53 protein-coding genes, 2 tRNA genes and 1 riboswitch (1 of these 56 running past the window's edge) are annotated in these 56,306 nt (G+C 69.8%); of the genes, 30 read left to right on the forward strand and 25 right to left on the reverse strand.

The annotated features are described in order from the left end of the window. Positions 1–35 precede the first annotated feature (35 nt). Both P2Q00_RS46795 and P2Q00_RS46800 read right to left on the reverse strand, forming a co-directional pair. On the reverse strand, positions 36–1,403 hold the full coding sequence (locus P2Q00_RS46795; protein WP_275781004.1) for an ABC1 kinase family protein: 1,368 nt from the start codon (positions 1,401–1,403) through the stop codon (positions 36–38). Further along, positions 1,396–2,628, reverse strand: coding sequence for a TOMM precursor leader peptide-binding protein (locus tag P2Q00_RS46800; protein WP_275781005.1), 1,233 nt, complete (start codon positions 2,626–2,628; stop codon positions 1,396–1,398). Before P2Q00_RS46800 ends, P2Q00_RS46795 begins: the two co-directional genes overlap by 8 nt. Before the next feature lie 254 nt (positions 2,629–2,882). On the opposite strand from P2Q00_RS46800, the gene P2Q00_RS46805 reads away from it, so the two are divergent. The 4 genes from P2Q00_RS46805 to P2Q00_RS46820 all read left to right on the forward strand — a co-directional run bounded on the left by P2Q00_RS46805 (position 2,883) and on the right by P2Q00_RS46820 (position 6,727). Beyond that, on the forward strand, positions 2,883–3,479 hold the full coding sequence (locus tag P2Q00_RS46805; RefSeq protein ID WP_275781007.1) for a M48 metallopeptidase family protein: 597 nt from the start codon (positions 2,883–2,885) through the stop codon (positions 3,477–3,479). 117 nt (positions 3,480–3,596) lie between these two features. Beyond that, positions 3,597–5,261: a TerD family protein gene (locus tag P2Q00_RS46810; RefSeq protein WP_275781009.1), complete on the forward strand. Its 1,665-nt coding sequence runs from the start codon at positions 3,597–3,599 to the stop codon at positions 5,259–5,261. Between the two features lie 11 nt (positions 5,262–5,272). Continuing rightward, complete coding sequence (locus P2Q00_RS46815; RefSeq protein ID WP_275781011.1) at positions 5,273–5,953, forward strand: AIM24 family protein; 681 nt, start codon at positions 5,273–5,275, stop codon at positions 5,951–5,953. 18 nt (positions 5,954–5,971) lie between these two features. Then, positions 5,972–6,727 (forward strand): AIM24 family protein, encoded by a 756-nt coding sequence (locus tag P2Q00_RS46820; protein ID WP_275781012.1) that lies wholly within the window; start codon positions 5,972–5,974, stop codon positions 6,725–6,727. A 64-nt stretch (positions 6,728–6,791) separates the two neighbouring features. On the opposite strand, the gene P2Q00_RS46825 is transcribed toward P2Q00_RS46820, so the two are convergent. Both P2Q00_RS46825 and P2Q00_RS46830 read right to left on the reverse strand, forming a co-directional pair. Further along, positions 6,792–7,313 carry an NUDIX hydrolase gene (locus P2Q00_RS46825; protein ID WP_275781013.1) on the reverse strand — a complete coding sequence of 174 codons (522 nt, stop codon included), beginning with the start codon at positions 7,311–7,313 and terminating at the stop codon, positions 6,792–6,794. Further along, on the reverse strand, positions 7,310–8,761 hold the full coding sequence (locus tag P2Q00_RS46830; RefSeq protein WP_275781014.1) for a zinc-dependent metalloprotease: 1,452 nt from the start codon (positions 8,759–8,761) through the stop codon (positions 7,310–7,312). Before P2Q00_RS46830 ends, P2Q00_RS46825 begins: the two co-directional genes overlap by 4 nt. Before the next feature lie 192 nt (positions 8,762–8,953). On the opposite strand from P2Q00_RS46830, the gene P2Q00_RS46835 reads away from it, so the two are divergent. The 4 genes from P2Q00_RS46835 (at position 8,954) to P2Q00_RS46850 (ending at position 12,057) form a co-directional block, all read left to right on the forward strand. Continuing rightward, positions 8,954–10,066 (forward strand): SDR family oxidoreductase, encoded by a 1,113-nt coding sequence (locus tag P2Q00_RS46835; protein ID WP_275781015.1) that lies wholly within the window; start codon positions 8,954–8,956, stop codon positions 10,064–10,066. A gap of 94 nt (positions 10,067–10,160) precedes the next feature. Continuing rightward, positions 10,161–10,622 (forward strand): molybdenum cofactor biosynthesis protein MoaE, encoded by a 462-nt coding sequence (locus P2Q00_RS46840; RefSeq protein ID WP_275781016.1) that lies wholly within the window; start codon positions 10,161–10,163, stop codon positions 10,620–10,622. A 119-nt stretch (positions 10,623–10,741) separates the two neighbouring features. Continuing rightward, positions 10,742–10,906 carry a hypothetical protein gene (locus P2Q00_RS46845; protein ID WP_275781017.1) on the forward strand — a complete coding sequence of 55 codons (165 nt, stop codon included), beginning with the start codon at positions 10,742–10,744 and terminating at the stop codon, positions 10,904–10,906. 56 nt (positions 10,907–10,962) lie between these two features. Next, positions 10,963–12,057, forward strand: a complete 1,095-nt coding sequence (locus tag P2Q00_RS46850) for a YlbL family protein (protein ID WP_275781018.1) — start codon at positions 10,963–10,965, stop codon at positions 12,055–12,057. Between the two features lie 43 nt (positions 12,058–12,100). Here the strand turns inward: P2Q00_RS46850 and P2Q00_RS46855 are convergent, their stop codons facing one another. Further along, entirely contained in the window at positions 12,101–12,643 is a 543-nt protein-coding gene (locus tag P2Q00_RS46855) for a PPA1309 family protein (protein WP_275781020.1), read from the reverse strand. Between the two features lie 163 nt (positions 12,644–12,806). Between P2Q00_RS46855 and P2Q00_RS46860 the strand changes: the two genes are divergently transcribed. From P2Q00_RS46860 to P2Q00_RS46875, 4 genes are all read left to right on the forward strand, one after another. After that, complete coding sequence (locus P2Q00_RS46860) at positions 12,807–15,740, forward strand: UPF0182 family membrane protein (RefSeq protein WP_275781089.1); 2,934 nt, start codon at positions 12,807–12,809, stop codon at positions 15,738–15,740. A 41-nt stretch (positions 15,741–15,781) separates the two neighbouring features. Then, a tRNA-Met gene (locus P2Q00_RS46865) sits at positions 15,782–15,855 on the forward strand. Positions 15,856–16,059: 204 nt separating this feature from the next. After that, the gene (locus P2Q00_RS46870; RefSeq protein ID WP_275781021.1) at positions 16,060–17,871 is read left to right on the forward strand and encodes a tetratricopeptide repeat protein; all 1,812 of its coding nucleotides are present in this window, start codon (positions 16,060–16,062) and stop codon (positions 17,869–17,871) included. Positions 17,872–18,001: 130 nt separating this feature from the next. After that, positions 18,002–18,075: transfer RNA gene (locus tag P2Q00_RS46875), tRNA-Met, on the forward strand. An 82-nt stretch (positions 18,076–18,157) separates the two neighbouring features. On the opposite strand, the gene P2Q00_RS46880 is transcribed toward P2Q00_RS46875, so the two are convergent. The 3 genes from P2Q00_RS46880 to hisN all read right to left on the reverse strand — a co-directional run bounded on the left by P2Q00_RS46880 (position 18,158) and on the right by hisN (position 20,036). Then, positions 18,158–18,574 (reverse strand): Fur family transcriptional regulator, encoded by a 417-nt coding sequence (locus P2Q00_RS46880; protein ID WP_275781022.1) that lies wholly within the window; start codon positions 18,572–18,574, stop codon positions 18,158–18,160. A 106-nt stretch (positions 18,575–18,680) separates the two neighbouring features. Beyond that, a complete protein-coding gene (locus P2Q00_RS46885) occupies positions 18,681–19,073 on the reverse strand; it encodes a CBS domain-containing protein (RefSeq protein ID WP_266844017.1) in 393 nt (130 codons plus the stop codon). A gap of 162 nt (positions 19,074–19,235) precedes the next feature. Next, the gene (gene hisN, locus P2Q00_RS46890; RefSeq protein WP_275781023.1) at positions 19,236–20,036 is read right to left on the reverse strand and encodes a histidinol-phosphatase; all 801 of its coding nucleotides are present in this window, start codon (positions 20,034–20,036) and stop codon (positions 19,236–19,238) included. A gap of 189 nt (positions 20,037–20,225) precedes the next feature. On the opposite strand from hisN, the gene P2Q00_RS46895 reads away from it, so the two are divergent. Beyond that, entirely contained in the window at positions 20,226–20,831 is a 606-nt protein-coding gene (locus tag P2Q00_RS46895) for a TetR/AcrR family transcriptional regulator (RefSeq protein WP_275781090.1), read from the forward strand. 443 nt (positions 20,832–21,274) lie between these two features. Next, positions 21,275–22,018, forward strand: a complete 744-nt coding sequence (locus tag P2Q00_RS46900; RefSeq protein WP_425579641.1) for an ATP-binding cassette domain-containing protein — start codon at positions 21,275–21,277, stop codon at positions 22,016–22,018. Here P2Q00_RS46900 and P2Q00_RS46905 read toward each other — a convergent pair. The 4 genes from P2Q00_RS46905 to P2Q00_RS46920 all read right to left on the reverse strand — a co-directional run bounded on the left by P2Q00_RS46905 (position 22,015) and on the right by P2Q00_RS46920 (position 25,593). Further along, on the reverse strand, positions 22,015–22,338 hold the full coding sequence (locus tag P2Q00_RS46905; protein WP_275781024.1) for a DMT family transporter: 324 nt from the start codon (positions 22,336–22,338) through the stop codon (positions 22,015–22,017). The genes P2Q00_RS46900 and P2Q00_RS46905 overlap by 4 nt on opposite strands. An 82-nt stretch (positions 22,339–22,420) precedes the next feature. Further along, complete coding sequence (gene rsgA, locus P2Q00_RS46910; protein WP_275781025.1) at positions 22,421–23,431, reverse strand: ribosome small subunit-dependent GTPase A; 1,011 nt, start codon at positions 23,429–23,431, stop codon at positions 22,421–22,423. A gap of 11 nt (positions 23,432–23,442) precedes the next feature. Then, positions 23,443–24,762 (reverse strand): 3-phosphoshikimate 1-carboxyvinyltransferase, encoded by a 1,320-nt coding sequence (gene aroA / locus P2Q00_RS46915; protein ID WP_275781026.1) that lies wholly within the window; start codon positions 24,760–24,762, stop codon positions 23,443–23,445. Positions 24,763–24,870: 108 nt separating this feature from the next. Further along, positions 24,871–25,593 carry a M50 family metallopeptidase gene (locus P2Q00_RS46920; protein WP_275781027.1) on the reverse strand — a complete coding sequence of 241 codons (723 nt, stop codon included), beginning with the start codon at positions 25,591–25,593 and terminating at the stop codon, positions 24,871–24,873. A 50-nt stretch (positions 25,594–25,643) separates the two neighbouring features. On the opposite strand from P2Q00_RS46920, the gene P2Q00_RS46925 reads away from it, so the two are divergent. The 8 genes from P2Q00_RS46925 (at position 25,644) to def (ending at position 32,895) form a co-directional block, all read left to right on the forward strand. Then, positions 25,644–26,459: an SOS response-associated peptidase gene (locus tag P2Q00_RS46925; RefSeq protein WP_275781028.1), complete on the forward strand. Its 816-nt coding sequence runs from the start codon at positions 25,644–25,646 to the stop codon at positions 26,457–26,459. 1 nt (position 26,460) lies between these two features. After that, positions 26,461–27,105: an alpha/beta hydrolase family protein gene (locus P2Q00_RS46930; protein ID WP_425579642.1), complete on the forward strand. Its 645-nt coding sequence runs from the start codon at positions 26,461–26,463 to the stop codon at positions 27,103–27,105. A gap of 258 nt (positions 27,106–27,363) precedes the next feature. After that, complete coding sequence (gene sigR / locus P2Q00_RS46935) at positions 27,364–28,047, forward strand: RNA polymerase sigma factor SigR (protein ID WP_275781029.1); 684 nt, start codon at positions 27,364–27,366, stop codon at positions 28,045–28,047. After that, positions 28,044–28,355, forward strand: coding sequence for a mycothiol system anti-sigma-R factor (rsrA, locus tag P2Q00_RS46940; protein WP_275781030.1), 312 nt, complete (start codon positions 28,044–28,046; stop codon positions 28,353–28,355). The genes sigR and rsrA overlap by 4 nt, the downstream gene beginning before the upstream one ends. 130 nt (positions 28,356–28,485) lie before the next feature. Next, a complete protein-coding gene (locus P2Q00_RS46945; RefSeq protein ID WP_275781031.1) occupies positions 28,486–29,796 on the forward strand; it encodes an HD-GYP domain-containing protein in 1,311 nt (436 codons plus the stop codon). Then, entirely contained in the window at positions 29,793–31,034 is a 1,242-nt protein-coding gene (locus P2Q00_RS46950; protein ID WP_275781032.1) for an HD-GYP domain-containing protein, read from the forward strand. The genes P2Q00_RS46945 and P2Q00_RS46950 overlap by 4 nt, the downstream gene beginning before the upstream one ends. Before the next feature lie 108 nt (positions 31,035–31,142). Then, positions 31,143–32,123 (forward strand): tetratricopeptide repeat protein, encoded by a 981-nt coding sequence (locus tag P2Q00_RS46955; RefSeq protein WP_275781033.1) that lies wholly within the window; start codon positions 31,143–31,145, stop codon positions 32,121–32,123. Positions 32,124–32,244: 121 nt separating this feature from the next. Continuing rightward, positions 32,245–32,895, forward strand: a complete 651-nt coding sequence (gene def, locus P2Q00_RS46960; protein WP_275781034.1) for a peptide deformylase — start codon at positions 32,245–32,247, stop codon at positions 32,893–32,895. Here def and P2Q00_RS46965 read toward each other — a convergent pair. Then, positions 32,871–33,863, reverse strand: coding sequence for a GlxA family transcriptional regulator (locus P2Q00_RS46965; protein ID WP_275781035.1), 993 nt, complete (start codon positions 33,861–33,863; stop codon positions 32,871–32,873). The genes def and P2Q00_RS46965 overlap by 25 nt on opposite strands. Positions 33,864–33,956: 93 nt before the next feature. Here P2Q00_RS46965 and P2Q00_RS46970 point away from each other — a divergent pair, with 93 nt between their 5' ends. After that, positions 33,957–34,172: a hypothetical protein gene (locus tag P2Q00_RS46970; RefSeq protein ID WP_275781036.1), complete on the forward strand. Its 216-nt coding sequence runs from the start codon at positions 33,957–33,959 to the stop codon at positions 34,170–34,172. Here the strand turns inward: P2Q00_RS46970 and P2Q00_RS46975 are convergent. The 10 genes from P2Q00_RS46975 to P2Q00_RS47020 form a co-directional block, all read right to left on the reverse strand. After that, complete coding sequence (locus P2Q00_RS46975; RefSeq protein WP_275781037.1) at positions 34,139–34,621, reverse strand: hypothetical protein; 483 nt, start codon at positions 34,619–34,621, stop codon at positions 34,139–34,141. The two genes, P2Q00_RS46970 and P2Q00_RS46975, sit on opposite strands and share 34 nt — an antisense overlap. A 141-nt stretch (positions 34,622–34,762) precedes the next feature. Next, positions 34,763–36,829 carry a putative Ig domain-containing protein gene (locus P2Q00_RS46980; protein ID WP_275781038.1) on the reverse strand — a complete coding sequence of 689 codons (2,067 nt, stop codon included), beginning with the start codon at positions 36,827–36,829 and terminating at the stop codon, positions 34,763–34,765. Between the two features lie 334 nt (positions 36,830–37,163). Beyond that, a complete protein-coding gene (locus P2Q00_RS46985) occupies positions 37,164–38,174 on the reverse strand; it encodes a ribonucleotide-diphosphate reductase subunit beta (protein WP_275781039.1) in 1,011 nt (336 codons plus the stop codon). Beyond that, positions 38,174–40,546: a ribonucleoside-diphosphate reductase subunit alpha gene (locus tag P2Q00_RS46990; protein WP_275781041.1), complete on the reverse strand. Its 2,373-nt coding sequence runs from the start codon at positions 40,544–40,546 to the stop codon at positions 38,174–38,176. Before P2Q00_RS46990 ends, P2Q00_RS46985 begins: the two co-directional genes overlap by 1 nt. Positions 40,547–40,670: 124 nt before the next feature. Continuing rightward, positions 40,671–40,799: riboswitch (cobalamin riboswitch) on the reverse strand. Positions 40,800–40,861: 62 nt separating this feature from the next. Continuing rightward, entirely contained in the window at positions 40,862–41,362 is a 501-nt protein-coding gene (locus P2Q00_RS46995) for a GNAT family N-acetyltransferase (RefSeq protein ID WP_275781042.1), read from the reverse strand. Between the two features lie 98 nt (positions 41,363–41,460). Then, complete coding sequence (gene mctP, locus P2Q00_RS47000) at positions 41,461–43,098, reverse strand: monocarboxylate uptake permease MctP (RefSeq protein ID WP_275781043.1); 1,638 nt, start codon at positions 43,096–43,098, stop codon at positions 41,461–41,463. Then, a complete protein-coding gene (locus P2Q00_RS47005) occupies positions 43,095–43,358 on the reverse strand; it encodes a DUF3311 domain-containing protein (RefSeq protein WP_275781044.1) in 264 nt (87 codons plus the stop codon). Before P2Q00_RS47005 ends, mctP begins: the two co-directional genes overlap by 4 nt. A gap of 150 nt (positions 43,359–43,508) precedes the next feature. After that, on the reverse strand, positions 43,509–43,715 hold the full coding sequence (locus tag P2Q00_RS47010) for a YbdD/YjiX family protein (protein ID WP_275781045.1): 207 nt from the start codon (positions 43,713–43,715) through the stop codon (positions 43,509–43,511). Next, complete coding sequence (locus tag P2Q00_RS47015; RefSeq protein WP_275781046.1) at positions 43,681–45,825, reverse strand: carbon starvation CstA family protein; 2,145 nt, start codon at positions 45,823–45,825, stop codon at positions 43,681–43,683. The genes P2Q00_RS47010 and P2Q00_RS47015 overlap by 35 nt, the downstream gene beginning before the upstream one ends. Before the next feature lie 153 nt (positions 45,826–45,978). After that, positions 45,979–46,743, reverse strand: a complete 765-nt coding sequence (locus tag P2Q00_RS47020) for a GntR family transcriptional regulator (RefSeq protein WP_275781047.1) — start codon at positions 46,741–46,743, stop codon at positions 45,979–45,981. A 307-nt stretch (positions 46,744–47,050) separates the two neighbouring features. On the opposite strand from P2Q00_RS47020, the gene P2Q00_RS47025 reads away from it, so the two are divergent. The 4 genes from P2Q00_RS47025 (at position 47,051) to P2Q00_RS47040 (ending at position 51,788) form a co-directional block, all read left to right on the forward strand. Continuing rightward, positions 47,051–48,334, forward strand: a complete 1,284-nt coding sequence (locus tag P2Q00_RS47025; protein ID WP_275781048.1) for an extracellular solute-binding protein — start codon at positions 47,051–47,053, stop codon at positions 48,332–48,334. 89 nt (positions 48,335–48,423) lie between these two features. Continuing rightward, positions 48,424–49,413, forward strand: a complete 990-nt coding sequence (locus P2Q00_RS47030; RefSeq protein ID WP_275781049.1) for a carbohydrate ABC transporter permease — start codon at positions 48,424–48,426, stop codon at positions 49,411–49,413. Between the two features lie 5 nt (positions 49,414–49,418). After that, positions 49,419–50,273, forward strand: coding sequence for a carbohydrate ABC transporter permease (locus tag P2Q00_RS47035; RefSeq protein ID WP_275781092.1), 855 nt, complete (start codon positions 49,419–49,421; stop codon positions 50,271–50,273). A gap of 9 nt (positions 50,274–50,282) precedes the next feature. After that, positions 50,283–51,788, forward strand: coding sequence for a glycoside hydrolase family 3 protein (locus tag P2Q00_RS47040; protein ID WP_275781050.1), 1,506 nt, complete (start codon positions 50,283–50,285; stop codon positions 51,786–51,788). Positions 51,789–51,923: 135 nt separating this feature from the next. Here P2Q00_RS47040 and nagB read toward each other — a convergent pair whose 3' ends face one another. Beyond that, complete coding sequence (gene nagB / locus P2Q00_RS47045) at positions 51,924–52,709, reverse strand: glucosamine-6-phosphate deaminase (protein ID WP_275781052.1); 786 nt, start codon at positions 52,707–52,709, stop codon at positions 51,924–51,926. Positions 52,710–52,950: 241 nt separating this feature from the next. Between nagB and P2Q00_RS47050 the strand changes: the two genes are divergently transcribed. Next, on the forward strand, positions 52,951–54,024 hold the full coding sequence (locus P2Q00_RS47050; RefSeq protein ID WP_425579643.1) for an SIS domain-containing protein: 1,074 nt from the start codon (positions 52,951–52,953) through the stop codon (positions 54,022–54,024). Positions 54,025–54,068: 44 nt separating this feature from the next. On the opposite strand, the gene P2Q00_RS47055 is transcribed toward P2Q00_RS47050, so the two are convergent. Beyond that, entirely contained in the window at positions 54,069–54,821 is a 753-nt protein-coding gene (locus tag P2Q00_RS47055) for an SDR family oxidoreductase (RefSeq protein ID WP_275781055.1), read from the reverse strand. Between the two features lie 96 nt (positions 54,822–54,917). Here P2Q00_RS47055 and P2Q00_RS47060 point away from each other — a divergent pair, with 96 nt between their 5' ends. Then, positions 54,918–55,595 (forward strand): TetR/AcrR family transcriptional regulator, encoded by a 678-nt coding sequence (locus tag P2Q00_RS47060; RefSeq protein ID WP_275781056.1) that lies wholly within the window; start codon positions 54,918–54,920, stop codon positions 55,593–55,595. Between the two features lie 409 nt (positions 55,596–56,004). Next, positions 56,005–56,306: the beginning of a sensor histidine kinase gene (locus tag P2Q00_RS47065; protein WP_275781093.1), read on the forward strand. 1,165 nt of this gene lie beyond the right edge of the window; only the first 302 of its 1,467 coding nucleotides appear in the window; the start codon lies at positions 56,005–56,007; its stop codon lies off the right edge, out of view.

The following is a 56,306-nucleotide window of genomic DNA, read 5'->3' on the forward strand; positions in this document are numbered from 1 at the left end:
CCCCACCCCTCGGACACGCAGCAGGACAGCCCGAATCACGCCTCCGCGGCCGACTCCCCCTCAGCGGCTTCCTCCAGGGCGAACCCCGGAAGCCACTCCTCCAGCTCCTCGCGCAGTCGCACCGACGCCCCCAGCTGGCACAGCACGCCGATTGTGCTCAACGTCACCCGGTGTATCAGGAGGTACGCCGGGGGAAGGTTGAGCTGCTTGCCCAACTGGTAGGCGGGGGAGCGGGGATCGGCGATGCGGGCTGCCTGGCTGCGCATCCAGCCGCGGGTGAAGGTGAACTCGTCGACCCGGGCCGGTTCGATGATCGGCAGGAGGTAGTCGAGGACGGCGCTCGGGTCCAGCTCGATTGATTCCTTGACGAAGCCCTCCGCGCAGAGGAGTTCGTAGACGGCCTCGGCCTCGCCGTCGAGGGTCATGCGCAGGGAGTCGCCGATGGGGGCCGGCAGGCCGCCCGGGAGGCGGTCGACCGTGCCGAAGTCCAGGACGCCCAGGCGCCAGTCGTCCTCGCCGCCCGGGCCGCCGGGCAGCAGACGGAAGTTGCCCGGGTGCGGGTCGGCGTGCAGCAGGCCGGTGCGGGCCGGGCCGGAGAAGAGGAAGCGGGCCAGGAGCTGACCGGCGCGGTCGCGCTGTTCCCGGGTGCCGTCCGAGATGATCTCCGAGAGGGGGACTCCGTCGATCCACTCGGTGATCAGCACCTCGTCGCACTGGTGGACCACGCCCGGCACCACCACGTCCGCATCGTCCGCGAACTCCTCGGCGTGAGCCTGCTGGGCCTGGGCCTCCAGGCCGTAGTCCAGCTCCTCCGAGACGCGGTCCTTGAGCTCCGCGATCAGAGGTTTGATGTCCATGCCGGGGATGAGCGGACCCAATAGCCGGGCGAATCGGCTCAATTGAGTGAGGTCGGACAGGAGGGCGTCACCGGCTCCCGGGTACTGCACCTTGACCGCCACCTCGCGGCCGTCGTGCCACACCCCGCGATGCACCTGTCCGATCGAGGCCGCGGCGGCGGGCTTGTCCTCGAATTCGAGGAACAGGTCGGGCCAGTCCTCGCCGAGCCGCTCGCCGAGCACCCGGTGCACGGTGCTGGTCGGCATCGGTGGCGCCGCCTCCTGCAGCTTCGTCAGCGCCGCACGGTAGGGGCCGGCGACCTCCTCGGGCAGCGCCGACTCGAAGACCGACAAGGCCTGACCGAACTTCATGGCGCCGCCCTTGAGCTCGCCCAAGACCCGGAACAACTGCTCCGCCGTGCGCTGTTGCAGCTCCCGGCCGACGATCTCCGCCGACTCGCCGACGATCCGCTTGCCCAGTCCCCAGGTCGCCCGCCCGGCGAAGCCGAGCGGGAGCGCGGCGAGCTTGGCGGTCCGGGTGACCGCCTTGCGGGGAAGATCAGACATGCGCCCTCCAAGTCCCTGCCGGCCGCGCCGCTTCTGCCGTACGACACAACTCCTTCGGCGACCGTTGCCCCGCCATTGTCTCGTGTGACTCCTCGTCCTCGGAGGTGTGTTCTCCCTTACCTTTCTCCGCGGCCCCGCACGGGCATGCCGGATGTGCCCAGATCGGCCGCGCATGCCAGGTCAGAGCGGGTAGGGAGACCTCCCAGCGGGCTCCGGCACTCGTTGGGACCCGGCCGTCCAGGAACGCGAGCGCATGTGCGGCCGCCAGCCCGGCAACCGTCGTGGCCAGCGTCAGGTCGCAGGGTCGCACCTGGCGCGGCGTGCCGGAGCGCCACTGTGCGACCAGTCGGGGCCAGGCCGGATCCCGATCGGTGCGCCCCTCGTGCAGACAGCCCGCGCAGCCCGTCTCACCGGGCAGGACGAGGGGGCCGACGACGCCGGTCGCCTCCACGACGCCGGCGTACAGATGCGGCGTACCCGAGGCGATCAGGGGTTCTGCGGTGGACGGCGCGGGGGCATGGACGGCGACGTCGTCGCGCGGGGCGAGGATCACCAGCGAGAAGCCGGGATCGCCGTCCGGAGGGGGAGCCGCCCCGCCGCGGCGTGGTGGGCGGTCCGGGGCGGACCGGCGTAGGGCCTGCCGGGCGGCCTCGTCCCTGCGGTCGCCGACGGACTCGGCGGGCAGTCCGCCCGGTGCCACGTCCCCCGCCTCGACCCGGCCGACGTCCCGCACATCGACCTCCCCGATCCCGGCACCCGCCAGCAGCGAGGCCAGTACCGAACCCACCCGGCCCGCACCCCGCACCTGCACGCGCAGTGAGCGGCGCGCGGCCAGGCGACCGATCGCTTCGCCCGGTTCGGTGGCGATCAGGGACAGTGAGGCGAGGTCCGGGCGCAGCCGCGCGAGGACCTCCTTCTTGCCGCGGAGCGCGTCGGCGGCCGGTCCGCCGCCCTTCGCGTCGTCCAGGAGGCCGGACCGCGCCAGCCGCTCCACCAGGCTGTCGACATGACCGTCGGGCAGGTCCATACGGCGTCCCTCCTCGCGCAGGAGGGGCAGCCCGCGGGTGCCGTTGAGCAGGTCGAGAAAACTGCCCGTTGCCGTGTCCACCGGACCCAGCGTCATCCCGTGCGCCGGTGTCATACCGAACTGCACGGTGTTGAGATCGCGCCAGCCGCGCCTGAGCGCGGGCTTCAGCACCGGCGCGAGCGGAACCATCGCATTCATTGACAGGCCCCCGTAGCCCTCGTGGAACATTTCCGTCCGCCGGTGGAGCTCGGTCGGCGCGCCGTCGATGGTCGATCGACGGTCCGTCGCGGCTGTCCCGGCGAGAACCAGCATGCCCAAACCCGCTGACGGGTGCCGAAAGTTGTCCACAGGTGGTGGGTATTTGTCGTACAAATCAAACGCTCGGTGGCGGATCGAGACGGAACCGTCCAGGAGTCGGGACTTCCTCCGTGTGCAGCGGGTAACGTCGGGGCGTGCCCGCCGACCCACTGCACCGCGCCGGAACGCCAAAGCGCAGCACGACGAGCCAGCCGCCGAGCGGCTCGGGGGCGAGCGCGATCGAGGTCCGCAGGAGCTCCCGTCGACGCCGGACGGTCTCTGCGTACCGCGAGGGCGATCGCACCGTCGTGCTCATCCCTGCCCGGATGTCCGAGGCGGAGGAGCAGCGCTGGGTGACCGTCATGCTCGACAAGCTGGCCGCCCAGGAGAGCAAACGGGTCCTCGGCGACGACGAGCTGGCGGAGCGCGCCGAGCGGCTGTCGGCCCAGTATTTCGACGGCCGGGCCCGCCCCGCTTCGGTGCGCTGGGTCACCAACCAGAACACGCGCTGGGGCTCGTGCACCCCGTCCGAGGGCAGCATCCGTCTGTCGCACCGGCTTCAGGGCATGCCCGAGTACGTCGTCGACTACGTCCTCGTACACGAGCTGGCGCATCTGCTCGTGCCCGGACACGGGCCCCGCTTCTGGCGGCTCCTCGAAGCGTATCCGCGCACCGAACGGGCCCGGGGCTACCTCGAAGGAGTGGTCGCCGCCGAGCGGTTGCCGCATGTGCCGGGGGCTCGCGGGGAGTGACCGCTGTCCTGGGGCGGTTGTTGTGTACCGGGTCTGTACCGACTTCATCCGGTGTCGGAGTTAGCCGTTAACCTGGCGCGACGCACTCGCATTCGGGATGGGGGACGGTCGTTACGCATGGCCAGGGAATTCCAACGCGGCCACAAGGCCAGGATCAGTGACCTCACCGCGGGCACCGATCTGTACGTAGGCGTGCAGATCAGCGGCCCCGGGCTGACCTTCGACATCAGCTGCTTCGGACTTGACGCCGACGAACGGCTCTCGGACGACCGCTACTTCGTCTTCTTCAATCAGCCGAAGTCCCCCGAGGAGTCCATTCAGCTGCTGGGCGCCCAGGCGGGCGACACGGAGTCCTTCCGCATCACGCTCGACCGGATTCCGGCGCAGATCCAGAAGCTGTCTTTCACGGCGACCCTCGACGGTGCCGGGCAGATGTCGCAGATCGCCCCCGGATACGTCCGCATCGTCGCTGGTGGCGAGGAGGTGGCCCGGTACTCCTTCAACGGCTCGGAGTTCTCCACCGAGCGGGCCGTGATGCTGGGCGACTTCTACCTCAAGGACGTGTGGCGGTTCGCGGCCGTCGGGCAGGGCTTCGACGGCGGCCTCGAGGCGCTGCTGAAGAACTTCGGCGGGGAGGTCATGGAGGAGGAGGCGCCTGCGACGCCCGCTCCGCAGCAGCCCCAGACCGGAGCCGCCCCCGGCTTTGCACCGCCCGCGTTCGGCGCCCCGGCCGCCCCGGCGCCCGCCCCGGCTCCGCAGCCCGCCGCGCAGGGCTTTGCGCCGCCCCCGGGAGCGACTCCGCCCGCGGCGCCCGCACCCGCGCCCGCGCCGAATGTGCACGCCGCGCCCACCATCATCGCGCCCATGACCCCGCCCGGCGGCGGCCAGGTGCACCCGCCGGCCCCGGCGCCCGCGCCCTACGGACAGCCGCCCCAGCAGCAGCCGTACGGCCAGAGCCCACCGCCGCCGCCCGGCTACGCCCAGCCCCCGGCCCCGCAGGCCCCGCACGCCCCGGGCCCGCCGCCCGGTTACGGCCAGCAGCCCCCGTTCGGGCAGATCCCGGGGCAGCAGGCGCCCTACGGCGCGCCTCAGGGCGTCCCGCAGGGCGCTCCCCAGGGCGGCGCCGGGGTGAGCGCCGCGCTCCAGAAGTTCAAGGAGACGCCCACCGGGCAGCGCTGGACGCCTCAGAACAAGAAGCTGATCCGCGTCGACCTGGGCATGGGCGGCCAGCCCGTGCTGGCCCGCCAGGGCAGCATGGTGCTCTACCAGGGCAAGGTCGACTTCGGCTACAAGGGTGCGGGCTTCGCCGGCCGGATCGTGGGCAACGCGACCGGCCAGGAGATGCAGCTGATGCGCTGTACCGGCCAGGGCCAGGTGTTCCTCGCCGAGAACTCCGCCAACCTGCACCCCGTCGAGCTCCAGGGCGACGCGATCTGTGTCTCCGCCGAGAGCGTCCTCGCCTTCGATGAGAGCCTCCAGTACGAGGTCCGCCGTATCGAGGGTCATGGCATCCCCGGGGGCGCGCTGTTCACGATGCAGTTCCAGGGCACCGGCACGATCGTCGTGAAGACGCACGGCACTCCTGTGGTGCTGCCCGTCACGCCCACGACGTTCGCCGACGCCAACGCCGTGGTCGCCTGGTCGGCCGCCTCTCAGGTGATCGTCTCCAGCCAGGTCCGCATGCGGCGCAACGCCTACCCGGGCGACACCGGCGAGAGCGTCAACCTGCAGTTCCGGGGCGCGCCCGGCAACTTCATCGTCGTCCAGCCGTACGAGGTCTGAGGGAGCCCGTCATGAACCAGCCACTCGCGGGCTACGCCCCCGCACCCGTCACCGCCCGCATGGAGAACCACGGCGACCACATGCTGAAGGTCGCCATGCAGACCGGAAACGACATCCTCGCGCGCGTGGGCTCGATGATCGCCTACGAGGGCTTCATCCAGTACGAGCCCAATCCGCCGGCCGTGCGCCAGATCGCCCGCGACTGGATGACCGGTGAGGGCGCGCCCCTGATGAAGTGCTCCGGCGACGGACTGCTCTACCTCGCCGACTACGGCGCGAACGTCGTCGTCATCAACCTCAACGGCGACGGCATCTCGGTCAACGCCACCAACCTGCTCGCCTTCGACGCGCATCTGACGTGGGGCGTGGAGCGGGTCAAGGGGCTGGCGAAGTTCGCCGGGCAGGGTCTGTGGAACACCAAGATCTCCGGACAGGGCTGGGTCGCGCTGACCTCCCGGGGCACGCCGATCGTCGTCGACTGCGGTGGCGGCGAGGACGAGACCTACGTCGACCCGGACGCGCTCGTCGCCTGGTCCCCGAACCTCAAGGTGAAGGGCAAGCGCAGCTTCAAGGCGCAGTCGCTGATCGGCCGCGGCAGCGGCGAGGCCTTCCAGATGGCCTTCTCCGGTCAGGGCATCGTCGTCGTCCAGCCCAGCGAGGACAGCACCGACCGTCTCCGGGTCCGGGGCTGAGGGGGAGCCAGAAACGCCATGCAGAGTCCGCTTTTCACCTTCAACGACTCGCAGTCCCAGGAGCGCTACAGCCTGCAGAACAAGCAGATGCTGCGCGTCACCCTGGAGGGCCACGACGACATTCTGGCCCGCAAGGGCACGATGGTCGCCTACCAGGGGCTCGTCGAGTTCGACGCCGAGTACCAGAGCAACAACCAGGCACGCGCGCGTGCGTACACCGGCGAGGGCCTCAGCCTGATGCGCTGCCACGGGCAGGGCACGGTCTACTTCGCCAACCTCGCCCAGCACATCCATGTGGTGGACGTGGAGCAGGACGGGCTGACCGTCGACAGCAGCTACGTGCTGGCGATGGACTCCTCGCTGCACCACGAGGTCATCGCCGTCGACAGCCTCTACGGCATCTCCGGCTCGGGGAAGTACCAGCTCAACATCACCGGCCGCGGCAAGGTCGCCCTGATGACCTCGGGCGCGCCGCTGATGATGCAGGTGACGCCCGACAAGTACGTCAACTGCGACGCCGACGCGATCGTCGCCTGGTCGACCGGGCTGCGCGTCCAGATGCAGGCCCAGACGCACTCCTCAGGCGTGTGGCGGCGCCGCGGCAACACCGGTGAGGGCTGGGAGCTCAGCTTCATGGGCAGCGGTTTCGCGCTGGTCCAGCCGAGCGAGCTGCTGCCGCCGCAGAACGCCCAGATCGGGTCGGGCCTCGCCGCGCAGTACGGCATGGGGCAGCACGGGGCTCGGGCGCAGAACCAGGGGAATGTCTGGAGCTGAGCGTCCAGGAAACAAACGTAAGGGGCGCCCGCCACTGCGGGCGCCCCTTACGCGTTGCCAAGGCTCAGAGCCTGGCGCGCGTCGCTTCCAGCAGCCGTACGACCGACTCGTCGGCCACGTCCGCCACCTCGTCGTACGCGAACCAGCGCAGGTCGAGCGACTCGTCGCTGATCTCCTGGACCGCCCCGGGCGGCGCCATGACCGCGTACTGGACGTCGAAGTGCCAGTGGCACGGGGCCGGGATCGGATGCCGGTCGAGGCGGACCGGGCCGCCCGGCAGCAGCGTCAGCCCGACGATGCCCGACTCCTCCGTGGCCTCGCGCAGGGCCGCCGCCTCCAGGGCGGTGTCCTCCGGCTCGCAGTGGCCGCCCATCTGGAGCCACATCTGCAGCTTCCGATGGAGGGTCAGCAGAACGCGGTCGCGCGACGGATCGATCACCAGGGCGCTCGCCGTGATGTGGCCCGCATGGCAGGCCTTCCACATGCCGTCCGGGTGCGCCGCCAGGTGGTCCAGATAGGTCTGTCGCAGCTCTTCCTGGTCCTCGTACCCCTTGAGCACGAGGACCGCGTCGTCGTACAGGCTCACTCGGTGTCGTCGCCCTTGTCGTCCTCGGGGGCGTCGTCCTTCTTCAGGTTCGGCTTCTCCGCGGAGCCGCCGCCCGCCGCCTCGCCGAGCATCTTGTCGAGCTCGGAGAAGTCCAGCTGCTCGCGGTGCACGAAGCCGTCCGGATCGTCCAGGTCGGAGGCCGTCGGGAGCATGTCCGGGTGGGACCACAGGGCGTCCCGGCCGTCGACCCCGCGCGCGTCCGTGAGCGAGGCCCACAGGCGGGAGGCGTCGCGCAGCCGGCGTGGGCGCAGCTCCAGGCCGATCAGCGTGGCGAATGTCTGCTCCGCCGGGCCGCCAGTCGCACGGCGGCGGCGCAGGGTCTCGCGCAGCGCGTCCGCGGACGACAGGCGGGGTTTCGCGGCCGCGTGCACCACCGCGTCCACCCAGCCCTCGACGAGCGCCAGAGCCGTCTCCAGACGGGCCAGGGCAGCCTTCTGCTCCGGGGTGTCCTCCGGCTGGAACATGCCCTGCTGGAGGGCGTCCTGCAGCTGCTCCGGGTTCTGCGGGTCGAACTGGCCGACCACGTCCTCCAGCTTGGCCGTGTCGACCTTGATCCCGCGCGCATACCCGTCGACCGCGCCGAACAGGTGCGAACGCAGCCACGGCACATGCGCGAACAGGCGCTGGTGGGCGGCCTCGCGCAGGGCGAGATACAGCCGCACCTCCTCCTTCGGCACGCCCAGGTCCTTGCCGAACGCCTCGATGTTCACCGGCAGCAGCGCGGCCTTGCCGACCGGCCCCAGCGGCAGGCCGATGTCGGTGGAACCGACAACCTCGCCCGCGAGCACACCGACGGCCTGCCCGATCTGCGTGCCGAACATCGCGCCGCCCATGGAGCGCATCATGCCGATCAGCGGGCCCGCCATGGCCTGCATCTCCTCCGGCAGGACGTCGCCCATCGCCGCGCCGACGCGCTCGGCGACCGGGTCGACGAGCTCCTGCCACGCGGGCAGGGTCGCCTCGACCCACTCCGCGCGCGACCACGCCACGGCGGTGCCGGCACCCGACGGCAGCGACGTCGCGTCGTCCAGCCACAGGTCGGCCAGGCGCACGGCCTCCTCGACCGCGGTGCGCTCGGCGGCGCCGACACTCGCGTCCTTGGTGCCGTCAGGGGTGCCCTGGGAGACCGTCTGGCGGGCGATCTGCTTGGCCATCTCCCAGTTCACCGGGCCGCCCTCGTACGAGAGCATCTGGCCCAGCTGCTGGAAGGCGGCGCCCAGGTCGGTGGGGTTCAGCGAACCGAACATGGCTGCGAGCGGATTGTCCGCACCGGGGCCGCCGAAGCCTCCGGCCCCGGGCAGCCCGCCGAAACCGAACGGGTTGGCCGGTCCCTGACCACCACCGCTCTCCTGGTCCTTCTTCTTGCCCTCGTCGCCGTCTTCCGGCTCCTCCGGCGGAAGGCCGAATCCGAATGGGGTGTCACTCACGGGATTCCTCGGCTGGTAAGGCCGCCGGTTGTCTCCGACGGCACGACTGCCCGATAACACCACCCAGCGTAGACACCGTGGGCGGTTCGGGCCTCGGTGCTTCGCCGACTCTTGGCCTGCGGCAGGATGGATGCCACCTGGTACGGACGCGTCACTCGCGTTCTTACTGAAGACAACCGCTGGAGACGCCCGGTGAGTTCCCCAGATCCGCAGGTTCGCGCAGCGCGAAACGAGTCAACCCCGTCGACGGTCCGCGGACCGGTCGTCGCGGTCACCGGTGCCGCGTCCGGCATCGGCGCGCTGCTCACCGAGCGGCTCGTCGCCTCGGACGAGATCAAGCAGGTCATCGCCATCGACGAGCGCCGCGGCGAGTGCGCGGGGGCGCAGTGGCACATCCTGGACGTACGGGATCCGGCCATCGCGGAAAAGCTGCGGGGCGCCGACGTGGTGGTGCATCTGGCGCTCGATCTGGATCTGGAGACCGACCCTGCCGCCCGTACGGCCTACAACGTACGGGGGACACAGACCGTGCTGACCGCTGCCGCCGCGGCCGGCATCCACCGGGTCGTGCTGTGCACGTCCGCGATGGTGTACGGGGCGCTGCCGGACAACGAGCTGCCGCTGTCCGAGGACGCGGAGCTGCGGGCCACGGCCGAGGCCACCGGGGTCGGGGACCTGCTGGAGATCGAGCGGCTCGCCCGGCGCGGCCCGCGGGCCCATCCCGGACTCAATGTCACCGTGGTGCGGCCCGCGGTCCTGGTGGGAGGCACGGACACCGCGCTGACCAGGTACTTCGAGTCGCCCCGGCTGCTCGTCGTGGCCGGGTCGCGGCCCGCCTGGCAGTTCTGCCACGTCGAGGATCTGTGCAGTGCCCTGGAGTACGCCGTCCTGGAGAAGGTCGACGGGGAACTCGCCGTGGGCTGCGACGGGTGGCTGGAACAGGAGGAGGTCGAGGAGCTCAGCGGGATCCGGCGGATGGAGCTGCCGTCGGCGGTGGCCCTGGGGGCTGCGGCAAGGCTGCACCGGATCGGCCTGACGCCGTCTCCGGCCGGGGACCTGGCGTACACGATGTACCCCTGGGTGGTCAGCGGAAGCCGGCTGCACGACGCGGGATGGCGGCCCCAGTGGACCAACGAGGAAGTGCTCGCGGAGCTCCTGGAGGAGGTCTCGGGCAGGCACACGGTGGCCGGCCGGCGGCTGGGCCGCAAGGACGCGACGGCGGCCGGAGCCGCGGGCGCGACGGTGGCGCTGCTGGGCGCGGCCGCCGTGGTGCGACGGGCACGCAAGGCCCGGCGCCGGATCTGAGAGCGAGCCCTGTAGGACACTCCAAGCCCGTACACGCGCGTGCCGGGTGAAACGTCTATTCCGGGTTGTCAGTGGCGTGCGGCACGATGGACGCATGGCACCCACCAACGACCATCCCGGCGAGCAGGCCGCGCAGGACCCCGTCAAGCTGATCGCCGTACGTGAGACCGCGCTCTCCCTGGACGAGGTCTTCAAGGCCGTCGGGGACGACGCCGCCGGGGGGACCGCACTGTTCGTGGGGACCGTGCGGAACCACGACGGGGGTGCCGATGTCGACCGGCTCGGCTATTCGTGCCACCCCAGTGCCGAGGCCGAGATGCGAAGGATCGCGGAGAAGGTCGTCGCCGACTATCCGGTGCGGGCTCTGGCCGCAGTCCACCGCATCGGTGAGCTGGGCGTCGGGGACCTCGCCGTGGTCGTCGCCGTTTCGTGTCCGCATCGGGGCGAGGCCTTCGAGGCCTGCCGGAAGCTGATCGACGATCTCAAGCACGAGGTGCCCATCTGGAAGCATCAGACCTTCTCCGATGGTACGGAGGAATGGGTGGGGGCCTGCTGAGCCCCTCCGCCTCCCCCGGGTTGCGTAACTGCACCCCTGGCGTCAGCGTTCTCAGTGTGGCTGGTTAATCTGCTGATCAGTCAGTTCTTGCGGTCGCTCATCGGGGTTGGGAGGTCGGCATGGGGGCGCTCCTCTGGTTGTTGATTCCGTTGATGGCAGCGATCGGCGCCGGTCTGTGGGGCAGCTGGGCCAACCGGACCCGGAAGGTGCGCGGCGACGGGCCCGAACTCGACGGCTACGCCCGCTTCCGTGAGGCCATGGAGAAGCCCCACTCCGGTACGTGACATGACAGGGGTGGGGCTGACGGTGCGCTGACAGGACCTTCCCGTACTGTCTTGGCATGCCACGCCGCACCGCGACGATGCTCGCCTCCACCCTGATGCTGATCGCGCTCCTGTGCGCGGGAGTGTTCATCCCCGTGCCGTACTCGGAGATGTCCCCGGGACCGACGGTGAACACGCTCGGGAACCACGACGGCGAGCCGGTGCTGCAGATCTCCGGACGCAAGACCTATGCGGCCGACGGGCACCTGAACATGACCACCGTGCGGGTGACCAGCGCCGACTACAAGATGAACCTCGTCGAGGCCGTCTACGGCTGGCTGGCCCACGACAGCAAGGTCGTGCCGCACGACACGCTCTACCCGGACGGCAAGACCGAGCAGCAGTCGACCCAGGAGAACGCCGAGGAGTTCAGCCAGTCCCAGGAGAGCGCCAAGGTCGCCGCCCTGAAGGAGCTCCGCATCCCGGTGAAGAGCTGGGTGATCGTCTCGACGGTGGTCAAGGGCTCCCCGGCGCAGGGCAGGCTGCACGCCGGAGATGTGATCAAGGCCGTCGACGGCACGGCCGTGAAGCAGCCGGCCGACGTCGCCAAGCTGGTCACCAAGCACAAGCCCGGCCAGGACGTCGTCTTCACGATCGTGCCCGCCAAGGAGCAGGCCGCCGCCGAGAAGAAGAACACCACGGCGACCAAGACCCAGAACATCACGATCAAGACCGCCACCTCCGACGACAGCGGCAAGAAGCGCGCCATCGTCGGGATCTCCGCGGGGACGGACCACACCTTCCCGTTCAGCATCGACATCAAGCTCGCCGACGTCGGCGGGCCGAGCGCCGGTCTGATGTTCGCGCTCGGCATCTACGACAAGCTCACCCCGGGCAACCTGACCGGCGGCAAGTTCGTGGCCGGCACCGGGACGATCGACGACAGCGGCAAGGTCGGCCCGATCGGCGGCATCGAGATGAAGACGGTGGGCGCACGCGACAAGGGCGCCCAGTACTTCCTGACGCCCGCAGACAACTGCAAGGCCGCCGCCAAGGACACCCCCAGTGGGCTCACCCTGGTCAAGGTGAACACCATCGGCGACGCCCTCGGCGCGCTGAAGGACATCCGCACCGGCAAGACGTCCGACCTGCCGAAGTGCACGGCCAAGTAGCCCCAAGGGCCACGCAGGGCTGCGCACGCGGGACCGGGAAGAACTACTCCTCGAACGTCGCCGCCAGGGCCTCCGCCAGGCCCGGCACCAGTTCCGAGCCGGTGAGGACCTCGGTCGGCGCGTCCTTCTCGCGCAGCCGCAGCGCCGAGTCGCGTGCGCCGTCGCGCAGCACCGCCACCGTCATCCGGACCTCCTGACGGTCCGGGTGACCCGCCACCCACTTCGCCAGCTTGGCCTCGCTCAGCCCCTCGGGGACCTGAGCCTCGGCGGACGGCGGCAGCATCAGCCGCTCCACGGTGAGCGCGCAGCCGGCCACCGCGTCGGGCCAGGCGATCGTGGCGAGGAACTCGTCCAGCGGTTTGCCGGCCGGGATCTCGTCCTGCTCGACCGGAGTGAGACCGGTCGTCTCGGGCTCGTCCGCCAGGCCGAGCTGGGCGGCGAGGGCGGGTTCCTGGGTCCGCAGCCGAGCGGTGTCTACGAGGGCGAAGAGGCGGGCGGGCTGGTCCCAGCCGAGGCCGGAGGCGTACTCGTCGATCTCGAGTACGGCCCGGGTGAGGGGGCTCGCTGCCATGGGAGTGTTGGACATGGTCACAATCCTGCCTCGTTCATGGCCGGAATCGGGAACCGAGTAAACGGTGAGTAAGTTGCATAGGTGTGGGCCCACGATCACGGGGGGCCACGGAAGGTCCACGAACACGCGGGCCTGACGAACCGACAGCGACTTCGAGGTGCGCACCTTGGCTTTCCAGATGCCGGACCGCGGCGGAGGCCCGACGGGGCCACGGATCAGAGTGGGCCGCCCGTCCCGGCGCGTCCGGACCCTGCTCATGACACTGGGCGTCCTTGCCGTGCTCGGCATGGCGTTCACCATGTTCGCGGGCTTCTGGACGGACTGGCTCTGGTACCGCTCCGTGAAGTACTCGTCCGTCTTCACCACGACCCTGTGGACCAAGATCGGACTGTTCTTCGTCTTCGGTCTGCTGATGGCCCTCGCGGTCGGCTTCAACATCTGGCTCGCGCACCGGCTGCGGCCACCGCTGAGCGCCATGTCGATGGAACAGCAGAGCCTCGACCGCTACCGGATGGGCATCGCCCCGTACAAGACCTGGCTGTTGCTCGGGATCACCGCCCTGGTCGGTCTGATCGCCGGCGCCTCGGCGTCCAGCCAGTGGCGCACCTGGCTGATGTGGGTCAACGGCGTGCCCTTCCACCAGAAGGACCCGCAGTTCCACCTCGACGTCTCCTTCTACGCCTTCGACCTGCCCTGGTACCGGTTCCTGCTCGGCTTCGGCTTCGCCGCCGCGATCCTCTCCCTGATCGCCGCCGCGCTCACCCACTACCTGTACGGCGGCCTCAGGATCACCTCCCCGGGCGCGCGCGCCACCTCCGCCGCGACCGGCCATCTGTCGGTGCTGCTCGGTGTCTTCGTCGCCCTGAAGGCGGTCGCGTACTGGCTCGACCGGTACGGCCTCGCCGTGAAGTCCAGCGACTTCAAGGCGACGGACAACTGGACCGGCCTCAGGTATGTCGACGCGAACGCCTACCTGCCGGCGAAGACGATCCTGTTCTGCATCGCCGTCATCTGCGCGCTGCTTTTCTTCGCCACCCTGTGGCGCCGCACCTGGCAGCTGCCCGTGATCGGCTTCGGCCTGATGGTGCTCTCGGCGATCCTCATCGGCGGGCTGTACCCGGCGATCGTGCAGAAGTTCCAGGTCCAGCCCAACGAGCAGGCCAAGGAAGCGCCGTACGTCCAGAAGAACCTCAAGGCGACGCGTGAGGCGTACGGCATCGACGGCGCCAAGGTCAGCGACTACTCCGGGACGAGCAAGACCAAGGACAAGTCCACACTGCGCGACGACGTCGACTCCACGGCGAGCATCCGCATCCTGGACCCGAACATCGTCTCGCCCACGTTCCAGCAGCTCCAGCAGATCAGGAACTACTACGCGTTCCCGACCAACCTGGACGTCGACCGCTACAGCAAGGACGGCAAGGACCAGGACACGGTCATCGGTCTGCGCGAGCTGAACCTCAACGGCATTCCCAAGAACAACTGGATCAACGACCACTTCCGCTACACCCACGGCTACGGAGTGGTCGCCGCCAAGGGCACCGAGACCCAGGACGGCCAGCCCGTCTTCACCGAGTCCGATCTGCCGTCCACCGGTGACCTCGGGAAGTACCAGCAGCAGATCTACTACGGCGAGAAGACCACCGCGTACTCGATCGTCGGCGGTCCCCAGAAGGAGATCGACTACTCCGACGACAGCGGTGAGAAGACCACCAGCTACAAGGGCAAGAGCGGGGTCAACCTCGCCAACCCGATCAACCGGGCCGCGTACGCGGTGGCGTTCAACGAGCCGCAGATCCTCTACTCCGGTGCGATCGGCGAGGGTTCGCGAATCCTGTACAACCGCACGCCCAAGGAGCGCGTCGAGGCGGTGGCGCCTTGGCTGACCATCGACGGCGACGCCTATCCGGCAGTGGTCAACCACCGTATCCAGTGGATCGTCGACGCATACACGACCACGAACGGATACCCGTACGCCTCCCGTACGACCCTGGGCGATACGACGGCCGACTCGCTGACCGCCACCAACACCAACCGCGCGGTGGTGGCCCAGCAGAACCAGGTCAACTACATCCGCAACTCGGTGAAGGCGACCGTCGACGCGTACACCGGCGAGGTCAAGCTCTACCAGTGGGACACCAAGGACCCGGTGCTGAAGACCTGGATGAAGGCGTTCCCGGGCACGGTGCAGCCGCGGACCGCCATCTCGAACGACCTGCTGGCCCATCTGCGCTACCCGCAGGACCTGTTCAAGGTGCAGCGCGAGCTCCTCACCCGCTACCACGTCACGGACGCGCAGACCTTCCTCACCGGCAGCGAGGTGTGGCAGGTGCCGGACGACCCGACCAACAAGTCGGGCAACGCGGTGCCGCCGTACTACCTGAGCATGAAGATGCCCGACCAGGCCTCGCAGGCGTTCTCGCTGACGACGACCTTCACGCCCAACGGCCGGGACAACCTCAGCGCGTTCATGGCGGTCGACGCCGATGCGAAGTCGAGCGACTACGGCAGGATCAGAGTCCTCAAACTGCCGACGAGCACGACGGTCGACGGACCCAAACAGGTCCAGAGCCAGCTCAACTCCGAGCAGGACATCGCCTCCGCGATCAAACTCCTCAAGGGCGGCGACTCCGACATCGAGTACGGCAACCTGCTGACCGTGCCGCTCGACGAGGGACTGCTCTATGTGGAGCCGGTCTACGTACGCGGTGGTGGACTCAAGTACCCGCTGATGCGCAAGGTGTTGGTGACCTACGGCGGCAAGACCGCCTTCGAGGACACCCTCGACCAGGCCCTCAACAAGGTCTTCGGAGCGGAGAGTTCGACCAACCCGCCGTCGGACGAGGGGACGACCAAGCCGCCGACGTCCAGTAATCCAACGGTCCAGCAGGCGCTGAACGACGCCCAGAAGGCGTTCGACGCGGGCCAGGAAGCCCTGAAGAAGAACGACTGGACGGCTTACGGCCAGGCGCAGAAGGACCTCGAGGCCGCGCTCAAGCGGGCCGAGGACGCGCAGGCCAAGGCCGACAGGACAAGCGGCGGCAGCGGCAACAAGAGCAGCAGCAGCCCCAGTCCGAGCGGCAGCCCCAGCAGTAGCTCCGGCAGCGGCTGATCATGCCCACCCCGCGTCGTGGTACGGTTGGCACACAACGACGCGGGGTGGAGCAGCTCGGTAGCTCGCTGGGCTCATAACCCAGAGGTCGCAGGTTCAAATCCTGTCCCCGCTACTGAAGTCGAAGGCCCGGATCCAACAGGATCCGGGCCTTCGTGATGTGCGAACGCATGTGCCGACCCAGGGGATGGACGTGCCGCTGTGGGGAGTTGGGAGAACTGTGTTTGACTTGTCTCTCTGTGGGCATGTCGACAAAACGCTGAAGTGACCTCACTGGCTGCGGTATACCAGGTGTACCCAGGTTGCAGGTGGTGCGACGATGGACGTTATGGGGGACAAGGCAACTCTGTTCGAGACAGGGCGATTTGTGCAGCCTTCCGAACCGGGCGAAGCCGGGGAGGTGGCTGAGGAGGCCGTCGAGGAAGTTCGTCAGAGGCTCGCCGCCGAAGCCGGCGACGTCGAGGCGATGAGCGTCCTCGGGGCCATGCTGCTGCGCCGTGGTGATCTCGACGGAGCCGAGCCCCATCTGCGTGCTGCCACCGCCGCGGGAGACCGCGCCGCTGCCAACAACCTGGGAGTCCTTCTCCATCAGCGCGGATACGCCGACGACGCCGCCGGCTGGTGGCGGATCGCCGCCGTCGCCGGGTCCGCGGCGGCCGCGCACGCGCTGGGGCGTCATCACCGCGAGCGCGGGGACGAGCCCGCCGCCGAGTACTGGCTGCGGCAGTCCGCCGAGCAGGGCCATGCCCTGGGCGCCTACGCGCTCGCCGATCTGCTGGAGCACCGCGGGGACACCGGCGCCGAGGACTGGATGCGGGCCGCCGCGGAGCGAGGCCACCGAGAGGCCGCTTACCGGCTGGCGCGTGCCCTTGATCGCAAGGCGGCATGTCAGGGCGAGGACGGGGGTGACAACGGTGTCGAGCTGCTGGCTCAGGCCGAGCAGTTCTACCGGCAGGCCGCCGCGCGCGGTCACCGGCGGGCCGCGCTGCACCTCGGCGCGATCCTGGAGAGGCGCGGTGAGCTCAAGGAGGCCGGGCGCTGGTATCTGACGTCCGCGAAGGACGGAGAGGCGCGGGCCGCCTGCGCGCTCGGGTTCCTGCTGAGGGACGCCGGGGACACCGAGAGCGCCGCCGTGTGGTGGCTCAGGGCCGCGCAGGACGGGGACGGCAACGCGGCCAACGCGCTGGGCGCGCTGCATGCCGAGCGCGGGGAGACGCAGACCGCCGAGCGCTGGTACCGGGCGGCGATGGACGCCGGGGACGACAACGGCGCGTACAACCTCGGGCTGCTCTGCGCCGAGCAGGGGCGCACCGCGCAGGCCGAGCAGTGGTACCGCCGGGCCGCGTACGCCGGGCACCGGGAGGCGGCGAACGCGCTGGCGATCCTGCTGCTGCAGGGCGGCGACACGACCGGCGCCGAGCCGTGGTTCTCCAAGGCTGCGGAGGCCGGGAGCGTGGATGCCGCATTCAACCTGGGGATCCTCCACGCCGGGCGGAGCGAGGACGACGTCGCGCTGCGCTGGTACGAGCGTGCCGCGGCCGCCGGGCACACGGAGGCGGCGCTGCAGGTCGGCATGGCACGGCTGCGGGACGGGGACGAGCGGGCGGCGGAGCGGCATCTGCGCTGCGCGGCCGGAGGCGGCAGCGCGGAGGCCGCGTACCGACTGGCGACCGTACTGGACGCCCGGCGGCCGCCCGCGCCCGCGCATGAGCTCGGGGAGTCCGTGCACGAGAAGACCGAGTGCGAGGAGTGGTACGAGCGCGCGGCTTCCCAGGGACACCGGCGGGCGCAGGTGCGGGTCGGGATGATGGCCGCGGCCCGGGGGGACGTGGTGGACGCGGCCCGCTGGTACCGGGAGGCCGCCGAGGCCGGGTCCCGCAACGGCGCCTTCAATCTCGGGCTGCTGCTGGCCCGGGAGGGGAGCGAGCCGGAGGCGGCGGTGTGGTGGACGCGGGCCGCCGATGCGGGGCACGGCCGGGCCGCGCTGCGGCTGGCCCTGGTCTACGCGCGTCGGGGTGAGCTGGCGGAAGGGCAGCGATGGGCGGACCGGGCGGTGAAGCTGGGGCCGGCGGAGGTGTCGGAGCGGGCCGCCCGCCTGCGGGATGCTCTGCGGGAGGAGCTGTCGGCCTAGCGGTGCCCGGCGCTGGGACGACCGCCCTGGGGGCTGCGCCCCCAGCCCCCCTTCGGCCTGAACGGCCTCGTCCTCAAAACAAAGCGATTTGCCTTTGTCGTCGCTGCTGACGTAACGTTGCGTTCACCGACGCGGGGTGGAGCAGCTCGGTAGCTCGCTGGGCTCATAACCCAGAGGTCGCAGGTTCAAATCCTGTCCCCGCTACTGAAGGCCGAGGGCCGGAATCCAGTGAATGGATTCCGGCCCTCGGTGTTTTCAGCAGGCAGTCAGGGGATGCGCGGAGCGGTTACGCCGCCGCGCAGTTCGGGCAGATGCCGCGGTAGGTGACCTCGACGTCCGAGACCTTGAATCCGAAGCGCTCCGAGTCGGGGAGGTCGGCGAGCGGGTTGCCGCTCGGGTGGACGTCACGGATGGCGCCGCACTGGGCGCAGACCAGGTGGTGGTGCGGCCGGTGCGCGTTCGGGTCGTACCGCTTGGCGCGCTTGTCGGTGGAGACCTCCAGCACCTCGCCGAGGGAGACCAGCTCGCCCAGCGTGTTGTACACGGTCGCCCGGGAGATCTCGGGGAGCTTGGCGACGGCCCGGGAGTGGACCTCGTCGGCGGTCAGATGTACGTGCTCGCCGTCGAGAACCTCGGCCACGACGCGCCGCTGCGCGGTCATCCGCCATCCGCGTCCGCGCAGCCGTTCCAGAAGGTCGCTCATGAAATCCAGCCTAACAGCAGGGGGACCATTTCCCGAACGGGTGTGAGTTTGGATCGCTGTTCGAGTTGGACTGGGTCCAAGGTGGATGGCTGGTCCCCCTGTGCGCTCAGGCGGGCACGTGCTGTCGTGCCGGTGCCCAGCAGCGGATGATGTCGCGGACCGAGACGATGCCGGCCGGCTCGCCCCGGTCGAGGACGATCAGATGGCGGAAGCCGCCGTGGGCCATGGCGCGGGCCGCCTCCTCCAGGGTCCAGGACGGGGCGGCGAAGACGACGTCGTTGGTGGTGTGGTCGTGGGCGCGCTCGGTGTCAGGGCTCTGGCCCAGGCCGACGGAGTTGAGGATGTCGCGTTCGGTGAGGATGCCGATGCCCCCGGCGTCGGGGTCGAGGACCACGGCCGCGCCGACACGGCGGGCGGACATCAGGGCGGCGGCCTGGCGGAGAGTGTGGGCGGGGCCGATGGTGAGGACCACCGTGCTCATGGCGTCGCGGACGAGCATGGGATGGAGCCACCTCCTAGGGAATCCGGACAGTTAGTTCGCGGATTCACAAGTTCACAAGTGGGGGGACTCTCAGAGTCGCAGGTAAAGCGGGGGTCAACAAGGGGGCGCGTGCGGCCAATTGAGGGCGCATGCGCTCATCTGTGCCTTTACGGGTGCTGCTCAGTAGCGCTCGTTGAGATAGCCCAGCAACTCGTCGTGCAGCAGACCGTTCGACGCGGCCGCGTTGCCGCTGTGCGGGCCCGGGCGGCCGTCGAGGCCGGTGAAGGAGCCGCCCGCCTCGGTGACGATGATCGTGTTGGCGGCCATGTCCCAGAGGGAGAGCTCCGGCTCGGCGCAGATGTCGACCGCGCCCTCGGCGACCAGCATGTAGGGCCAGAAGTCGCCGTACGCGCGCGTGCGCCACACCTCGCGGGTCAGGTCCAGGAAGCCGCCCAGCCGGCCCTGGTCCTCCCAGCCCGTCAGGGAGGAGTACGCGAACGAGGCGTCCGCCAGCTTCGCCACACGGGAGACCTGCAGACGGGAGGCCGAGGAGAGGCTGCGCCCGGTGAAGGCGCCGTGGCCCTTCGCGGCCCACCAGCGGCGGCCCAGCGCGGGGGCGGAGACGACGCCGACGACGGGCTGGAAGCCGGTCTCGCCTGCCTCCATCAGGGAGATCAGGGTGGCCCACACCGGGACGCCGCGTACGTAGTTCTTGGTGCCGTCGATCGGATCGACCACCCAGCGGCGGGGGCCGGTGCCCTCCAGGCCGTACTCCTCGCCGAGGATCGCGTCGCGTGGGCGGGCGCGCTTGAGCTGGCCGCGGATGATTTCTTCCGCCGCCTTGTCCGCTTCGCTCACCGGGGTCATGTCCGGCTTCGTCTCGACCTTGAGGTCGAGCGCCTTGAAGCGGGACATCGTTGCCGCGTCGGCGGCGTCCGCGAGGACGTGGGCGAAACGGAGGTCGTCAAGGTAGTCCGGCATGGAACGAACGCTATCCGGCGAGGTCGCGATGGGGCCACAAGGCCATGCTCACGGTTTGGCGGCACATCGGCGGTCCCCCGAAGGCTCGCGGTGGCCGAAGGGCGCCCCCGCGTGCCCTCGCGAACCCTTGACAGTGCCCCTGTGCGCGTCAAATCTGGGCGCAGAGCCGCTCGCCCCAGGGAGGCGATGATGCCTGCAGCGCGGGAATCCCTACTGGACGCCGCGTACACGGCGCTGGCGCGCCGACCGTGGTCCGCCGTGCGGATGGTGGACGTCGCCTCGGCCGCCGGAGTGTCCCGGCAGACCCTCTACAACGAGTTCGGCAGCAAGGAGGGGCTTGCCAGGGCGCTCGTGAGAAGGGAGGCGGACGGCTACCTCGCCGGAGTCGAGCGGGCGCTCGCCACCCACAGCGACGCCCGTGAACGGCTGACCGCGACCGCCGAATGGACCGCGTCCACGGCGCGCGAGAATGCACTCGTACGGGCCATGCTGACCGGCTGCTGGAGCGAGCGGCTGCCCTCGCCGACGCTCTCCGCCGTGCCGTCCTCCTCCGCCGTACCCGCGCAGCGCCGTGCCGACGGGCCGCTGCCGTCGCCCGGCGACTTCGTGGCGATGGTGCGGGACCGGGCCGTGGCGGTGCTGTCGGGGCCCGGCGTGCACAAGGCGGACACCGCCGAGCTGGCCCGGTCCTGTGAGCTCGTGGTGCGGCTCGCGCTCTCGTGCGTGGCGGCTCCGCCGGGGGAGGGCGGGGTGAAGGACCTGGTGCGGACCGCTCTGCCCCGGCAGTCGGCCTGAGCGGTTCGCTGCCGCGGTGATGAATCTGCGGGCCGGGGGGGCGCGCAGTTCCCCGCGCCCCTTAAACGGGGCGCGGCCGGAGATCTCCGGGCGCTGGTGGAGCGGGACGGAGTGGCCCAGCGCCCAGATCTTGGCGTCGGCCTCGTTGTACAGCTTGTCGGCCGCCGCCGTGTCCGTGGTCTCGCTCGCCTTGTCCAGCAGTGCGTCGATCTCCGGCCCGAGCTGAGCGTGTAGGACAGCGTGAGTCGAGTCGGGTACGGCGGTGGAGGTCTTCGGGCGCCTGAAGGATCCGTACACGCGACCACTCCTGGCCGCGGTCCCGCGCTCGACGACCCGCGCGAGCCCCAACCGCCGGTCGGCGACCCGGTGTTGAAGGTCCGCGGCCTCACCCGCACCTTCCCCCTTCTGAAGGGCGCTGCGCTTTCGAGCGCCGCGTCGGCACGGTGTACGCCGTTGACGGGGTCGATCTCGATGTGCGGCGCGGCGAGCTGACCAAACCGCAGGTGAAGGCCCTGCGCCGCCGGATCCAGATCGTCTTCCAGGATCCGATGGCCTCGCTGGACCCGCGCATGCCGGTCGGTGACATCGTCGCGGAGCCCCTGCGCACGCACGGCGCCGACCGGTCCACCGTCGCCCGCCGTGTCCCCGAACTCCTCACCCAGGCAGGCCTGGACCCGGCACACGCCGACTGCTTCCCGCACGAGTTCTCCGGCGGCCGGCGCCAGCGCATAGGCATCGCCCGCGCCCTGTCCGTCGAACCGGAGCTCCTCGTCCTCGACGAGCCGGTCTCGGCGCTGGGCGTCTCCGTCCAGGCCGGGGTGCTGGAGTTGCTGCAATGTCTGAAGGAAGACCTGGGCCTCGCCTACCTCTTCGTCTCCCACGACCTGTTGGTGGTCCGGAACATCGCCGACCGGGTGAGCGTCGTGTACCTGGGCCGCACGGTCGAGGCGGGCCCGGTCGACGAGGTCTTCGAACGCCCTCGTCACCCCTCGGATTCTGCTGGCCGGAGATCCACCGAGCCCGACCCGCCGCTACGACGGCTGCCGCTTCCGCCCGCGCTGCCCGCTGTACGCCTCGCTCGCCGAGGAGGAGCGGGGGGCGGTGCGCGCATGATGTGCCGGAGTTCGAGGGGGATGGGGTGGCCTGCCACTTCCCGCGCGTACGGGAAGTCGTCTGAAGTCGTCTAGTGGCTGGATCCGGAGAGCTGCAGGCCGATCACGCCCACGATGACCAGGCTGATCGAGACGAGCTTCAGCGTCGACACCAGGTCGCCGAGGAAGATCATGCCGTAGATCGCGGTGCCCGCCGCGCCGATGCCCGTCCACACCGCGTAGGCCGGGCCGACGTCCAGCTTCCTCAAGGAGAGGGTGAGGAGACCGAAGCTGCCCAGGGCGAAGATGCAGAACGCGATCGTCGGCCACAGGCGGGTGAAACCGTGGGAGAGCTTGAGGCACACGGCGAAGCCCGTTTCGAGCAACCCGGCCACCACCACCAGCAGCCACGCCATGTGCTGTCCTCCCGTAGGTCCGGTGTCGGCCGGTTGCGATTATGCACTTACCGGACTCATGGGCCCACAAACAACGCGGAGGTCAGTCGCCCTCCGTGCGCTCACGCGTGGCCAGCAGACGGCGCAGTGAATAGAGCCGGGCCGGGTCCGCGTGGCCCTCGGCCACCCACTCGTCCAGCGCGCAGTCCGGCTCGTCGTGACTGCAGGCGCGCGGGCAGCCCTCCGTGCCCGGCTCCAGGTCGGGGAAGGCCTTGATGACCCGGGACGGGTCCACGTGGTGCAGGCCGAAGGACCGTACGCCCGGGGTGTCGACGACCCAGCCGGCGGCATCCGGCAGAGGGATCGCGCGCGCCGACGTCGTGGTGTGCCGGCCACGGCCCGTCACGGCGTTGACATGGCCCGTGCTGCGCCGACGGTCCTGCGACACGAGCGCGTTGACCAAGGTCGTCTTGCCCACGCCCGAGTGGCCCACGAACGCTGTGATCTTGCCGTCCAGCTGCTTGCGTACGCGGTCCACCGCCTCGCCGCTCTCCAACTCCTCGCGGCTGGTCACGACGTAGGGGACGCCCAGCGCCCCGTACAGCTCCAGGAGTTCGTCGGGGGAGGCCAGATCCGACTTGGTGAGGACCAGCAGCGGGGTGAGCCCGCCGTCGTACGCCGCGACCAGACAGCGGTCGATCAGGCGCGGGCGCGGCTCGGGGTCGGCGAGGGCGGTGACGATCGCGAGCTGGTCGGCATTGGCGACGACCACTCGCTCGTACGGATCGTCGTCGTCCGCGGTGCGCCGCAGGACCGAGGTGCGCGGCTCGATGCGGACGATACGGGCGAGAGTGTCCTTGGCGCCCGACAGATCGCCGACGATGGCCACGCGGTCGCCGACCACCGCGGCCTTGCGGCCCAGCTCACGGGCCTTCATCGCCGTGACCACGCGGTCCTCGACGAGACAGGTGAGGCGACCCCGGTCGACGGTGACGACCAGGCCCTCCACCGCCTCCTCGTGCTTGGGCCGGATGTTCGTACGCGGCCGGTTGCCCTTGCGGTTCGGGCGGGAGCGGATGTCGTCCTCGTCGGTGTGCTTGCCGTAGCGGCGCATGGCGTGAGTCCCTACGCCCCGAGCATCCCGGTCCACATGTCGGGGAAGTCCGGCAGGGTCTTCGCCGTCGTCGCCACGTTCTCGATCTGCACGCCCTCGACCGCGAGGCCGATGATCGCGCCGGCTGTCGCCATGCGGTGGTCCTCGTATGTGTGGAAGATGCCGCCGTGCAGTTTGCGCGGGCGGATGTGCAGGCCGTCGGCGGTCTCGGTGACGTCACCGCCGAGTTCGTTGATCTCCTTGGTGAGCGCGGCCAGTCGGTCCGTTTCGTGCAGCCGGAGGTGGGCCACGCCGCGGAGGGTGGAGGGGGAGTCCGCGAGGGCCGCGACCGCCGCGATGCCCGGGGTCAGTTCACCGACCTCGCTCAGGTCCACGTCGACACCGTGGATCGCACCCGAACCGGTGAACTCCAGCCCGTACTCGGTCAGTTCGCAGGAACCGCCCATGTCGGTGAAGATCTCCCGCAGCTTGTCGCCGGGCTGGGTGGTGCGGGCCGGCCAGTCGGGGACGACGACCTTGCCGCCGGTCACCAGGGCGGCCGCCAGGAAGGGCTGCGCGTTGGACAGGTCCGGCTCGATGGTGAGGTCCCGGCCGAGCAGGGCGCCCGGCGTCACCCGCCATACGTTGGGTTCGCCGCCCGACTCCGGGGTGTCCACCTGGGCGCCGACAGCGCGCAGCATGTCGACGGTCATGCGGATGTGGGGGAGGGAGGGGAGGGAGCTGCCCACGTGGCGGACCTCGACGCCCTGGTTGAAGCGGGGGCCGGAGAGGAGCAGGGCGCTCACGAACTGGGAGGACGACGACGCGTCGATCTCCACCGGGCCGCCGTCCAGGGCGCCCGCGCCGGACACCGTCAGCGGCAGCGCGCCGCGGCCGTCGTCGTCGATCCGGGCGCCGAGCACGCGCAGGGCGTCGATCACGCCGTTCAGGGGACGCTCGTACGACCTCGGGTCGCCGTCGAAGCGGATTTCACCGTCGGCGAGGGCGGCGACGGGGGGCAGGAAGCGCATCACGGTGCCGGCGTTGCCGACGTCGACCGTGGCCGGGCCGTGCAGGCCGGTGGGGAGGACCCGCCAGGTCTCGCCCGTGCCGTCGGGGCCCACGCCCTCCTCGATGGCTACGCCCATCGCGCGCAGGGCGCCCGCCATCAGCAGGGTGTCGCGGGAGCGGAGGGGGCGGCGCAGCCAGCCCGGTTCGCTTGCCAGCGCTGCGAGGACGAGGGCGCGGTTGGTGACGGACTTGGACCCCGGGACGTGGACCGTCGCGTCGACGGCTCCGCTCGCGGTGGGGGCGGGCCAGAGGGCGGTGTTTGTGGCGGGGTTTTGGGCCATGGGTTCACTTTATAAGGAGGCAGTCGTTCAGCTGCGGCGCCGTTGGGGCTGGTCGCGCCCCGCGGCGGAGCCGCAGATGTCACAGCCCCGCGCCCCTGAGGTGGCTGGTCACGCCCCCAGTAGCCAGCGACCGCCACCTATCAGTGAACACAGCGACACCGCGTGGAACAGGAACAGCCACAGCCCCGCCGGTACATGCGTCAAGCGTGACAACTGGTCCGCGTCCGAGTCCCCGGCGCCCCCTCGCATCCGCTTCGCCTGCAGCTCGAACGCCGGGCGTACGCCGCCCACCAGCAGGAACCACACCACCGCGTACGCGAATGCCGCCTGGACCTGGGGGCCGGCCAGCCATGACACCAGGAGGAACGTGCCGCCGGTGAGGACGACCGTCAGGGCGCCGTACGCGTTGCGGATCATCACCAGCATGGCGACAAGCAGCGCCGTTGCCAGCCACAGCAGCAGTGTGATGTGGCCGGCGGCGAGCAGGGCCGCGCCGCCCAGGCCCAGCAGTGGGGGAGCGGTGTAGCCGGCGGCCGCGGTGAGGATCATGCCGAGGCCATGCGGTTTGCCGCGGCTGACGGTGAGGCCGCTGGTGTCGGAGTGCAGCCGTATGCCGGTGAGCTGGCGGCCGGTGAGCAGCGCGATCAGGCCGTGGCCGCCCTCGTGGGCGATGGTGATGGCGTTGCGGGAGAGGCGCCAGATGTTGTGCGGCACGGTCGCGGCGAGCGCGGCGACGAGGGTCGCGATCACCACCCATATGTCGGGGTCGGGCTGGCTGCCGGAGACCCGGTCCCAGAGGGAGGCGAGCGAGGCGATGGCGGTGCTGTCCATTGTCGGCGGTGGCTCCCGTGGGTGTCGTCGAATCTGGCAGTGTGGCACGTATGTGCGGACGGTATGCAGCGAGTCGTAGGCCCGAGGATCTCGCAGGAATCTTTGAGATCGAGAAGTGGGAACCCGAGGAGACCCTGGCGCCCGACTACAACGTGGCCCCCACCAAGGAGGTCTACGCCGTCCTGGACCGCCCTCTTAAGGACGTCGACGACCGGCGGCCGGTTCGGCAGCTGCGCAAGCTGAAGTGGGGCCTGGTGCCGTCCTGGTCGAAGACCCCGGAGGGCGGGGCCCGGATGATCAACGCCCGGGCGGAGACCGTCCATGAGAAGCCGTCGTACCGGCGGGCCTTCTCCTCACGCCGCTGCATCATCCCCGCCGACGGCTACTACGAGTGGGTCACCGGCAAGGGCGAGCGGGACCTGGAGGTCGAGGGGAAGAAGAAGCGGCCCCGCAAGCAGCCGTACTTCGTGCTGCCCGCCGACGGGTCGGTCTTCGCGATGGCCGGGCTGTACGAGTTCTGGCGGGACAAGACGCTGCCGGACGACCATCCACAGGCCTGGTGGGTGACCTGCTCCGTCATCACGACGGAGGCCGAGACGACCCCGCTCGCCGTGGCGCCCGCCGAGGGACCGCACGCACTCGCCGAGATCCACCCCCGGATGCCGCTGATGCTGACGCCCGACCGCTGGGACGCCTGGCTGGACCCGTCGCGCACCGACCCCGAGGACCTGCGGTCGCTGCTGGCGGCGCCGCCCGCCGGGCTGATGCGTGCCTACCCCGTGTCCACCGCCGTCAGCAACGTCCGCAACAACGGGCCGGAGCTGCTGAAGGAACTCGAGGGCCCCGAAGAGGGCACACTTTTCTGATGTGACAGATCTGACAGAAGCGACACAGAACATCGAGACGGGTGCCGGGCCCGCGCGCATCACCTGGTTCCGGGCCGGGCAGCCGCGGCTCGTCCTCGCCCTCAGCCATGGCGCCGGCGGCGGCATCGAGGCACGGGACCTGCAGGCCCTCGCCCGGGTCCTGCCGGGACACGGAGTGACCGTCGCCCTCGTCGAGCAGCCCTGGCGGGTGGCCGGGAAGAAGCTGGCGCCCGCTCCGAAGACGCTCGACCTCGGGTGGCGGGGGATCTGGCCGGCGCTCGCCGCGCCCGGGCTGCCGGTGATCTCGGGCGGCCGCAGCGCAGGCGCCCGGGTCGCCTGCCGTACGGCCGTCGAACTCGGTGCCCGTGCCGTCCTCGCCCTCAGCTTCCCGCTCCACCCGCCGGGCAGGCCCGAGAAGTCACGCGCCGAGGAGCTGCTCAAGTCCGGGGTGCCCACCCTCGTCGTACAGGGCGGGAACGACCCGTTCGGGAAGCCGGAGGAGTTCCCCGACGGGGCGTACGAGCTGGTCGAGGTGGAGTTCGGCGATCACGGCTTCGCCGTGCCGAAGCGGGCGGACATCACCCAGGAGGAAGCCGTGGCGATCATCACGGGCGCGGTCGTGGAGTGGGCCGAGTCACTGGGGTGAACGCTCGGGAATGCAGCGGACCGGCCCTCTGTTGAGGCGGACAGAAGTGCTGAACCACCAGCACCGATCGTCGTAGGAGAGGAAGTCCGCCGCATGGGTTCGACCATCTGCCCGAGCCGCAGCAGCCGCACTGACCTGGACTGGACGGTGCTGACTGCGGGCAAGACCACCCCTATTCGAGGGGCGGCGGGGACGGGTCGTCGTCTATCCTCCGATTCTGGCGACACCGGTTTCGGTGCTGCCCGCAATCTTGAGGAGGTGGGTCCGGTCACTGGGATCGACGCAGGGACCGACAACGGCCAGGCGGAGCTGCCCGAGGGCCAGGGCATCAGCGCGGAGACGACCGCGGAGCGCACTGCGCGCTTCGAGCGGGACGCGCTCGAATTCCTCGACCAGATGTACTCGGCCGCGCTGCGTATGACACGCAACCCGGCCGATGCGGAAGACCTGGTGCAGGAGACGTACGCCAAGGCGTACGCGTCCTTCCACCAGTTCCGCGAAGGCACCAATCTCAAGGCGTGGCTGTACCGCATCCTCACCAACACCTTCATCAACTCGTACCGCAAGAAGCAGCGCGAACCCCAGCGCTCCGCGGCCGAGGAGATCGAGGACTGGCAGCTCGCCCGCGCCGAGTCGCACATGTCGACCGGTCTGCGCTCCGCGGAGTCGCAGGCGCTCGACCACCTGCCCGACTCGGACGTGAAGGAAGCACTCCAGGCGATCCCCGAGGAATTCCGCATCGCGGTCTACCTCGCTGACGTAGAAGGCTTTGCGTACAAGGAGATCGCGGACATCATGGGGACACCCATCGGTACGGTGATGTCCCGGCTGCACCGGGGCCGCCGTCAACTGCGCGGAATGCTCGAGGACTACGCCCGTGAGCGCGGACTGGTCCCGGCCGGCGCCGGAGAGTCGAACGAAGCGAAAGGCTCGGGCTCATGAGCTGCGGAGAGCCGCACGAGACGGACTGCAGTGAGGTCCTCGACCATCTCTACGAGTTCCTCGACAGCGAGATGCCGGACGTCGACCGCGACAAGTTCAAGCAGCACTTCACGGAGTGCTCGCCGTGCCTGGAGAAGTACGGCCTGGAGCAGGCCGTGAAGAAGCTGGTCAAGCGGTGCTGCGGACATGACGACGTACCGACCGACCTGCGCGCCAAGGTCCTGGGGCGGCTCGACCTGATCCGCTCCGGACAGGCCGTCCCCGATCACGACATCACCGCGTCGCCCGTGACGCCGCAGGAGCCCTGAACTCCCGCTCGCGGCCCGCGAACGGGCTGTCGTCACTCGAACGTGCTAATCCGCGGTTCATAAGCCCGCGGACTGCCCCCGACCCGCCCTAGTCTCCTCACCCGGAGCAGGTTCGGCCGGGAGGGGCGTGATGGAGGCGGTTCCGGCACGGGCACGCGCGTACGTCGCCTGTACGGTCCTCTGCGCCCTGTTCTGTCTGCTGCCACTGCCCGCCGTGCCGACGTCCTGGCGGGCGGTCGCACTGCTCGCCGTGCTGTACGCCGGCTGCGAGCAGGCCGCGGCCCGTTGGCGCTTTGCCGGAACGTTCTACCCCGTACTGCTCGCGGGTGCCTTTCTGCTGCCGCCGCCCGCCGCCGCCCTGGTCGGGCTGCCGGGGGCGCTGCTCTCCCGGGTCGACCAGCGGCCGCGCCGGCTGAGGCGGAGCTGGCGGGCCGCGCAGCTGGTCCTCGGCGTATGGGCCGCGGGCCGGGTGCACTGGGCGCTGGGCGGGCGGGACGCGGTCGCCGGGTCCGACTTCCCGTATGCGCTGGTGCCCGCGGGCGCCGCGGTACTGGCGTTCTGCCTGGTGCTGACCGCCCTGGACGGCGGGATCCGCGCACTGGCCGAGCGGGTGCCGGTACGGCGGGCCTGGCGGGGGCTGTTCGTCAGGTCCCTGGCGCCGGTGGTGGTGCACGGGCTCGCCGGGCTGATGATGGCCGTCCTGTGGCGCAGCCCGTACGGGCCCGTCGCCGCGCTGCTCGTGCTGCTGCCGATGTGCGTGTCCTGGTGGGTGTTCACGCAGTACCACCGGGAGCGCGCCGCCCACCAGGCGACGATCCGGGCGCTGGTGCAGGCCGTCGACATCAAGGACGAGTACACCCGCGGCCACAGCGAACGGGTCGGCCAGGCCTCGATGATGATCGCCCGTGAACTCGGCATGGACGACGAACGCGTCGAGGTCCTGCGGTTCGCCGGGATCCTGCACGACGTGGGCAAACTCGGCGTCCCCACACGGCTGTTGAGGAAGGACGGGCCGCTGACTCCCGAGGAGCGGCGGGTCATCGAGCTGCATCCCGAGTACGGCCACGAGATGGTGCGCGGAATCGGCTTTCTGGGCGAGGCCCGGGCCGCCGTACTCCACCATCACGAGCGGCTGGACGGGAGCGGGTACCCGTACGGGCTGAGAGGAAGTCAGATCCCTCAGGCGGCACGGGTGGTGGCCGTCGCGGACGCCTTCGACGCCATGACGTCCACGCGGTGCTACCGGCGGGCCCGGCCCGTCCCCCTCGCCCTGGAGGAGCTGGAGCGGTGCGCGGGGGCGCAGTTCGACCCGCAGATGGTCGCGGCACTGGTGCAGGCGCTCGACCGGTGCGGCTGGCATCCGGCGGTCACGGCGGAGGAGCAGCCGCACATTCCCGCGCCGGCCGTGCCGGTCGCAGGCCGGCCGGGAGTCGGCTCATGAGCGCCCGGCCACCACTGACGCTCCTCATCCATGTCTGTGCCGCCGTCCTCGCCGCCGTCTCCCTCGCCGTCACCCACCGCACCGGCCTGGTGGAGCGCCCCACCGCCCTCGCCTTCGGACTGCTCGTCACCGTCGGCGAGCTCACCCGCTGGACCGGCGCCCGGGTCAGGGAGGCCGCGCCGCTCGGGGCCGCCGGGGCGATGTCGTACGCACTGCTCGGCGAGGACGCCGGTCGGCCCACCCACCACGGCGTCACCCAGGTCGTCGCCGTAGTCCTCGCCGCCGCGCTCATCGGCAGCGTGCCGCACATCGCCCGCGGACGGGGACCCGTGCTCGACCACCTCGCGCGCCGTGTGCTCACCGTCGGATTCGCCGCCGTCTGCTTCCAACCCCTGTACAACCGGGGGGCGTTCGGCGAATGGCGCGGTCCCGCGTACGCCCTGCTCCTGCTGGCCCTGCTCGCCCTCACCGCGCTGTGCGACGCCGTGCTCGCCGCCGCGCTCGCCCACTCCCGCACCCGATGGCCCTTCGGCCCGCTGCTGCGGGACGAACTGCACGCCCTCCTCGGCATCGGCTCGGCCGTGTGCGCCACGGGCGCGGTGATGGCGCTCGCGGTCGCCGTCGTCGGGCTGTGGGCGCTGCCCGTGTTCTCGCTGCCGCTGCTGCTGACCCAGCTGTCCTTCCGCCGGTACGCCGCCGTGCGGACCACCTACCGGCAGACCATCACCTCCCTCGCCCGCGCCACCGAGATCGCCGGATACACCCCCACCGGGCACGCCCGCCGGGTGGCGGCCCTCAGCCGTGCCGTCGGACGGGACCTCGGGCTCACCCGGCCCGAGCTGACCGTGCTGGAGTACGCCGCCCTCATGCACGACATCGGCCAGCTGAGCCTGGTCGACCCGGTGCCGGCCGGCGCCACCGCCGTACTGCCCGCGGCCGAGCAGCGCCGGATCGCCCTGCTCGGCGGCGCCGTCGTACGCCAGACCGGGGTCGACTCGGCAGTCGCCGTGGTCGTCGAGCGGCAGGCCGACCCCTACCGGGAGCAGCCCCTGGCAGCCCGGATCGTGCGGGCCGTCAACGCGTACGAGGAGAAGTCACGCGACGCCGGGCCCGGCGGACCCCTGACCGCGCTGGAGGAGCTGCGGCTCGCCACCGCCGGGGACTATGCGCCCGAGGTGGTGGAATCGCTGGCCCGGGTCCTTGCACGGGACTGTCTGACCCTGCCCGCGGCTGGGTAACCCATGGGTAATGAGCGCCCTTCCAGCCGTACGTGGTTGGATGCGAATGAGAGGGTGTCCGGGGGCGGTACTAGCCAGCCCACTCCACGGAACTGGCAGGCGGGAATCGTGAGGATCTTCGGCAAGGGACGGCACCGGCCCTCCGCCTCCTGGCGGCAGGCCACAGATCGCGCCTTCACGCTGATCGGCGACGGCCGGTACGAGGACGCGGGCGCGCTGCTGACACGTGCCGCGGACCTGGAGCCCTGGCTGTCCGAGTCCTGGTTCAACCTCGCCCTGCTGCACAAGTTCCGGCACGACTGGGAGCAGGCGCGGGCGGCCGGACTGCGCGCCGTCGCCCTGCTCGACCGGGAGACCGGGGCGCCCGACTGGTGGAACGTCGGCATCGCGGCCACCGCCCTGCAGGACTGGCCGCTGGCCCGGCGCGCCTGGCAGGCGTACGGGCTGCGGGTGCCGGGTGCCGCCGCGGCGAACGGGGAGCCCGTCGGGATGGAGCTCGGCAGCGCGGCCGTACGGCTGTCGCCCGAGGGCGAGGCCGAGGTGGTGTGGGGGCGGCGGCTGGACCCCGCCCGCATCGAGGTGCTGTCCATTCCGCTGCCGTCCTCCGGGCGGCGCTGGGGCGAGGTCGTGCTGCACGACGGGGTGCCGCACGGGGAGCGGAGCACTGCGGCCGGGCACTCCTACCCGGTCTTCGACGAGATCGAGCTGTGGGCGCCGTCGCCGGTGCCGACGTGGGTGGTGCTGTTGGAGGCCGCCACGGAGGCGGACCGAGATGCCTTGGAGCAGCTGGCTGCGGATGCGGGCTTTGCAGCGGAGGACTGGTCGTCTTCGGTGCGGCTGCTGTGTCGGATGTGTTCCGAGTCGCGGATGCCGTCGGATGAGGGTGACGGGGAGCATCTTGACCCCCATGACCACAGTGAACCCGGTCATCCTGGACCGCTGGGGCATCGGACCGATGGGCAGTTGTGGGTGCCCGAGCGGGAGTGTGGCGTGGCCGCGCCTGCTTCGCTGGTCAAGGGGCTGTTGGACGGCTGGGTTGCCGACAGCCCGGATTCTCGTGACTGGCGGGATCTTGAAGAGGTGTGCTGACGGCTTTCGGCTGCGGGCTCGTCGTGGCTGGTCGCGCAGTTCCCCGCGCCCCTAAAAGGGGCGCTTCCCCGTACCCTGTATCCGCAGCGAACCCCGGTTTTTGAGGAAGGCATACGTCGGCATGGCGCAGCAGGACACCGAAAAGCAGCACGCGGGCGTGGGTCCCGTGGACGACGAGGGCTTCGTCATCGACACCGAGGAGACCGAGGAGCGGGAGAACGCCTGGCGGGCGGCCGGCACCTCGCGGCCCATCACGGTCGTCGGGAACCCGGTGCTGCACAAGGAGTGCAAGGACGTCACGGAGTTCGGCGAGGAGCTGCAGCAGCTGGTCGCGGACATGTTCGCCTCGCAGCGCACCGCCGAGGGTGTGGGTCTGGCCGCCAACCAGATCGGCGTCGACCTGAAGGTCTTCGTCTACGACTGCGGCGACGACGAGGGCGCCCGGCACGTCGGTGTCGTCTGCAACCCCAAGCTGGTCGACCTGCCCGCCGAGAAGCGGCGGCTGGACGACAGCAACGAGGGCTGCCTGTCCGTGCCCACCGCCTATGCGCCGCTCGCCCGTCCCGACTATGCCGAGGTGACCGGGCAGGACGAGAAGGGCAACCCGATCAAGGTCCGCGGCACCGGCTACTTCGCCCGCTGTCTGCAGCACGAGACCGACCACCTGTACGGCTACCTCTACATCGACCGCCTGTCGAAGCGCGAGCGCAAGGACGCGCTGCGGCAGATGGCCGAGAACGAGCCCCGCTACCCCGTCGTCGCGAACGACTGAGGCAGCTCAAGGTCGTCCGGCCCACGGAACGTGCGCCGGTAGGCGTTCGGGGTGGTCCCCACCACCCGTAGGAAGTGATGGCGCAGCGCGGCCGCGGTGCCGAAGCCCGTTCGGCCCGCGATCGCGTCCACCGTCTCGTCCGTCCCCTCCAGCAACTGCTGGGCCAGCAGCACGCGTTGGCGCAGGATCCAGCGGTAGGGGGTGGTGCCCGTCTCCTGCTGGAAGCGGCGGGCGAAGGTGCGCGGCGACATATGCGCACGGTCGGCGAGCTGGTCGACCGTGACCTCCTCGTCGAGGTGCCGCTCCATCCACACCAGCACCTCGGCGACCGTGTCGGCGCCCGAACGGGGCAGCGGGCGCTCGATGTACTGGGCCTGCCCGCCGTCCCGGTGCGGCGGCACCACCATCCGCCGGGCGATCTTGTTGGCGACCTCGGGGCCCTGCTCCTTGCGCACGATGTGCAGACAGGCGTCGATGCCGGCAGCGGTGCCCGCGGAGGTGATCACCGGGTCCTCGTCGACGTACAGGACATCGGGCTCGACCTTCAGCCTCGGGTACGCCTGCGCCAGCTCCTCCGCGTGGTGCCAGTGCACGGCGCAGCGCCGGTCGTCGAGGAGTCCGGCCGCGGCGAGCACGAAGACGCCGGAGCAGACGCTGAGCACCCGGGCGCCCCGGTCGACGGCGCTCCGCAGCGCCTGGAGCAGCTCGGGCGGGAACTCCCGCGTCTCGAAGCAGGCCCCTGCCGGTACGGCGATGAGGTCGGCCTCCTCCAGCCGCTCCAGGCCGTGCTCGACCTGCATGGAGAAGCCCGCGCGCGTGCCCAGCACGGGCCCCTCGGCCGAGGCGACCGCGAAGTCGTACACGGGCAGTCCGTCGTCGCTGCGGTCGGTGCCGAACACCTCGCAGACGACGGCCAGTTCGAAGGGGTTCACGCCGTCCAGCACGACGGCGGCGACGTTCTGCAGCATGCCTCCAGTGTGCCTCACCATTGGCAGCAATTCGAGGGTCTACGGCAGTCCTGCCACTGTTTGTAAGGAGCTATCGGCGCGACAGTGGTGTCCATGGATACGGCACACATCGAAGGACTGATCGGAATGCTGACCGTTCTCGGAATCCTGATCCTGCTGGTTCTCCCGTCGGCGATCGGCATTGCGCACGACCGCCGTGTCGACCGCCGGATCCGCGAGGCCGAGCAGGCTCGACGGGAGACCGAGGGCTCCCGTCCGCCAAGGACACGGCAGCGCTACTTCACCACCACGGTGACCCACCACTCCTGAATCCCCATGCACGAGACCCGGCCGGTCTGGGCGGCGCACAGCGGCCGGGTGGACTCCAGCCGGGTCTTCCCGTCCGCCACCGCCTTGAAGGCGGCGCTCGCGTCACCGGGCTGCAGGACGAACCCGCTGTTGGCGGCCTGCAGGGCGGAGCCGCTCGCGGTGACCGGCTTCCAGGGCCGCTTCGCGGTTCCGTCGAGGCTGATACGGACGGTCTCGCCCACTGCCAGGCAGACCGTACGGCCGCTGTCGGCGGCGCCGAGCGTCGAGGCCGTCGTACAGCCGCCCGTGGGACTCGGCGTCGGGCCGGTCGTCGGGCTCTTCGTGGGGGTGGGGGACGACGACACGCTGTTGCTGCCGCCCTTGCCGCTGTCGGCCTGGCTGCCGCAGCCGGCGAGGGCGAGGGTGAGTGCCGCGAGGGCGAGGGTCGTGTGGCGGATCGTTCGGCGCATGGGGGGCCTCCTCTCCCATGTGACGTGTGAGCAGCACGTTCGGATCCGCCCCCAGTGCTAAACGCCTGGGGGGACCCCCATCTGAGCCCCGGCCGCGAAGGCGGCGACCGGGGCTCAGGGTCAAACGGGGTCGGACAGTGATCAGCTGGTCGTCACGGCGGTGTCGTCGAGGACGAAGCTGGTCTGGAGCGAGGAGTCCTCGACACCGCTGAACTTCAGGGTGACGGTCGAGCCCGCGTACGAGCTCAGGTCGAAGGACTTCTGGGCGTACCCGGAGGCGGCGTTGAGGTTCGAGTACGTCGCCAGGGTCGTCGAACCGGCGGTGACGGTCAGCTTGTCGTAGGCCGTGCTGCCGGTCTCCGCGGTGTCGATGTGCAGGTAGAAGGTGAAGGTCGCCTTGCAGCCGCTCGGCACGGTCACCGACTGGGACAGCGTGTCGGTGTGCGAGGAGCCGTATCCGTCCAGCCAGGCGTAGTACGAACCGGCGTGTGCCGACTCACTGCTGGAGTTGGTGATGACACCGCTGGACGAGGTCCAGGTGGTGTTGCCCGACTCGAAGCCCGGGTTGCCGAGCAGCTGGGACGAGGTGCAGGTGCCGCTGCTGGAACCGACGGTCCAGGTGAAGGAGGTCGAGCCGGAGGCGCCCGTGCTGTCGCTCGCGGTGACGGTGACCTGGTAGGTGCCCGCGGTGGACGCCGTACCCGTGATCTTGCCGGTCGAGCTGCTGATCGACAGCCCGGTCGGCAGGCCGCTCGCGCTGTAGGTCAGGGTCGCCCCCGCGCTGTCGGTGGCGCTGATCTGGAGGCTGACCGAGCTGCCGGTCGTCGTCGACTGGCTGCCCGGGTTGGTGACGGTCACCGTGTTGCCGGTGGTGCTGCCGGAGGTGAAGGCGGTGGTGCCGTTGGGGGTGCCCCAGCCGGTCGGGCCGTCGTAGCCGGTCTCGGCGGTGCAGAAGTAGGCCGTGGAGCAGGAGCCGTTGCTGCCGCTGGTCACGTCGTACAGGTTGCTGGTGTGGCTGTAGGGGTACTTCGCCGGGTAGTCGCTCGAACCCGGGGTGCCGGCCAGCGCGTACACGCCCGCGATGATCGGCGCGGAGGCGCTGGTGCCGCCGTAGACCGCCCAGCCGGAGCCGCCGTAGGTGTCGTACACGGCCACACCGGTGGCCGGGTCGGCGACGGCGGAGACGTCGGCCTCCATGCGCTTGGTGCAGCCGGTGTCGGTCTGCCAGCTCGGCTTGGAGTCGTACGCGGAGCAGCCGGAGCCGGTGCCCTCGGTGGAGCTGGTCTTCCACACGGACTCGGTCCAGCCGCGGGAGTTGGAGGAGGTGCTCAGCGCCGTGCCGCCGACGGCGGTCACGTACTGGGACGTCGCCGGGTACTCGGCGCCGTAGGCGGAGTCACCGGAGGAGACGGTGATCGCGACACCCGGGTGCTTGAAGTACGAGGTGTCCTCGCTGGTCTGGGAGGAGGACTCGGAGCCGCCCCAGCTGTTGGAGACGAACTTGGCGCCGAGCGCGACGGCCTCGTTCTCGGCGGTGCCGAGGTCGGAGTCCGTCGCCGAGTTGGCCTCGACCAGGATGATGTTGCAGTTCGGGCAGACGGCGCTGACCATGTCGAGGTCCAGCGCCTCTTCACCGGCCCAGCCGGTGTCGTTGGTGGGCAGCGAGGTCGTGGAACCGGTCTGGCTGACCTGCTTGAAGCAGCCGCTGGCCTTGGTGCAGGCGGACAGGCCGTATGTCGAGCGGTAAGTGGCCAGGTCCGACTCGGCGTTGGGGTCGTTGTACGCGTCCACGATGGCGACGGTCAGGCCCGAGCCGCCCGTTGACGGCAGGTTGTAGGCGCTGTGCAGGTTGGCCGGGCTGAGGCCGGAGGGTGCGGCGGCGGCGACCGCGGAGGCCAGCCGCTGCTTGATGTCGGTGCGGCGCTGGGCGAAGCAGGACGCGTGACCGGGGGCCGCGGTGGCGCACAGGTGCGTGGTGGGCACCTTCTGGCCGGCCTTGCCGGTTGAGTGGAACGTCTGCCGCTCGGGGGAGGTGAGCGCCTTGGAGTTCTGGGTGGTGCGGGAGATGTGCGAGGCCGCGGACGCTGCGGGCGTTGCGTGCGCGGGTGCCGCGACGAGTCCGGCAAGGCCGAGCGCGAGGCTGGGGATGGCTACGGCCAGGAGTCTTCGCAGGCTCCGTCTGGACTTTCCGGTGCGTGTCTGACGCATGGGGGTACTGCCTCCGTCGTTGGAGTGGGGTTCTCGACGCTGGTGGCAGGCCTGTGACGCGCGTAGCGGCGGCGGTGCGCGATGCCGTCATGGGCATGACACATTGAACGTCCTGTGATGCCGTTGGTGACGCCGTTGTGGTGCGGTTGTGTGTGACATGACAGGACGGCCAGAAAGTAGCGGGTGGCGAGGACGCCGGAACAGACGCGCCGGAAGAACTTTGCCGCTCCATAGAAGCTCCATGGACGGCGCATGGAAGACGTTTGGTCGGCCCATGAAAGCTCCATGGGCCGACCCGAAGCCTTGGGAGGCAGGCAGCAGAAGCCTTGGGAGGCTAGAAGTCCTCGTCGAGGTCGACCGTGCCCTCCACCGCGACCTGGTACGCCGAAGGGCGGCGCTCGAAGAAGTTGGTCAGTTCCTGGACGCCCTGCAACTCCATGAAGGAGAAGGGGTTCTCGGAGCCGTACACCGGGGCGAAGCCGAGGCGGGTGAGGCGCTGGTCGGCGACGCATTCCAGGTACTGGCGCATCGATTCGGTGTTCATGCCGGGCAGGCCGTCACCGCACAGATCGCGCCCGAACTGCAGCTCGGCCTCGACGGCTTCCCTCAGCATGTCCGTCACCTCCTGCTGGAGCTGGTCGTCGAAGAGCTCCGGCTCCTCCTTGCGGACGGTGTCGACCACGTCGAACGCGAAGCTCATGTGCATGGTCTCGTCACGGAACACCCAGTTGGTGCCGGTGGCGAGTCCGTGCAGCAGACCGCGGCTGCGGAACCAGTACACGTACGCGAAGGCGCCGTAGAAGAACAGGCCCTCGATGCAGGCCGCGAAGCAGATCAGGTTGAGCAGGAAGCGGCGCCGGTCGGCCTTGGACTCCAGGCGGTCGAGCTTGTCCACCGAGTCGATCCACTTGAAGCAGAACTGGGCCTTCTCGCGGATGGAGGGGATGTTCTCGACGGCCGCGAAGGCGGCGGCGCGGTCCTCCGGGTCGGGGAGGTAGGTGTCCAGGAGGGTCAGATAGAACTGGACGTGGACTGCCTCCTCGAACAGCTGGCGGCTCAAATAGAGCCGTGCTTCGGGGGAGTTGATGTGCTTGTACAGCGTCAGGACCAGGTTGTTCGCCACGATCGAGTCGCCCGTCGCGAAGAAGGCGACCAGACGGCCGATCAGGTGCTGCTCGGCGGGCGTCAGCTTGGCGAGGTCGGCGACGTCCGAGTGGAGGTCGACCTCCTCCACGGTCCAGGTGTTCTTGATGGCGTCCCGGTAGCGCTCGTAGAAGTCCGGGTAGCGCATGGGGCGGAGGGTCAGCTCGAAGCCCGGGTCGAGCAGATTCTGGGTGGTGGACATTACTGGCAGGCCTCGCAGGACTCGGGGTTTTCCAGGGAGCAGGCGACCGCGTCGGGGTCGGCTGCTTGCTGCACGGGGATGGTCTTTTCAGGCTGAGCTTGGGCTTGGGCGGCGCGGGCGATGCGGGTCGCCGGGCGGGAGCGCAGGTAGTACGTCGTCTTCAGGCCCTGCTTCCAGGCATACGCGTACATCGAGGAGAGCTTGCCGATGGTCGGCGTCTCCAGGAACAGGTTCAGGGACTGGGACTGGTCCAGGTAGGGGGTGCGGGCCGCCGCCATGTCGATCAGGCCGCGCTGCGGGATCTCCCATGCCGTGCGGTACAGGGCGCGTACGTCGGCGGGGATCCAGGCGAAGTCCTGCACCGAGCCGTTGGCGTCGCGCAGCGCCTCGCGGGTGCGGGCGTCCCAGACACCCAGCTCCTTCAGGTCCTTCACCAAGTACGAGTTGACCTGCAGGAATTCACCGGACAACGTCTCGCGCTTGAAGAGGTTCGACACCTGCGGCTCGATGCACTCGTACACGCCCGCGATCGACGCGATGGTGGCGGTCGGGGCGATGGCCAGCAGCAGGCTGTTGCGCATACCGACGGTGGCGATGCGTTCCCGCAGTGCCGCCCAGCGCTCCGGCCAGGTGAGTTCGGTGTCGTAGTGGTCGGGGTGCAGGATGCCGCGGGCCGTACGGGTCTTCTCCCAGGCCGGCAACGGGCCGCTCCGCTCGGCCAGGTCGGCCGAGGCCTCGTACGCGGCGAGCATGATGCGCTCGGCGATACGGGTGGACAGGGCCTTGGCCTCCGGCGAGTCGAAGGGCAGGCGGAGCTTGAAGAAGACGTCCTGCAGGCCCATCGCGCCGAGGCCCACGGGGCGCCAGCGCGCGTTCGACCGGCCCGCCTGCTCGGTGGGGTAGAAGTTGATGTCGACCACGCGGTCCAGGAAGGTCACCGCCGTGCGGACGGTCTCGTCCAGCCGCTCCCAGTCGATGTCCCGACCGGCAACGAATGCGCCGAGGTTGACCGAACCCAGGTTGCAGACCGCCGTCTCGCCGTCGTCCGTGACCTCCAGGATCTCCGTGCAGAGGTTGGAGGAGTGGACGACGTGGCCCGGCTCGGCCGTCTGGTTTGCGGTGCGGTTGGCGGCGTCCTTGAAGGTCATCCAGCCGTTGCCGGTCTGGGCGAGGGTGCGCATCATGCGGCCGTAGAGGTCGCGGGCGGGGATGGTCTTGCGCGCGAGACCCTCGGCCTCGGCCTTGCGGTAGGCGGCGTCGAACTCCTCGCCCCACAGGTCCACCAGCTCGGGCACGTCGGCGGGCGAGAAGAGGGACCACAGCTCGTCGGCGTTGACGCGACGCATGAACTCGTCCGGGATCCAGTGCGCGAGGTTCAGGTTGTGCGTACGGCGGGCGTCCTCACCGGTGTTGTCGCGCAGCTCCAGGAACTCCTCGATGTCGGAGTGCCAGGTCTCCAGATAGACCGCGGCCGCGCCCTTGCGTCGGCCGCCCTGGTTCACGGCGGCGACCGAGGCGTCGAGCGTCTTCAGGAACGGGACGATGCCGTTGGAGTGGCCGTTGGTACCGCGGATCAGCGAACCGCGCGAACGGATCCGGCTGTACGACAGTCCGATGCCGCCGGCGTGCTTCGAGAGGCGGGCCACCTGGTGGTAGCGGTCGTAGATGGAGTCCAGCTCGTCGAGCGGGGAGTCGAGGAGGTAGCAGGACGACATCTGGGGGTGCCGGGTGCCGGAGTTGAAGAGCGTGGGCGAGGACGGGAGGTAGTCGAGGCGGCTCATCAGGCCGTAGAGCGCGGCGACTTCGTCGACGGAGCGGGCCGAGTCGTCCTCGGCGAGGCCGCTCGCCACCCGAAGCATGAAGTGCTGCGGCGTCTCGATGACGCGGCGGGTGATCGGGTGCCGGAGCAGGTAGCGGCTGTGGAGCGTGCGCAGGCCGAAGTAGCCGAAGCGGTCGTCCCCTTGGGGGTCCACGAGTGCGTCGAGGCGTTCGGCGTGCAGGCGCACGAACTCCGCCGTGCGGTCGGCGATGAGGCCCTCGCGGTGGCCGACGGCGACCGACTCGGTGAAGGACGTGACGCCCTGCGAGGCGGCCTCCGCGGCGATGCTGACGGTCAGCAGACGCGCGGCCAGCCGCGAGTACGCGGGGTCGTCCGAGATGAGGCCGGCGGCCGCCTCCGTGGCCAGTTCGCGCAGCTCCGTCTCGTCCGCGCGGGCGGACCGGCCGCGCAGTGCGGCGGCGGCGACCCGGCCGGGGTCGGCGTCGGGGAGGTCGGCGGTCAGCTCGGTCAGGGTCCGCAGCAGCGCGGCTCCGGGACCGTCGTCGGCCACCGGGGGCGTCGCTGAAGCCGGTTCGGCTGGCGCGATGGTCACGTGGGGCTCTCCCTCGCTCGGCACGGGGGCCTTGCGGAGGGCAGGGGGCAGTCACGAGCGCGCACGGCGTCGCGTCCACCGGCCCACTCCACGAGGCCCGGACGTCAAGGCGCCCGGGCCGGACGGCCTGGGCACACTGTCGGCAGGTCCTCGGACTGACGCTCAAACGTGCATGAACACGCATGAGTACACCGTTGCGGGACAGTTCCGGATTCGCACCGGATTCCCCTGCGGCGACAGCGAGCATGAGCATACATCTTGTGCCGGGATTCGGTTGCACCCCCAGATGTTGTGTCGTGGCGACTTCGGAGCGTGTCAGAGCGTCAACTCATAGGTGATCAGCGTGAAGTCGACGCCCGGGATCGGGTTCCAGTCGCGCTCGGGGGCGCGGACGAAGCCGGCGCGCTCGTAGATGCGGTGGGCGGCGTGCATGATCGGCTGGGTGGACAGGACGATGCCGGTGCAGCCGGCAGCTCTTGCCCGGTCGACACAGGCGCGGACGAGGGCCTCTCCGGCTCCTCTGCCGCGGGCGGCCCGGTCGACGGCGAGCATACGGATCTCGGCTTCTGAGGGGCCGGCTATGTCGGCCATGGGGCCCGGGGACGGGACGAAGGTGACGCCGCCGAGGAGTTGGTCGCCCTGGGTGGCCACCAGTACGTCGGATGCGGCCGCCCGCTTGGCGACGTCCCTCAGTTCGCCGAGGTACCAGTCGCTCTCGCCGAAGGTGAGGAGGCCGTCCTGGAGGTAGGCCTGGGCGGTGATCTCGCCGAGGGTCTCGTACTCGCCGGGTGCCACCGGCCTGATCACGATGTCCATGAACCCGAGTGTGCCGGACGGGTACGACAACGGGCCGCCGGTTTTTCCCGGCGGCCCGTTGATCACCGTAACTACTTGCGTAACTACTGGCGTGATGACTAGTGGGAAGCCCCGGCCGTGGCCGGCGGCAGGTCCGCCTTCACGCCCGGGTCGCCCGCGTCCGCCGTGTAGTCGTCCGGCTTGGTCTCGTCGACGCCCTCCGGGGCCTTCAGCGCCTTCAGCACGAAGGTGAGCACCACCGCCACCACCGCGTTCAGGACGAACGCCGTCAGGCCGATGTAGCCCATCTCGCCGAGGCCCGGGACGTTCGCGTTGGAGCCGCCGAAGTGCTTCTGGCCCGGGTTGGTCGGGGAGGCGACGCCATACGCGGCGAGGGTGCCGTAGACCATGCCGACCGCCCAGCCCGCGAGCAGCGCCCAGCGGTGGAACCAGCGCGTGAACAGGCCGCCGACCAGGGCCGGGAAGGTCTGCAGGATCCAGATGCCGCCCAGCAGCTGGAAGTTGATGGCGACCGTCTTGTCCATCGTCAGGACGAAGACCAGGGCACCCACCTTCACCAGCAGCGAGACCAGCTTGGAGACCTTGGTCTCCTGTTCCGGCGTCGCGTCCGGCTTGATGAAGTCCTTGTAGATGTTGCGGGTGAAGAGGTTCGCGGCCGCGATGGACATGATGGCCGCCGGGACGAGCGCGCCGATGCCGATCGCCGCGAAGGCCACGCCTGCGAACCAGCTCGGGAACATGTTCTCGAAGAGCTGCGGGATCGCCAACTGGCCGTTGGTGACCTTGACTCCGGCCGCGATCGCCATGAAGCCCAGCAGTGCGAGCAGGCCCAGCATCAGCGAATACAGCGGCAGGATCGTGGTGTTGCGGCGGATCACGTTACGGCTCTTCGAGGACAGCGTCGCGGTGATCGAGTGCGGGTACATGAAGAGCGCGAGCGCGGAGCCCAACGCCAGCGTGGCGTACGTCCATTGGTTCGCCTCGGCCGGAACCAGCGCCCCGCGCGGCTTGCCGGTCACCGGGTTGGGCGTGCTGAACGCCGCGCTCGCCTTGGCGAAGATGTCGTCGAAGCCGCCCAGCTTGATCGGGATGTAGATGATCGCGACGGCGATGACGATGTAGATCAGCGCGTCCTTGACGAACGCGATCAGCGCGGGCGCGCGCAGGCCCGACGAGTACGTGTACGCCGCCAGCACGCCGAAGGCGATCAGCAGCGGCAGGTCCTTCACGAACCAGTTGGAGTTCGCGCTGCCGCCGATGCCCATGACGTCCAACACGGCCTGGATGCCGACCAGTTGGAGTGCGATGTACGGCATCGTCGCGAGAATGCCGGTCACGGCCACCGCCAGCGACAGGCCCTTCGAGCCGAACCTGCCGCGTACGAAGTCCGAGGTGGTGACATATCCGTGCCGGTGCGAGACCGACCACAGCCGCGGCAGGAACGTGAAGATCAGCGGGTACACCAGGATGGTGTACGGCACCGCGAAGAAGCCGGCCGCACCCGCCGCGTAGATCGCCGCGGGCACGGCGACGAAGGTGTACGCCGTGTACAGGTCGCCGCCGAGCAGGAACCAGGTGACCCAGGTGCCGAACGACCGTCCGCCCAGGCCCCATTCGTCGAGGCTCTGCTCGTTCTCGGCCTTGCGCCAGCGTGCCGCCAGGAAGCCCATGACCGTGACGGCCAGGAAGAAGAAGATGAAGACGCCGAGCGCGACGCCGTTCACGCCGTCCTTCACTTGGACGCACCGCCCTTCTGCGCGGCGCGGGCGCGCTGGTCACGCTGCCACAGCTGGTACGCCGTCACCGTCAGCGCGGTGGAGATCAGCACCCACAGCATCTGGTACCAGTAGAAGAACGGGATGCCTGCGAACGCCGGGTCCGTCTTGGCGTATGAGCCGACCCAGAGCATCGCCACGAAGGGCGCCACGAGGCAGAGGGCGATGACCACGCGGACCGGTGTCACCACCGGGGGTCTCACTTCAGGCGCATCTGACATATGTGCGGCTCCGTCCCCTCACTGATCCCATTGATCACCTGTGTAATGCGCAGGCAATCTAGGTCACCGCGCGAAGGCAGCGGAAGACCTCGTCCGCATATCGGTATGTCGATTCCGTGAAGGCCCGACATCGGTGTCATTGACTGAGCGTCAGCAGCAGCGGAATCCCTGCCGTGGATCCTCCTCCTGACGGTCCGTCCGCATCCGCTCGAACTCACGCCGGGACGGCACCTCCGCGTCCGGGTGGCCCTTTTGCAGATGCGCGACATAGCGGTCGTACGCCGACTCGTCCGTCAGCTCCCGCACATACCAGCGCACACCCCTAATCGCCCGGCGCAGCACTGCCGACGACCGCACGGCGCCCCTCCTCCCTCTCCTCCTGTGTCGGGATCAGCCCGGCCGGCGCGGTGATCCTCGACTCGACGTACGGCGACTCGCTCAGCGAGGAGAGGGCCGGGCGGCGGATGTGCCGGACGCAGACCCGCAGAGCGTCCGCGATCACCACGACGATCAGCACGGCCAGGACCGCCGTAAGGACGCCGTCCACCGTGGAGTTGGTGACCACGGTGTGCATGTCGTCCATGTTCTTGGCGGGCGGCAGCACCTTCCCGGCGTCGATGGCGTCCTGGAACACGGACCGCTGCTTGAAGAAGCCGACCTTCGGGTCGCTGGAGAACACCTTCTGGTAGCTGGCGGTCAGCGTCACGGTCGCGTCCCAGGCCAGCGGAATCCCGGTGATCCAGGCCCACTTGAGACGCCCGGACTTCACCAGCAGGGTCGTGCAGACCGCGAGCGCGACCGCGGCCAGCAGCTGGTTGGAGATGCCGAAGATCGGGAACAGCTGGTTGATGCCGCCGAGGGGTTCATGGACGCCGACCCACAGGAAGTACCCCCACAGTGCGCACACGATCCCGCTGGTGATGACCAGGCCCGGCTTCCAACTGACGTTCTTGAACGGCCGGATGACGTTGCCCAGCATGTCCTGCAGCATGAACCGGCCCACCCGCGTACCGGCGTCCAGCGCGGTCAGGATGAACAGCGCCTCGAACATGATCGCGAAGTGGTACCAGAAGGCCCTCAGGCTCCCGCCGGTGACCTTGGAGAAGATCTCCGAGACGCCGATGGCGAGGGTGGGGGCGCCGCCGGTGCGGGAGAGGAGCGAGGACTCCTCGACGTTCTTCGCGGCCTGGGCGAGGTCGGCGGGGGAGATGTGGTAGCCCCAACTGCTCACCACCTGCGAGGCGTTCTGCACGGTGGTGCCGATCGCGCCCGCCGGTGCGTTCATCGCGAAGTACAGCCCCGGGTCGATGATGCTCGCCGCGACCAGCGCCATGATCGCGACCGACGACTCCATCAGCATGGAGCCGTAGCCGATCATCCGGACCTGCGTCTCCTTCTGGATCATCTTGGGCGTCGTGCCGCTCGATATGAGCGAGTGGAAGCCGGACAGCGCCCCGCAGGCGATGGTGATGAAGACGAAGGGGAAGAGCGAGCCGGCGAAGACCGGGCCGTCGCCGCGCGAGGCGAAGTCCGTCACCGCGTCCATCTTCAGCGTCGGCAGCGCGATGACCACGCCCAGCGCGAGCAGCGCGATGGTGCCGATCTTCATGAAGGTGGAGAGGTAGTCGCGCGGGGCGAGCAGCATCCACACCGGCAGGATCGAGGCGATGAAGCCGTACGCCACCAGCCAGACGACCAGCGTCGAGGGCGCGAGGGTGAAGGCGTCCGCCCACGACGACTCGGCGACCCATCGGCCCGCCACCAGCGCGAGGAGCAGCAGGGCCACGCCGATGAGGGAGACCTCGGCGATCCGGCCGGGGCGAAGTACCCGTAGATAGAAGCCCATCAGCAGGGCGATCGGGATCGTCATCGCGATGGAGAAGGTGCCCCAGGGCGAGGCGGCGAGCGCGTTGACGATGACCAGGGCCAGCACGCCGAGCAGGATGATCATGATGGCGAAGGCGGCGATCAGCGCGGCGGCTCCGCCGAAGGGGCCGATCTCCTCGCGGGCCATCTGGCCGAGCGAACGCCCGTCCCTGCGTGTGGAGAAGAACAGCACCACCATGTCCTGCACGGCTCCGGCGAAGATCACCCCCGTGATGATCCAGATGGTGCCGGGCAGATAGCCCATCTGCGCCGCCAGGACCGGGCCCACGAGGGGTCCGGCGCCGGCGATCGCCGCGAAGTGGTGGCCCAGCAGCACGCGGCGGTCGGTGGGGTGGAAGTCGATGCCGTTGTCGAGGCGTTCGGCCGGGGTGGCCCGGGTTCCGTCGACCTTGAGCACCTTGTACGCGATGAACTTCGCGTAGAAGCGGTAGGCGATGGCGTACGAGCCGAGGGCGGCGGCGACCATCCAGGCGGCCGAGACGTTCTCGCCCCGGGAGAGCGCGAGCACGGACCAGCCCGCCGCTCCGACCAGAGCGACGAGGGTCCAGATGACGATGGAGCGGACGTTCGCGGTACGCACGAGGCGGTCCTCCCGTCCAGACGGAGTCGGGAGGACCGTAGAACAGGAGCGGGAGTTGCGCTAGGGCGCTCCGCTGGGGTGTGCGTTGGGGTTGTTTTTATCTGCGGCGCCGTTGGGGCTGGTCGCGCAGTTCCCCGCGCCCCTTCAGGGCGCTCAGTCCGCCGGGCGCTTCAGGCGCGCCACGAACTTGTAGCGGTCCCCCCGGTACACCGACCGCACCCACTCCACCGGCTCCCCGGTCTTGTCGAAGGAGTGCCGGGAGAGCATCAGCATTGGCAGGCCCACGTCCGTGCCGAGCAGGCCCGCCTCGCGTGGGGTGGCCAGGGAGGTCTCGATGGTCTCCTCGGCCTCGGCGAGATGGACGTCGTAGACCTCGGCCAACGCCGTGTAGAGGGACGTGTACTTGACGAGCGATCTGCGCAGCGCGGGAAAGCGCTTCGCGCTCAGATGGGTCGTCTCGATGGCCATCGGCTCGGCGTTGGCCATACGGAGGCGTTCGATACGGAGCACCCGGCCGCCGGCCGTGATGTCGAGGAGCTCGGCGAGGCGGTCGTCGGCGGTGATGTAGCCGATGTCCAGCAGCTGCGAGGTGGGTTCCAGGCCCTGGGCGCGCATGTCCTCGGTGTACGAGGTGAGTTGGAGTGCCTGGGAGACCTTCGGCTTGGCGACGAAGGTGCCCTTGCCCTGGATGCGTTCGAGGCGGCCCTCGACGACCAGCTCCTGCAGCGCCTGCCGCACCGTTGTGCGCGAGGTGTCGAACTCGGCGGCGAGGGTGCGCTCGGGCGGTACCGGAGTGCCGGGCGACTGCGTCTCCGTCATGTCGAGCAGGTGCTTCTTCAGGCGGTAGTACTTGGGCACGCGCGCCGTACGGACACTTGCCCCGCCCTCGTTCTCCGCACTGCTGACCTCGGTGCTCATGCTCTGCCTTCCCGGCTCCGGATGGGGCTCACTTCGTGATCCCTTCTGTATACCGTCGCCACCTCTCCTGGTCTAGTCCACAGATCCAAGTGGTCTAGCGGAAGACAGTACTCCTGCGCCGCTGTTTTCGCTGCCTTCTTACTTAAAGGTTCCTGCATATGTAGCTCGCATAACAGCTGGTCAGGGCTGTTTCCGGGACCCTTGACAGGCTCCCTGGTCTGGTCCAAGCTCCCGGTACTGGTCTACACCATTGGTCCAGGTCCCAGCTCCATGGGCGGGGGGTGTGGGCATCCCTGAGGAGGGTGGCGTGAAGCGCAAGCTGATAGCCGCGATCGGTATCGCGGGCATGATGGTCTCCATCGCGGCGTGTGGCGGCAGCGACGGCAAGGGTTCTTCCAGCAGCGGCGCGGACGCCAAGGAGCTGACCGTCTGGCTCACCGTCGACGCCCAGAACAACTGGCCGAACCTGGTGAAGGCCGCCGACGCGGCCGTCCAGAAGAAGCACCCCGGCATCAAGATCAACCACGAGTACTACGGCTGGCCGGACAAGAACACCAAGCTCGACGCGGTCCTCGCCACCGACAAGGCCCCCGACGTGGTCGAGATGGGCAACACCGAGATGCTCGGCTACATGGTCAAGGGCGCCTTCGCCCCCGTCGACGCCTCGAAGTTCACCAACTCCGCCGCCTGGCTCGACGGCCTCAAGGCCTCGGTGACGTACGACGGCAAGACCTACGGCGTCCCGTACTACGCGGGCGGCCGTGTCGCCAACTGGCGCAAGGACGTGTTCGCCGCGGCCGGCGTCAAGTCCACGCCCAAGACCTACGCCGAGCTCACCGCCGCCCTGGACAAGGTCCAGAAGAAGGAGGGCGACAAGTTCAGCGCCTGGTACCAGCCCACCCGTGACTGGTACGCGGCCATGTCCTTCGTCTACGACGCCGGCGGCTCCATCGCCCAGGAATCGGGCGGCCAGTGGAAGGCGAGCCTCTCCTCGCCGGAGTCCATCAAGGGCCTCACCGAGTTCAAGAACGTCGTCGACAAGTACATGCACGGCGACAAGACCAAGGACGAGTCCGACCGTTACATCGTCTACGGCCAGGGCAAGTCCGGCATGATCTTCGGCGCGGCCTGGGAGGGCGCGACCTCCGCCGACCCGAAGAACGACAAGACCGGCAAGCTCAAGAACAACCTCGAGAACTTCGTGATGCCGGGTCCGTCCGGCAAGAACCTGCCCGTCTTCCTGGGCGGCAGCGACCTCGCGATCCCGGTCAAGTCCAAGGCGCAGGCCGTCGCCGCCGAGTGGATCAACGCGTTCACCGGCCCCTCCGGCCAGAAGGGTCTGATGGCCAAGGGCAACCTGCCCAACAACAAGACCGACCTCGCGACCCTGAAGAACGACCCCGCGACGGCGGTCCCGGCCACCGCGGCCGAGTCCAACTGGTTCGTCCCGATGGCCCCGGGCTGGGGCCAGGTCGAGAAGGCCCAGATCCTGCAGACCATGCTGCAGAACATCGGCACCGGCAAGGAGTCGGTGGCGGCCGCCGCAAAGGAAGCGGACGCCGCGATCGACAAGGTCATCAACACCAAGTGACCTGACGCGGGGTTCCGCCCGGGCGGAACCCCGCCGTCCGTACGACCTGTGCGACCTGTAAGACCTGAGGGACCGCTGAGGAGCGCGCGATGAGTGCCGCAGACACGACCACCCCCGCCAAGGTGCCGCCGCAGCGGCATGCGCCGCCACCCGTGCCGGTCGCCAAGAACCCACGCAGAGCCCGGACTTCGGGCGGCGCGGCCACGCCCTGGCTGCTGCTCGCCCCCTGTCTGCTGATCCTGGCGCTGGTCCTCGGCTATCCGCTGGTCCGCCTGGTCACCCTCTCCTTCCAGAAGTTCGGGCAGTCCCAGCTGTGGGGCTTCCTGCCGGCCGAGTGGGTCGGGTTCGACAACTTCACCGGGGTGCTGGGCGACGGCGAGTTCTGGCAGGTCGTGGTCCGCACGATCGTCTTCGCGGCCGGATCGGTCATCTTCACGATGGTGCTCGGCATGCTGATCGCGCTGCTCCTCCAGCGGGTCTCCGGCTGGATGAAGACGCTGGTCAACATCGTGCTGGTGGCCAGCTGGGGCATGCCGATCATCGTCGCCACCACGGTCTTCAAGTGGCTGTTCGACGCCGACTACGGCATCCTCAACGCGCTGCTCAGCAAGCTGCCCGGCGTGGACCTGATCGGCCACAACTGGTTCGCGAGCGGACCGCAGGGCCTTGCCGTGATCATGCTGCTGGTGGTCTGGGGAGCCGTCCCCTTCGTCGTCATCACGCTCAGCGCCGGCCTCACCCAGGTCCCGGCGGAGCTGGAGGAGGCGGCGCGGCTGGACGGCGCGGGCTCCTGGGGCGTGTTCCGTTACGTCACCCTGCCCATCCTCAAGCCGATCATCGTGATGCTGACGACCCTGTCGGTCATCTGGGACATGGGCGTCTTCCCGCAGGTCTTCGTGATGCGAAACGGCCATCCCGAGGCGGAGTTCCAGCTCCTGACCACCTACTCCTACGACCGTGCCTTCGTGGTCAACGACTATGCGCAGGGTTCGGCGATCGCCCTGATCACCGTCGTACTGCTGCTCGGTGTGGTCGCCGTGTACATGCGGCAGATGCTGAAGATCGGAGAGGTCGAATGACCGTCATGAACGCCGTGGCGACGACGGGAGGCACCTCGCGGCCCCGGAAGTCCAAGCTCGGCTGGAACCTCCTCGGCCTCCTCGTCTTCCTGACCGCCGGCTTCCCGGTCTACTGGATGCTCAACACGGCCATCAAACCGGCCAAGGACACCATCGACCCCGACCCGAGCCTCTTCCCGACCGGCTTCACGCTCGACAACTTCCGCCGGGCGCTGGCCATCGCGGACTTCTGGGGTCCCGTCGGCCGCAGCCTGATCGTCTCCCTCTCGGTCGTGGCGATCGGCATCGTCGTCGGCATGCTGGCGGCGCTCGCCATCTCCCGGTTCGCCTTCCGTGGCCGCAAGATCGTGATCGTCGGCATCCTCGCGGTCCAGATGGTCCCGCTGGTCGCCATGATCATTCCGATCTTCCTGCTCCTGAACGACCTGGAGCAGTACGACAAGCTCTCGGGCCTGATCATCACCTACCTGACCTTCATCCTCCCCTTCACGGTGTGGACGCTGCGCGGCTTCATCGTCAACATCCCGAAGGAGCTGGAGGAGGCGGCGATGGTCGACGGCTGCAGCCGGACCGGCGCCTTCATCAGGGTCGTCTTCCCGTTGTTGGCCCCCGGCATGGTCGCCACATCCGTGTACGGCTTCATCCAGGCCTGGAACGAATACCTCTACGCCCTGATGCTCCTCAGCCAGAAGAACCAGACCGCGACCGTCTGGCTCGGCAACTTCACCACCAAGCACGGCACCGAATACGCCCCGATGATGGCCGGAGCCACGATGATGGCCGTGCCGATCGTCGCCCTGTTCCTGCTCGTCCAGCGCAAGATGGCCGCGGGCCTGACCGCCGGCGCAGTGAAGGGATAACGCCACCCGATGACGACAATCGCCAGCGGCACCACTGCATCTCATTGGGAAAGGGGCCTGACGCGCGATGCCCTCACGGTCCTCCAGCCCGGCTTCACCGGCACCACCGCCCCCGACTGGCTGCTGCGCCGCCTCGGTGAAGGCCTCGCCTCGGTCGGCCTCTTCGGCCGCAACATCGCCTCCCCCGAACAACTGTCGGTCCTGACCGCCCAGTTGCGGGCGGAGCGGGACGACGTTCTGGTCGCCATCGACGAGGAGGGCGGGGATGTGACCCGCCTGGAGGTCCGCACCGGCTCCTCCTTCCCCGGCAACAACGCGCTGGGCGCGGTGGACGACGTGGAACTGACAAGGGAGGTGGCAGCGGAACTCGGCCGCCGCCTCGCGGCCTGTGGCGTCAACCTCAACTGGGCCCCGTCGGCCGACGTGAACTCCAACCCGTCCAACCCCGTGATCGGCGTACGCTCCTTCGGCGCCGACACCGCCCTGGTCGCCCGGCACACGGCGGCCTATGTCACCGGCCTCCAGTCGTCCGGAGTGGCGGCCTGCACCAAGCACTTCCCCGGCCATGGCGACACGGCCGTCGACTCCCACCACGCCCTGCCCCGCATCGACGTGGAGGCGGCGGTACTGGAGTCCCGCGAACTGTCCCCGTTCCGCGCGGCCATCGCCGCGGGCACCCGCGCCGTGATGAGCGCCCACATCCTGGTCCCGGCCCTGGACCAGGACCACCCGGCGACCCTCTCGCCCACGATCCTCACCGACCTCCTCCGCGGCGACCTCGGCTACGACGGCCTCATCGTCACCGACGGCATGGAAATGCAGGCCATCGCCGGTACCTACGGCATCGAGCGGGGCAGCGTCCTCGCCGTGGCCGCCGGTGCCGACGCGATCTGCGTGGGCGGCGGCCTCGCCGACGACGAGACCGTACGACGCCTGCGCGACGCCCTGGTCTCGGCGGTCCGCACCGGCGAACTGCCCGAGGAACGCCTGGCGGACGCGGCGGAGCGGGTCCGGGCACTGGCCCGCTGGACGGCAGCCGCGGGAGCAGCCGACGCGGAGCCCACGCCCGACGGCGAGGTGGGCCTCCGCGCGGCCCGCCGCGCCCTGAGGCTGACGAGCGCCGAGCCCTTCACCCCCCTCACCGAACCGCCCTACGTCGCCGCCTTCACCCCCGTCGCCAACATCGCGGTCGGCGACGAGACCCCCTGGGGCGTCGCAGCGGAACTCTTCCGCCTCCTCCCCGGCACGGAAACGGGCAGCTTCACCGGCGACTCCGCGGGCCTCGCAGCCCTGGCTGCGGCCGGCCCCCGCCGCATCGTGGCCGTGGTCCGCGACGAACACCGCCACCCCTGGATGGCAGCCGCCGTCGACACCCTGCTGGCGGCCCGCCCGAACACGATCGTGGTCGAGATGGGCCTCCCTCAGGCGACCCCTCGCGGAGCCCTGCACATCGCGACGCACGGTGCGGCCCGGGTGTGCGGGCGAGCAGCGGCGGAGGTCATTGCGGGGCAGTAGTCCCTACGGCACAGCAGGCGCCGGCCCCTTGAAAGGGGCCGGCGCCTGCTGTGCCGTTAAGGGGCGCGGGGAACTGCGCGAGCAACCCACCACGACCTGCAGCCCGAAGACAACAGCACCCGGCAGACGAGACCGCTAAATCCCCTGCCAGTCAGGCTTGTTGGCATACGTGTGCCGGAAGTACTCCGCAAACTTCAGCTTGGACGCCGCCCCCTCGTCGACGACAACCGTCGCATGCGGATGCAACTGCAACGCCGAGGCAGGGCACACCGCGGCGACCGGCCCCTCAACAGTCGCGGCCACCGCGTCCGCCTTCCCCTCCCCCGTGGCAAGCAGCACCAGATGCCGAGCCTCCAGAATCGTGCCGATCCCCTGAGTGATGACGTGATGCGGCACCTGCTCGATGTCTCCCTCGAAGAACCGCGCGTTGTCCACCCGCGTCTGCTCGGTCAACGTCTTGATCCGAGTCCGCGAGGCCAGCGAAGAGCACGGCTCGTTGAATCCGATGTGCCCGTCGGTCCCGATCCCGAGCAACTGCAGATCCACCCCGCCGGCCGAGGCCAACGCCTTGTCATACGCGGCGCACGCCAACTGCACGTCCTCGGCAGTCCCGTCGGGCCCCATGAACGCGTCCATCCCGACCCCGAGCGGCTCCAGCACCTCCCGCCGCAGCACCGAACGGTACGACTCCGGATGCTCGGCCGGCAGCCCCACATATTCGTCGAGCTGCGCTATCCGCGCCCGCGAGGAGTCCACGGCACCGGAGCGCACCTTCGCCGCCAGCGCCTCGTAGATGGGCAGCGGGGTCGAGCCGGTGGCCACGCCGAGCAGTGCCCCGGGCCTGCGCCGCAGGAGCTGCGCCATGGCCTCGGCGATGAGCTCGCCGCCCGACTTGGCGTCCGGAACGATGACAACTTCCACGCTGGACCTGCCGATCTGAAGGGCTGTGTGTCTGAAGGGCCGTGCGGTCGAGAAGGGTATGTGGTTTAGACCAATCTAACAGTATCGACTCCTGCGCCCCAGGTCGATGCGGGGCCATCCCCATTCCATGCGGAGGACAGGCGTTCTTCGTCACGGGGGAGTGGAATGGGTGCGGTGCTGCCGATGCGCAGCGCCCCGCACGGCGAGCAGCCAGACCCGGGAGGAACCCACCATGACCGCCATGACACCGGACACCACACCGGACCCTCAGAGCGACGTCCCGGGCCGGATCATGGCCAGTGAGATGGCCGAGCAGCCCGCCGTGCTGCGCCGCATCCTTGAGGAGGGTGCCCCCGCCATCCGGCAGGTGGCCCAGAAGATCGCCGCCCGCAAACCCCGCTTCGTCCTGCTGACCGCCCGCGGCACCTCCGACAACGCCGCCCTCTACGCCAAGTACCTCCTTGAGATCCGCCTCGGCTTGCCCTGCGGACTCACCTCGATGTCCACCACCACGGCGTACGGCGCCCGCCCCGACCTCACCGACGTCCTCGTCGTCACCGTCAGCCAGTCCGGCGGCTCCCCGGACCTGGTGGCCTCGACCCGGGCCGCCCGCGAGGCCGGCGCGATCACCCTCGCCGTCACCAACAACCCCGGCTCACCACTGGCCGGCGTCTCCGAGTACCACGTCGACATCATGGCCGGACCGGAGAAGGCCCTCCCCGCGACCAAGACCTACACGGCCTCCCTCCTCGCCCTCTACCTCTTCGTCGAAGGCCTGCGCGGCGGCGACGGCGCCCCCGCGAAGCTGCTGCCGGACCTCGCCGAGCAGTTGCTCGCCCGGCAGGAGGAGGTCCGCGCCCTCGCCGCCCGCTACCGCTTCGCCGAACGCATGGTCATCACCTCCCGCGGCTACGGCTATCCCACGGCCAAGGAAGCCGCCCTCAAGCTCATGGAGACCAGCTACATCCCCGCTCTCTCCTACTCCGGCGCCGACCTCCTGCACGGCCCCCTCGCCATGGTCGACAACGTCTCCCCGGTCATCGCGGTCGTCACCGACGGCAAGGGCGGCGAGGCCCTCCAGCCCGTCCTCGACCGGCTGCGCGGCCGCGGCGCCGACCTGTTCGTCGTCGGCCCCGCGCACCAGGTCGAGCAGGCCTCGGCCGGCTTCGTCCTGCCCACCGAGGGAGTCGCCGAGGAAGTCCAACCCATCCTGGAGATCATCCCGCTGCAGCTCCTGGCCCACGAGATCACCATCGCGCGGGGCCAGGACCCGGACGCACCGCGGGCGTTGGCGAAGGTGACGGAGACGCACTGAGCGCAGCCGGTGCAGACCGGGCCAGGGCACCTCTTGCACCGGCCCTACGTCAGCGAACCTCCCGTCGCATCCACCCAGCTCCCGGTGACCCACCGCCCCGCGTCGGAGGCCAGGAACGCCACCACATCCGCGACATCGGCCGTCTCGCCCACCCTGCCCAGTGCCGATATCGCGGCTGCCTGCTCCCACCCGCCCGCAGTGCCGTGCAGCAGCCCGTAGGTGTTGTCCGTGTCGATGATTCCCGGCGCGACCGAATTCACCGTGATGCCCCGAGGGCCCAGCACCTTCGACAGGTCACGGGAGAAGACGTCCAGCGCGCCCTTGGTCATCGCGTACGCCATGTTGTCCGGCATCACGGCGGTCCGGGCCAGGCCCGACGAGACGTTGATGACCCGGCCGCCGTCGCGCAGCCGCCCGATGCCCTGCCGGACGATGAAGAACGGTGCCTTCACGTTCACGGCGAAGACCCTGTCGTACTCCTCATCCCCGATCTCCCCGATCGGCCGGGTGCTCCCGATCCCGGCGTTGTTCACCAGGATGTCCAGCCCGTCCGCATGCCGGTCGAACTCCTCCCAGAGCGCCTCCGCATCCCCCGGCCGACCCAGCTCCACCCCGATTGCGAACGCGGAACCGCCCGCCGACTCGATCGCGGCCACCGTTTCCTTCGCAGCCGCCCCGTTGCTGCCGTAGTGCACCGCGACCCGCGCCCCGTCGCGCCCCAGCCGCTCGGCGATCCCGCGCCCGATTCCCCTGCTCGCCCCCGTGACGAGTGCCGTCCTGCCTGCGAACACGCCCATGCCGACGCCCCCTTCGCAATTCCCTAGTGGTCGATACAAAAAGACCGTACAGCAGCCCGCCGACATTTCTCTAGCACCCGCTATACAATTCACTCCATGGTGGGCAGCCAGAAGACGACGACTAAGGCCGGGGCGGCCGGGACCGCGGACGACGAGTCGGCCGCGGCGAAGAGCAGGCAGACGTCCAAGCCCCGCGGACGCCCCCGCTCCTTCGACCGCGAGACCGCGCTGGAGAAGGCGGTCATGGCCTTCTGGGAGCACGGGTACGAGGCGACCTCCGTCTCCGACCTCACCCGCGTCATGGGCATCGGAGCCCCGAGCCTGTATGCGGCCTTCGGCGACAAGCGAGCGCTGTTCGACGAGGTCGTGACCGTCTACGGCACCCGCTACGGCTCCTTCGCCGACCGCGCCCTCGCCGAGGAGCCCACGGCCCGGGCGGCCGTGGCGCGGATGCTGCGGGAGGCAGCCGCCGAGTACACGGCCCCCGGCCGCCCGCACGGCTGCCTCGTCATCCATGCGGCCACGAACTGCGCGAGCCCCGAGGTCGAGGCATCGCTGCGCGAGCGGCGCAATGCCAACATCGCCGCGTTCGAGAGTCGTATGAGGGCAGGCATCGCGTCGGGGGAGCTGCCGGCCGGGACCGATGCCGCCGCGCTGGCCCGGCACACGGGGGCGATCATCCAGGGCATGTCCCAGCAGGCGCGGGACGGGGCGAGCCGCGAGGAGCTGGAGGCGCTCGCGGAAATTGCCATGTCCATCTGGCCCCGCACATGAACCCACACGGGTTAGGCTGCGTGCTGGATGTTAGGGCGTCCGACTAGTCGTACCGGCCAGTCGTAGCAGCCGCAGAACTGACAACAACAAACAGGCTCCAACGCATGGACACACGTAGTGGTCTAGTCCAGAATGCGTAAAGAGCGTGTACGCACGAGCTTCCGTCTTCCCCGCACAGGAAGGCGGACGGAGGATCCGGAGCTCTCTGCCCTGACTGCCCCGGCTCCTCATCCTTCGGCCATCCGGGACCGCACACCCCGCGGCCGATATTGCTCCGGGCTGCGGTGCCGGGAGGGTTGAGGGTCCCTCTCAGGCGCCGCGGCCCGCGGGTGTTTTCAGGGCCTGTACGGACCTCGGTCGTATTTAGGACCTGCACATACCCCCAGGTACGCTCACACACGTGCCCTCCATGAACGAACTGGTCCGCCAGCACACCGCCCTCGACGACTCCGACCTCGAGTGGCTCCATCTGCTGGTCTCGGAGTGGCAGCTGCTGTCCGACCTCTCCTTCGCCGACCTCGTCCTGTGGGTCCCCACCCGCGACGGCACGCGCTACGTCTCCGTCGCCCAGATGCGCCCCAACACCGGTCCCACCTCCTACCAGGACGACATGGTCGGCCACCTGGTCCCGCGCGGCCGCCGCCCCATGCTGGACGCGGCGCTCGACGAGGGCCGGATCGTGCGCGAGGGCGACCCCGAGTGGCGCGAGGA

Origin of the sequence: Streptomyces coacervatus, assembly GCF_029223485.1 — a bacterium.
Lineage (GTDB): Bacteria > Actinomycetota > Actinomycetes > Streptomycetales > Streptomycetaceae > Streptomyces > Streptomyces coacervatus.

Excerpts from the sequence above, each read along its gene's own strand:
- P2Q00_RS46795 (WP_275781004.1), bottom strand. The coding sequence starts at position 1,403 with ATGTCTGATCTTCCCCGCAAGGCGGTCACCCGGACCGCCAAGCTCGCC.
- P2Q00_RS46860 (WP_275781089.1), top strand. The coding sequence starts at position 12,807 with ATGCCGGACCGCGGCGGAGGCCCGACGGGGCCACGGATCAGAGTGGGC.
- P2Q00_RS46965 (WP_275781035.1), bottom strand. The coding sequence starts at position 33,863 with ATGCTGCAGAACGTCGCCGCCGTCGTGCTGGACGGCGTGAACCCCTTC.
- P2Q00_RS46800 (WP_275781005.1), bottom strand. The coding sequence starts at position 2,628 with ATGAATGCGATGGTTCCGCTCGCGCCGGTGCTGAAGCCCGCGCTCAGG.
- P2Q00_RS46925 (WP_275781028.1), top strand. The coding sequence starts at position 25,644 with ATGTGCGGACGGTATGCAGCGAGTCGTAGGCCCGAGGATCTCGCAGGA.
- P2Q00_RS47020 (WP_275781047.1), bottom strand. The coding sequence starts at position 46,743 with ATGAGCACCGAGGTCAGCAGTGCGGAGAACGAGGGCGGGGCAAGTGTC.
- P2Q00_RS46820 (WP_275781012.1), top strand. The coding sequence starts at position 5,972 with ATGCAGAGTCCGCTTTTCACCTTCAACGACTCGCAGTCCCAGGAGCGC.
- P2Q00_RS46850 (WP_275781018.1), top strand. The coding sequence starts at position 10,963 with ATGCCACGCCGCACCGCGACGATGCTCGCCTCCACCCTGATGCTGATC.
- hisN (WP_275781023.1), bottom strand. The coding sequence starts at position 20,036 with ATGCCGGACTACCTTGACGACCTCCGTTTCGCCCACGTCCTCGCGGAC.
- P2Q00_RS46815 (WP_275781011.1), top strand. The coding sequence starts at position 5,273 with ATGAACCAGCCACTCGCGGGCTACGCCCCCGCACCCGTCACCGCCCGC.
- aroA (WP_275781026.1), bottom strand. The coding sequence starts at position 24,762 with ATGGCCCAAAACCCCGCCACAAACACCGCCCTCTGGCCCGCCCCCACC.
- rsgA (WP_275781025.1), bottom strand. The coding sequence starts at position 23,431 with ATGCGCCGCTACGGCAAGCACACCGACGAGGACGACATCCGCTCCCGC.
- rsrA (WP_275781030.1), top strand. The coding sequence starts at position 28,044 with ATGAGCTGCGGAGAGCCGCACGAGACGGACTGCAGTGAGGTCCTCGAC.
- P2Q00_RS46995 (WP_275781042.1), bottom strand. The coding sequence starts at position 41,362 with ATGGACATCGTGATCAGGCCGGTGGCACCCGGCGAGTACGAGACCCTC.
- P2Q00_RS47055 (WP_275781055.1), bottom strand. The coding sequence starts at position 54,821 with ATGGGCGTGTTCGCAGGCAGGACGGCACTCGTCACGGGGGCGAGCAGG.
- P2Q00_RS46855 (WP_275781020.1), bottom strand. The coding sequence starts at position 12,643 with ATGTCCAACACTCCCATGGCAGCGAGCCCCCTCACCCGGGCCGTACTC.
- P2Q00_RS46945 (WP_275781031.1), top strand. The coding sequence starts at position 28,486 with ATGGAGGCGGTTCCGGCACGGGCACGCGCGTACGTCGCCTGTACGGTC.
- P2Q00_RS46905 (WP_275781024.1), bottom strand. The coding sequence starts at position 22,338 with ATGGCGTGGCTGCTGGTGGTGGTGGCCGGGTTGCTCGAAACGGGCTTC.
- P2Q00_RS46885 (WP_266844017.1), bottom strand. The coding sequence starts at position 19,073 with ATGCTCGTCCGCGACGCCATGAGCACGGTGGTCCTCACCATCGGCCCC.
- P2Q00_RS46895 (WP_275781090.1), top strand. The coding sequence starts at position 20,226 with ATGCCTGCAGCGCGGGAATCCCTACTGGACGCCGCGTACACGGCGCTG.
- P2Q00_RS46870 (WP_275781021.1), top strand. The coding sequence starts at position 16,060 with ATGGACGTTATGGGGGACAAGGCAACTCTGTTCGAGACAGGGCGATTT.
- P2Q00_RS47005 (WP_275781044.1), bottom strand. The coding sequence starts at position 43,358 with ATGTCAGATGCGCCTGAAGTGAGACCCCCGGTGGTGACACCGGTCCGC.
- P2Q00_RS47030 (WP_275781049.1), top strand. The coding sequence starts at position 48,424 with ATGAGTGCCGCAGACACGACCACCCCCGCCAAGGTGCCGCCGCAGCGG.
- def (WP_275781034.1), top strand. The coding sequence starts at position 32,245 with ATGGCGCAGCAGGACACCGAAAAGCAGCACGCGGGCGTGGGTCCCGTG.
- P2Q00_RS46950 (WP_275781032.1), top strand. The coding sequence starts at position 29,793 with ATGAGCGCCCGGCCACCACTGACGCTCCTCATCCATGTCTGTGCCGCC.
- P2Q00_RS46975 (WP_275781037.1), bottom strand. The coding sequence starts at position 34,621 with ATGCGCCGAACGATCCGCCACACGACCCTCGCCCTCGCGGCACTCACC.
- P2Q00_RS46880 (WP_275781022.1), bottom strand. The coding sequence starts at position 18,574 with ATGAGCGACCTTCTGGAACGGCTGCGCGGACGCGGATGGCGGATGACC.
- P2Q00_RS46980 (WP_275781038.1), bottom strand. The coding sequence starts at position 36,829 with ATGCGTCAGACACGCACCGGAAAGTCCAGACGGAGCCTGCGAAGACTC.
- P2Q00_RS46970 (WP_275781036.1), top strand. The coding sequence starts at position 33,957 with ATGGATACGGCACACATCGAAGGACTGATCGGAATGCTGACCGTTCTC.
- P2Q00_RS46810 (WP_275781009.1), top strand. The coding sequence starts at position 3,597 with ATGGCCAGGGAATTCCAACGCGGCCACAAGGCCAGGATCAGTGACCTC.
- P2Q00_RS46845 (WP_275781017.1), top strand. The coding sequence starts at position 10,742 with ATGGGGGCGCTCCTCTGGTTGTTGATTCCGTTGATGGCAGCGATCGGC.
- P2Q00_RS47035 (WP_275781092.1), top strand. The coding sequence starts at position 49,419 with ATGAACGCCGTGGCGACGACGGGAGGCACCTCGCGGCCCCGGAAGTCC.
- P2Q00_RS47040 (WP_275781050.1), top strand. The coding sequence starts at position 50,283 with ATGACGACAATCGCCAGCGGCACCACTGCATCTCATTGGGAAAGGGGC.
- P2Q00_RS46840 (WP_275781016.1), top strand. The coding sequence starts at position 10,161 with ATGGCACCCACCAACGACCATCCCGGCGAGCAGGCCGCGCAGGACCCC.
- P2Q00_RS47060 (WP_275781056.1), top strand. The coding sequence starts at position 54,918 with ATGGTGGGCAGCCAGAAGACGACGACTAAGGCCGGGGCGGCCGGGACC.
- P2Q00_RS47050 (WP_425579643.1), top strand. The coding sequence starts at position 52,951 with ATGACACCGGACACCACACCGGACCCTCAGAGCGACGTCCCGGGCCGG.
- P2Q00_RS46920 (WP_275781027.1), bottom strand. The coding sequence starts at position 25,593 with ATGGACAGCACCGCCATCGCCTCGCTCGCCTCCCTCTGGGACCGGGTC.
- P2Q00_RS46985 (WP_275781039.1), bottom strand. The coding sequence starts at position 38,174 with ATGTCCACCACCCAGAATCTGCTCGACCCGGGCTTCGAGCTGACCCTC.